Annotated in this window: 54 protein-coding genes (1 of these 54 running past the window's edge); 25 read left to right on the forward strand and 29 right to left on the reverse strand. The window is 70.4% G+C overall.

Annotated features, from left to right (window positions below):
- Positions 1–137: 137 nt before the first annotated feature.
- The gene (locus ACWF62_RS07940) at positions 138–1,526 is read right to left on the reverse strand and encodes a cation:dicarboxylate symporter family transporter (RefSeq protein ID WP_378506183.1); all 1,389 of its coding nucleotides are present in this window, start codon (positions 1,524–1,526) and stop codon (positions 138–140) included.
- Between the two features lie 206 nt (positions 1,527–1,732).
- On the opposite strand from ACWF62_RS07940, the gene ACWF62_RS07945 reads away from it, so the two are divergent.
- Positions 1,733–3,289 carry a sensor histidine kinase gene (locus tag ACWF62_RS07945; RefSeq protein WP_378569895.1) on the forward strand — a complete coding sequence of 519 codons (1,557 nt, stop codon included), beginning with the start codon at positions 1,733–1,735 and terminating at the stop codon, positions 3,287–3,289.
- Positions 3,286–3,993, forward strand: coding sequence for a response regulator (locus ACWF62_RS07950; RefSeq protein WP_378569894.1), 708 nt, complete (start codon positions 3,286–3,288; stop codon positions 3,991–3,993). The genes ACWF62_RS07945 and ACWF62_RS07950 overlap by 4 nt, the downstream gene beginning before the upstream one ends.
- A 78-nt stretch (positions 3,994–4,071) precedes the next feature.
- On the opposite strand, the gene rox is transcribed toward ACWF62_RS07950, so the two are convergent.
- Positions 4,072–5,499: a rifampin monooxygenase gene (rox, locus tag ACWF62_RS07955; RefSeq protein WP_452629802.1), complete on the reverse strand. Its 1,428-nt coding sequence runs from the start codon at positions 5,497–5,499 to the stop codon at positions 4,072–4,074.
- A 168-nt stretch (positions 5,500–5,667) separates the two neighbouring features.
- Here rox and ACWF62_RS07960 point away from each other — a divergent pair, with 168 nt between their 5' ends.
- The gene (locus tag ACWF62_RS07960; RefSeq protein WP_378506179.1) at positions 5,668–6,060 is read left to right on the forward strand and encodes a PaaI family thioesterase; all 393 of its coding nucleotides are present in this window, start codon (positions 5,668–5,670) and stop codon (positions 6,058–6,060) included.
- A 6-nt stretch (positions 6,061–6,066) separates the two neighbouring features.
- On the opposite strand, the gene ACWF62_RS07965 is transcribed toward ACWF62_RS07960, so the two are convergent.
- The 5 genes from ACWF62_RS07965 to ACWF62_RS07985 form a co-directional block, all read right to left on the reverse strand.
- Positions 6,067–7,713, reverse strand: coding sequence for a dipeptide ABC transporter ATP-binding protein (locus ACWF62_RS07965; RefSeq protein WP_452629803.1), 1,647 nt, complete (start codon positions 7,711–7,713; stop codon positions 6,067–6,069).
- A 307-nt stretch (positions 7,714–8,020) separates the two neighbouring features.
- On the reverse strand, positions 8,021–8,899 hold the full coding sequence (locus ACWF62_RS07970; protein ID WP_452629804.1) for an ABC transporter permease: 879 nt from the start codon (positions 8,897–8,899) through the stop codon (positions 8,021–8,023).
- Positions 8,896–9,855 (reverse strand): ABC transporter permease, encoded by a 960-nt coding sequence (locus tag ACWF62_RS07975; RefSeq protein WP_378569890.1) that lies wholly within the window; start codon positions 9,853–9,855, stop codon positions 8,896–8,898. Before ACWF62_RS07975 ends, ACWF62_RS07970 begins: the two co-directional genes overlap by 4 nt.
- A 14-nt stretch (positions 9,856–9,869) precedes the next feature.
- The gene (locus ACWF62_RS07980; protein WP_378569889.1) at positions 9,870–11,468 is read right to left on the reverse strand and encodes an ABC transporter substrate-binding protein; all 1,599 of its coding nucleotides are present in this window, start codon (positions 11,466–11,468) and stop codon (positions 9,870–9,872) included.
- The gene (locus ACWF62_RS07985) at positions 11,465–12,751 is read right to left on the reverse strand and encodes an ROK family protein (protein ID WP_452629805.1); all 1,287 of its coding nucleotides are present in this window, start codon (positions 12,749–12,751) and stop codon (positions 11,465–11,467) included. The genes ACWF62_RS07980 and ACWF62_RS07985 overlap by 4 nt, the downstream gene beginning before the upstream one ends.
- Before the next feature lie 436 nt (positions 12,752–13,187).
- Here ACWF62_RS07985 and ACWF62_RS07990 point away from each other — a divergent pair, with 436 nt between their 5' ends.
- Genes ACWF62_RS07990 through ACWF62_RS08000 form a run of 3 tightly spaced genes read left to right on the forward strand, consistent with a single transcriptional unit; the run spans position 13,188 to position 17,205 of the window.
- Positions 13,188–14,132, forward strand: coding sequence for a TauD/TfdA dioxygenase family protein (locus ACWF62_RS07990; protein ID WP_378569887.1), 945 nt, complete (start codon positions 13,188–13,190; stop codon positions 14,130–14,132).
- Positions 14,132–16,441: an arylsulfatase gene (locus ACWF62_RS07995; protein ID WP_378569886.1), complete on the forward strand. Its 2,310-nt coding sequence runs from the start codon at positions 14,132–14,134 to the stop codon at positions 16,439–16,441. Before ACWF62_RS07990 ends, ACWF62_RS07995 begins: the two co-directional genes overlap by 1 nt.
- A 20-nt stretch (positions 16,442–16,461) precedes the next feature.
- Positions 16,462–17,205 (forward strand): SDR family oxidoreductase, encoded by a 744-nt coding sequence (locus ACWF62_RS08000; RefSeq protein ID WP_378506171.1) that lies wholly within the window; start codon positions 16,462–16,464, stop codon positions 17,203–17,205.
- A gap of 6 nt (positions 17,206–17,211) precedes the next feature.
- Here ACWF62_RS08000 and ACWF62_RS08005 read toward each other — a convergent pair whose 3' ends face one another.
- Both ACWF62_RS08005 and ACWF62_RS08010 read right to left on the reverse strand, forming a co-directional pair.
- Positions 17,212–18,429 (reverse strand): L,D-transpeptidase, encoded by a 1,218-nt coding sequence (locus tag ACWF62_RS08005; protein ID WP_378506170.1) that lies wholly within the window; start codon positions 18,427–18,429, stop codon positions 17,212–17,214.
- Between the two features lie 47 nt (positions 18,430–18,476).
- Positions 18,477–19,589 carry a UDP-N-acetylmuramate dehydrogenase gene (locus ACWF62_RS08010; RefSeq protein ID WP_378506169.1) on the reverse strand — a complete coding sequence of 371 codons (1,113 nt, stop codon included), beginning with the start codon at positions 19,587–19,589 and terminating at the stop codon, positions 18,477–18,479.
- On the opposite strand from ACWF62_RS08010, the gene ACWF62_RS08015 reads away from it, so the two are divergent.
- From ACWF62_RS08015 to ACWF62_RS08030, 4 genes are read left to right on the forward strand one after another with little or no spacing between them, the layout of a single operon-like run.
- Positions 19,588–20,091, forward strand: a complete 504-nt coding sequence (locus tag ACWF62_RS08015; RefSeq protein WP_378506168.1) for a DUF2505 domain-containing protein — start codon at positions 19,588–19,590, stop codon at positions 20,089–20,091. The two genes, ACWF62_RS08010 and ACWF62_RS08015, sit on opposite strands and share 2 nt — an antisense overlap.
- A 27-nt stretch (positions 20,092–20,118) precedes the next feature.
- Positions 20,119–20,622, forward strand: a complete 504-nt coding sequence (locus ACWF62_RS08020) for a DUF2505 domain-containing protein (protein ID WP_378506167.1) — start codon at positions 20,119–20,121, stop codon at positions 20,620–20,622.
- A gap of 54 nt (positions 20,623–20,676) precedes the next feature.
- Positions 20,677–21,177, forward strand: coding sequence for a DUF2505 domain-containing protein (locus ACWF62_RS08025; RefSeq protein ID WP_378506166.1), 501 nt, complete (start codon positions 20,677–20,679; stop codon positions 21,175–21,177).
- A gap of 12 nt (positions 21,178–21,189) precedes the next feature.
- Positions 21,190–21,975, forward strand: coding sequence for a class I SAM-dependent methyltransferase (locus ACWF62_RS08030; protein ID WP_378506165.1), 786 nt, complete (start codon positions 21,190–21,192; stop codon positions 21,973–21,975).
- A 15-nt stretch (positions 21,976–21,990) separates the two neighbouring features.
- Here the strand turns inward: ACWF62_RS08030 and ACWF62_RS08035 are convergent, their stop codons facing one another.
- Entirely contained in the window at positions 21,991–22,584 is a 594-nt protein-coding gene (locus ACWF62_RS08035) for a type IV toxin-antitoxin system AbiEi family antitoxin domain-containing protein (protein WP_378506164.1), read from the reverse strand.
- Positions 22,585–22,704: 120 nt separating this feature from the next.
- On the opposite strand from ACWF62_RS08035, the gene ACWF62_RS08040 reads away from it, so the two are divergent.
- Positions 22,705–23,484, forward strand: a complete 780-nt coding sequence (locus tag ACWF62_RS08040; RefSeq protein ID WP_378506163.1) for an LmeA family phospholipid-binding protein — start codon at positions 22,705–22,707, stop codon at positions 23,482–23,484.
- On the opposite strand, the gene deoC is transcribed toward ACWF62_RS08040, so the two are convergent.
- Positions 23,485–24,111 (reverse strand): deoxyribose-phosphate aldolase, encoded by a 627-nt coding sequence (deoC, locus tag ACWF62_RS08045; protein WP_378569925.1) that lies wholly within the window; start codon positions 24,109–24,111, stop codon positions 23,485–23,487.
- Positions 24,112–24,194: 83 nt separating this feature from the next.
- A complete protein-coding gene (locus ACWF62_RS08050) occupies positions 24,195–24,782 on the reverse strand; it encodes a TetR/AcrR family transcriptional regulator (protein WP_378506162.1) in 588 nt (195 codons plus the stop codon).
- Positions 24,783–24,879: 97 nt separating this feature from the next.
- Here ACWF62_RS08050 and ACWF62_RS08055 point away from each other — a divergent pair, with 97 nt between their 5' ends.
- From ACWF62_RS08055 to purU, 4 genes are read left to right on the forward strand one after another with little or no spacing between them, the layout of a single operon-like run.
- Positions 24,880–25,320, forward strand: a complete 441-nt coding sequence (locus ACWF62_RS08055) for a VOC family protein (protein WP_452629807.1) — start codon at positions 24,880–24,882, stop codon at positions 25,318–25,320.
- 59 nt (positions 25,321–25,379) lie between these two features.
- Positions 25,380–25,904, forward strand: coding sequence for a GNAT family N-acetyltransferase (locus tag ACWF62_RS08060; protein ID WP_378506160.1), 525 nt, complete (start codon positions 25,380–25,382; stop codon positions 25,902–25,904).
- A gap of 38 nt (positions 25,905–25,942) precedes the next feature.
- A complete protein-coding gene (locus ACWF62_RS08065; RefSeq protein ID WP_378506159.1) occupies positions 25,943–26,764 on the forward strand; it encodes a class I SAM-dependent methyltransferase in 822 nt (273 codons plus the stop codon).
- Positions 26,765–26,818: 54 nt separating this feature from the next.
- A complete protein-coding gene (purU, locus tag ACWF62_RS08070) occupies positions 26,819–27,706 on the forward strand; it encodes a formyltetrahydrofolate deformylase (RefSeq protein WP_378506158.1) in 888 nt (295 codons plus the stop codon).
- 79 nt (positions 27,707–27,785) lie between these two features.
- Here the strand turns inward: purU and ACWF62_RS08075 are convergent, their stop codons facing one another.
- The 6 genes from ACWF62_RS08075 to ACWF62_RS08100 form a co-directional block, all read right to left on the reverse strand.
- Complete coding sequence (locus ACWF62_RS08075; RefSeq protein ID WP_378506157.1) at positions 27,786–28,808, reverse strand: alpha/beta fold hydrolase; 1,023 nt, start codon at positions 28,806–28,808, stop codon at positions 27,786–27,788.
- Positions 28,809–28,870: 62 nt separating this feature from the next.
- Positions 28,871–29,788, reverse strand: coding sequence for an AurF N-oxygenase family protein (locus ACWF62_RS08080; protein WP_378506156.1), 918 nt, complete (start codon positions 29,786–29,788; stop codon positions 28,871–28,873).
- A gap of 142 nt (positions 29,789–29,930) precedes the next feature.
- Positions 29,931–30,224 (reverse strand): DUF2516 family protein, encoded by a 294-nt coding sequence (locus tag ACWF62_RS08085; protein ID WP_378506155.1) that lies wholly within the window; start codon positions 30,222–30,224, stop codon positions 29,931–29,933.
- Between the two features lie 76 nt (positions 30,225–30,300).
- Positions 30,301–31,179, reverse strand: a complete 879-nt coding sequence (locus ACWF62_RS08090) for a heparin-binding hemagglutinin (protein ID WP_378506154.1) — start codon at positions 31,177–31,179, stop codon at positions 30,301–30,303.
- Positions 31,172–31,609 (reverse strand): helix-turn-helix domain-containing protein, encoded by a 438-nt coding sequence (locus tag ACWF62_RS08095; RefSeq protein WP_378506153.1) that lies wholly within the window; start codon positions 31,607–31,609, stop codon positions 31,172–31,174. Before ACWF62_RS08095 ends, ACWF62_RS08090 begins: the two co-directional genes overlap by 8 nt.
- Positions 31,610–31,696: 87 nt before the next feature.
- Positions 31,697–32,959 carry a DUF445 domain-containing protein gene (locus ACWF62_RS08100; protein WP_378506395.1) on the reverse strand — a complete coding sequence of 421 codons (1,263 nt, stop codon included), beginning with the start codon at positions 32,957–32,959 and terminating at the stop codon, positions 31,697–31,699.
- 98 nt (positions 32,960–33,057) lie between these two features.
- Between ACWF62_RS08100 and ACWF62_RS08105 the strand changes: the two genes are divergently transcribed.
- Complete coding sequence (locus tag ACWF62_RS08105; protein WP_378506152.1) at positions 33,058–33,807, forward strand: TetR/AcrR family transcriptional regulator; 750 nt, start codon at positions 33,058–33,060, stop codon at positions 33,805–33,807.
- Between the two features lie 49 nt (positions 33,808–33,856).
- Positions 33,857–34,714 (forward strand): polyphosphate kinase 2 family protein, encoded by an 858-nt coding sequence (locus ACWF62_RS08110; protein WP_452629808.1) that lies wholly within the window; start codon positions 33,857–33,859, stop codon positions 34,712–34,714.
- A gap of 19 nt (positions 34,715–34,733) precedes the next feature.
- Here ACWF62_RS08110 and ACWF62_RS08115 read toward each other — a convergent pair whose 3' ends face one another.
- The 4 genes from ACWF62_RS08115 to ACWF62_RS08130 form a co-directional block, all read right to left on the reverse strand.
- A complete protein-coding gene (locus ACWF62_RS08115; RefSeq protein WP_378506150.1) occupies positions 34,734–34,955 on the reverse strand; it encodes a hypothetical protein in 222 nt (73 codons plus the stop codon).
- Positions 34,956–34,960: 5 nt separating this feature from the next.
- The gene (locus ACWF62_RS08120; protein WP_378506149.1) at positions 34,961–35,215 is read right to left on the reverse strand and encodes a hypothetical protein; all 255 of its coding nucleotides are present in this window, start codon (positions 35,213–35,215) and stop codon (positions 34,961–34,963) included.
- Between the two features lie 94 nt (positions 35,216–35,309).
- On the reverse strand, positions 35,310–35,876 hold the full coding sequence (locus ACWF62_RS08125) for a type 1 glutamine amidotransferase domain-containing protein (RefSeq protein WP_378506148.1): 567 nt from the start codon (positions 35,874–35,876) through the stop codon (positions 35,310–35,312).
- Between the two features lie 124 nt (positions 35,877–36,000).
- On the reverse strand, positions 36,001–37,044 hold the full coding sequence (locus tag ACWF62_RS08130; RefSeq protein WP_378506147.1) for an NAD(P)-dependent alcohol dehydrogenase: 1,044 nt from the start codon (positions 37,042–37,044) through the stop codon (positions 36,001–36,003).
- A gap of 147 nt (positions 37,045–37,191) precedes the next feature.
- On the opposite strand from ACWF62_RS08130, the gene ACWF62_RS08135 reads away from it, so the two are divergent.
- Positions 37,192–38,691, forward strand: coding sequence for an endoglycoceramidase I (locus ACWF62_RS08135; protein ID WP_378506146.1), 1,500 nt, complete (start codon positions 37,192–37,194; stop codon positions 38,689–38,691).
- Between the two features lie 149 nt (positions 38,692–38,840).
- Here ACWF62_RS08135 and metE read toward each other — a convergent pair whose 3' ends face one another.
- From metE to aceA, 3 genes are all read right to left on the reverse strand, one after another.
- The gene (gene metE / locus ACWF62_RS08140; protein ID WP_378506145.1) at positions 38,841–41,126 is read right to left on the reverse strand and encodes a 5-methyltetrahydropteroyltriglutamate--homocysteine S-methyltransferase; all 2,286 of its coding nucleotides are present in this window, start codon (positions 41,124–41,126) and stop codon (positions 38,841–38,843) included.
- Positions 41,127–41,223: 97 nt separating this feature from the next.
- On the reverse strand, positions 41,224–42,120 hold the full coding sequence (locus tag ACWF62_RS08145) for a 3-hydroxybutyryl-CoA dehydrogenase (RefSeq protein ID WP_378506144.1): 897 nt from the start codon (positions 42,118–42,120) through the stop codon (positions 41,224–41,226).
- 201 nt (positions 42,121–42,321) lie between these two features.
- On the reverse strand, positions 42,322–43,611 hold the full coding sequence (gene aceA / locus ACWF62_RS08150) for an isocitrate lyase (RefSeq protein ID WP_378506143.1): 1,290 nt from the start codon (positions 43,609–43,611) through the stop codon (positions 42,322–42,324).
- A gap of 492 nt (positions 43,612–44,103) precedes the next feature.
- On the opposite strand from aceA, the gene ACWF62_RS08155 reads away from it, so the two are divergent.
- Together ACWF62_RS08155 and fmdA are read left to right on the forward strand one after the other, a co-directional pair.
- Positions 44,104–44,385: an FmdB family zinc ribbon protein gene (locus tag ACWF62_RS08155; RefSeq protein WP_378506142.1), complete on the forward strand. Its 282-nt coding sequence runs from the start codon at positions 44,104–44,106 to the stop codon at positions 44,383–44,385.
- A 26-nt stretch (positions 44,386–44,411) separates the two neighbouring features.
- Positions 44,412–45,668 (forward strand): formamidase, encoded by a 1,257-nt coding sequence (gene fmdA / locus ACWF62_RS08160; RefSeq protein WP_378506141.1) that lies wholly within the window; start codon positions 44,412–44,414, stop codon positions 45,666–45,668.
- Positions 45,669–45,875: 207 nt separating this feature from the next.
- On the opposite strand, the gene ACWF62_RS08165 is transcribed toward fmdA, so the two are convergent.
- Together ACWF62_RS08165 and ACWF62_RS08170 are read right to left on the reverse strand one after the other, a co-directional pair.
- A complete protein-coding gene (locus tag ACWF62_RS08165; RefSeq protein WP_378506140.1) occupies positions 45,876–46,700 on the reverse strand; it encodes an ABC transporter permease in 825 nt (274 codons plus the stop codon).
- Complete coding sequence (locus ACWF62_RS08170; RefSeq protein WP_378506139.1) at positions 46,697–47,692, reverse strand: ABC transporter ATP-binding protein; 996 nt, start codon at positions 47,690–47,692, stop codon at positions 46,697–46,699. The genes ACWF62_RS08165 and ACWF62_RS08170 overlap by 4 nt, the downstream gene beginning before the upstream one ends.
- A gap of 61 nt (positions 47,693–47,753) precedes the next feature.
- Between ACWF62_RS08170 and ACWF62_RS08175 the strand changes: the two genes are divergently transcribed.
- Positions 47,754–48,527 carry a TetR/AcrR family transcriptional regulator gene (locus ACWF62_RS08175; RefSeq protein ID WP_378506138.1) on the forward strand — a complete coding sequence of 258 codons (774 nt, stop codon included), beginning with the start codon at positions 47,754–47,756 and terminating at the stop codon, positions 48,525–48,527.
- A 51-nt stretch (positions 48,528–48,578) separates the two neighbouring features.
- Positions 48,579–49,997 (forward strand): acetate metabolism transcriptional regulator RamB, encoded by a 1,419-nt coding sequence (gene ramB / locus ACWF62_RS08180; protein ID WP_378506137.1) that lies wholly within the window; start codon positions 48,579–48,581, stop codon positions 49,995–49,997.
- 4 nt (positions 49,998–50,001) lie between these two features.
- Here the strand turns inward: ramB and ACWF62_RS08185 are convergent, their stop codons facing one another.
- A complete protein-coding gene (locus ACWF62_RS08185; protein WP_378506136.1) occupies positions 50,002–51,654 on the reverse strand; it encodes a hypothetical protein in 1,653 nt (550 codons plus the stop codon).
- Positions 51,655–51,881: 227 nt separating this feature from the next.
- On the opposite strand from ACWF62_RS08185, the gene ACWF62_RS08190 reads away from it, so the two are divergent.
- The 3 genes from ACWF62_RS08190 (at position 51,882) to ACWF62_RS08200 (ending at position 54,961) form a co-directional block, all read left to right on the forward strand.
- The gene (locus ACWF62_RS08190) at positions 51,882–52,745 is read left to right on the forward strand and encodes an SDR family NAD(P)-dependent oxidoreductase (protein ID WP_378506135.1); all 864 of its coding nucleotides are present in this window, start codon (positions 51,882–51,884) and stop codon (positions 52,743–52,745) included.
- Entirely contained in the window at positions 52,742–53,281 is a 540-nt protein-coding gene (locus ACWF62_RS08195) for a carboxymuconolactone decarboxylase family protein (RefSeq protein ID WP_378506134.1), read from the forward strand. The genes ACWF62_RS08190 and ACWF62_RS08195 overlap by 4 nt, the downstream gene beginning before the upstream one ends.
- A 171-nt stretch (positions 53,282–53,452) precedes the next feature.
- The gene (locus ACWF62_RS08200) at positions 53,453–54,961 is read left to right on the forward strand and encodes an MFS transporter (protein ID WP_378506133.1); all 1,509 of its coding nucleotides are present in this window, start codon (positions 53,453–53,455) and stop codon (positions 54,959–54,961) included.
- 130 nt (positions 54,962–55,091) lie between these two features.
- Here the strand turns inward: ACWF62_RS08200 and atzF are convergent, their stop codons facing one another.
- A protein-coding gene (gene atzF, locus ACWF62_RS08205) for an allophanate hydrolase (RefSeq protein WP_378506132.1) crosses the window boundary here: on the reverse strand, positions 55,092–56,605 show its 3' portion. Its footprint extends 208 nt past the window's final position; only the last 1,514 of its 1,722 coding nucleotides appear in the window; its start codon lies off the right edge, out of view; the stop codon is at positions 55,092–55,094.

A 56,605-nucleotide genomic window follows, 5' to 3' on the forward strand; every position in this document is an offset into this window, starting at 1 on the left:
AGCACACCGGTTGCTTTTTCTTCTTCTCTGCCTGCCCCGAGATGGGTGGGGGTGTTCTTGTTACTTCCGGCCCCTCCGGAACCCTCCCCCCCCCCCCTTTTCCCCCCCCCTCCCCCCCCTTCCCCCCCCCACGTCGGTCAGACCCGGTCCAGCACCCTTGCCGGTGCCCGCTCGGGCAGCGGATCGACGTCCGCGACGACCGGGTTGATCGAGGGGTCCTCGCCGTCGGCGAACGCCTCCTCGTCGAAGGGACGGCGGCCGCCCAGCACCTCGCGGACCTGCCCGCGGTCAACCGTTTTCGTCCAGGTGCCGATCAGCAGGGTGGCGACGGCGTTGCCGGAGAAGTTCGTCACCGCGCGGGCCTCGGACATGAACCGGTCGATGCCGACGATCAGCCCGACGCCGTCGACCAGGTCCGGTCGGTGGCTCTGCAGGCCGCCCGCGAGGGTGGCGAGCCCGGCGCCGGTGACACCGGCGGCGCCCTTCGACGCGACGATCATGAACACCAGCAGCGACAACTGCTCGGTCAGCGCGAGCGGCTGGTTCAACGCGTCGGCGATGAAGATCGCGGCCATGGTCAGGTAGATCGCGGTGCCGTCCAGGTTGAAGGAGTAGCCGGTGGGCACCACCACACCGACGGTGGTCTTCTGCACACCGAGATGCTCCATCTTCGCGATCAGCCGCGGCAGCGCGGACTCCGACGACGACGTCGCGAAGATCAGCAGGTACTCGCGGGCCAGGTAGCGGACGAGCTTGAAGATCGACACGCCGGCGACCGCGCGCAGGACGCTGCCGAGCACACCGAACACGAACACCAGGCAGGTGAGGTAGAAGCCGAGCATCAGCGCGCCCAGTTGGACGACGGCGCCGAGACCGGTCCGGCCGACGACGTTCGCGATCGCACCGAACGCGCCGATCGGCGCGAGCCACAGGATCATCGACAGGACCTTGAACACCAGCTTCTGCACGTGCCCGATGCCGCGCAGGATCGGCTCACCGGCCGCGCCCATCCCCTGCAGGCCGAAGCCGACGAGCAGCGCGATGAACAGTGCCTGCAGCACGCTGCCGTCGGTCAGCGCGGACAGCATCGACGTCGGGATGATCGAGGCGATGAATCCGGCGGTACCGCCCGCGTCGTGCGCCTTGTCCGCGAGCGCCGCGCCGCTGCCCGCCATGTCGGGGGTCAGGCTCAGACCGGAGCCGGGGTCGAGGAGGTTGCCGACGACCAGGCCGATGCCGAGCGCGACCGTCGACATCCCGATGAAGTAGACCAGCGCGAGGCCCCCGATCCGGCCGACGCTCGCCGCCGCCCGCACCGACCCGATGCCCAGCACGATGGTGCAGAAGATGACCGGACCGATCATCATCTTGATCAGGTCGACGAAGGTGGTGCCGAGGATGCCGAGGGACGTGCCCACCTCCGGCGCCTGCCAGCCGACGAGAACCCCGGCGACGACGGCGACGATGACGCCGATGTACAGCCAGTGGGTGCGGTCCCGGCGTGGCGATGCGGTGGAACTGCTCATGGTGGTTGCCTCACTGTGAGTGCGAATCGGAGGAAACCGACGATCCGCGCCCCGCGCGTGTCCGGTGTCACCTCAGCTTCCGACGAACATCCTGGTGCGGGGGCCGCCGCGGGTGAAGGTTGCGTAACTTGTGTTCAGTCGTGAACGTGCTCACCGCCCCGTCCGCACGCGACAATCGACGGGTGGGGCGACGACGTCGGGAACCGATGAGTGTGGCGCGGCAGCTGCTGATCGTGCAGACGGTGGCGCTCGCCGTCGTCGTCCTCGTCGCGGGCGGGCTGTTCGCGGTCGAGGAGCGACGCGACGCGGATGCCGCGACCCGCCTTGCGGTGACGGACGTGGCCGCGACGACCGCACAGATCCCCGCGGTGGCGGCGGACATCGTCGGACCCGACCCGGTCGGAGCGCTGCAGCCGGTCGCCTCCGCGATCCGCGCGGCGACCGGGGTCGACTTCGTCGTCGTGATGGGCCTCGACGAGATCCGGCTCACCCATCCGCGCCCCGACCGGATCGGGCTGCCGTACACGGGGCACACCGAACCGGCGCGGCAGGGCCGGACGTTCACCGAGACGTACACCGGCAGCCTCGGGCCGTCGATCCGGGCGGTCGCGCCGGTGTACGAGGACACCGGCGCCCTCGTCGGGTTCGTGTCGGTGGGGGTGACCCGGCAGAAGAGCTGGGAGCAGTTCCAGAGCAGCCTGCCCGGCCTCCTCGGCATCGTCGCGATCGGCCTCGCCGTGTCGACGGCGGGCGCCGTCCTGGTCAGCAGGCGCTTGCGGACGCAGACCCTCGGGCTGTCCCCCGATCAGCTGCGCCGACTGTACGAGCAGCACGACGCGGTGCTCCGGGCGATCGGCGAGGGCCTGCTGGTGTTCGGCACCTCCGGGGGTGACGGTCCCCGCGTCGACGTGATCAACGACGAGGCCCGGCGGCTGCTCGGCCTGCCCGCGGACGGCCCGGTGTCGATGGACTCGCTGCCGGAGACGGTGCGGGCGCTGGCGGAGGATGGGGACGATGCCCGCGACGAGGTGCATCTGACCGCGGACCGGGTGCTGGTCGTGGGGCGGGACGCGGTGCGCTGGGACGGTCGACGGATCGGGACGGTGGTGACGCTGCGCGATCACACCGAATTGCGGTCCGTGCTCGGCGAACTGGATTCGGTGCGCGGGCTGGCGGAGTCGTTGCAGGCGCAGGCGCACGAGTCGGCGAACCGCCTGCACACCATCATCACGATGGTCGAGCTCGGCAGGCCCGATGAGGCGGTCGCGTTCGCGACCGAGGAGCTCCGGCTCTCCCAGCAGCTGGTGGACCGGGTGACGGCCACCGTCGCCGATCCCGCCCTCGCAGCCCTGCTGATCGGGAAGGTCGATGCCGCGGCCGAGCGCGGTGTCGAGTTGACCGTCACCGACGACACCGCGCTGGCCGCGGTGCCGCTGCGGTCCCGGGACCTGGTGACGGTGGTCGGGAACCTCGTCGACAACGCGATCGACGCGGTGAGCGGGACCGAGGACGCGTGGGTGGAGGTGACGGTGCGGCAGGAGCGGTCGACGGTGGTGATCGAGGTCGCGGACAGCGGACCGGGCATGGATCCGGACACGTTGGCGCGGTCCATGACCCGCGGCTATTCCACCAAATCCGACCACCACGGGTTGGGTCTGGCGCTGGTGGCGCAGACGATCACCCGACGCGGCGGCACCCTCCGCACCGAGCCGTCGCTGGGGTCGCTGGTGGTCGCGGAAATCCCGTTCGGGGGCGCGCCGTGATCCGGGTGCTGATCGTCGAGGACGAACCGCTGATCGCGCAGGCGCACCGCGAGTACCTCGACCGGCTGCCCGGGTTCACGGTGCACGACGTGGTGCACACCGGGAACGCCGCGGTCCGGGTCGCGCAGGCAGCGGCGCGGTCCGCGGAACCGGTGGACCTGGTGCTGCTCGACATCGGGCTGCCCGACGCCAGCGGGCTCGACGTCGCGGCCGCGCTCGGTCTGCTGCGCCCGAACCCCGACATCATCGCCGTCACCTCGGCCCGCGAACTCGATGTGGTGCGGACGGCGGTCGCGCGCGGGGTGGTGCTGTACCTGCTCAAGCCGTTCACGTTCGCCGCGCTGCGCGACAAGCTCGACCACTACGCCGCCTACCGGGCGGCGATCACCGACGCGCGGGGTCCGCTGACCGCGGCGGGCCAACACGACATCGACCGGGCGATGGCCGCACTGCGCGGCACCCCGGCCCCGGTCACCAGCCCGAAAGGCGTTGCGCCCCGGACATTGGACGCGGTCGCGCGGTGTGTCCGCGAGGGCGACGCGCCGCGGACCGCGGCGGAGGTCGGTGCCGCGGTCGGGGTGTCGCGGGTGACGGCCTGGCGCTACCTCGAACGCCTCGCCGATGACGGGGTCCTGGCCCGGCACACCGAGTACGGCCGCACCGGCAGGCCGCAGGTCCGGTATGCGCTCCGCGCCCGCAGCTGACGCCGGATCCGCACAGTCGGGAAGGGTCTGCCCCGCATTGCGGGGCAGATCCTTCCCGACAACGACGCACGGCGGGGCTCAGACCGTCGGCCTGCCGAACCACCTGGCCAGGTGGGCGTCCGCGTCGGCCTGCGCGTTCCCGACCCACGCCACATGACCGTCGGGACGCAGCAGCGCCGCCGGAACGTCCAGTTCGGCGCTGGTGTCGACGACGTGGTCGACCCGGTCGCTCCACCCGGCGACCGACAGTGCGCCGGTCTGGTCGAGCAGCAGTCCTCGACCGGTGCGCATCCGGTCGTAGAGGGGGCCGCCGGACAGCGCGATGTCGCGCAGCCGCCTGCCGAGCAGGTCGTGGCCCGCGCCGAGGTCGTAGCGGACCGAGATGGCGGTGATCTTCTCGATCAGGTGGCGGTTCACATCGTCGAACGCCATCAGCTCGGTGAGCAGGCGGCGCACCGCCTGCGGCCCCGCCTCGGTGGACAGCAACTCGGCCTGGGCCCGCGTGTTGTCCAGCACGTCCGCGGCCACCGGGCGCCGTTCGGATTCGTAGCTGTCGAGCAGGTCGGGCGGCGCCCAGCCGTTGATCGCGGCAGCGAGCTTCCATCCGAGGTTGAACGCATCCTGGACACCGAGGTTCAGACCCTGCCCACCCATCGGTGGATGGATGTGTGCGGCGTCGCCAGCGAGGAACACCCGGCCGCGGCGGTACGCCTCGGCCAGCCGGGTGGCGTCGCCGAAGCGGGACAGCCACCGCGGCGAGTGCACACCGAAGTCGGTGCCCGCGACGGCCCGCAGCCGCGCCTTGATGTCGTCCAGCGTCGGCGGAGCCGTGCGGGCGTCGGCAACCTCGGCCGCCGGCACCACAACGCGGTATGCGCCGGTCCCGGACGGCCCGATGCCGAATCGCTTCTGGGTCTCCCGGATCTCGGCGACCCTGGCGGACAGGTCCTCCTCCGGCATGGTCACGGCCACCTCGCCGATCAGCGTGTCGGACGTCGACGGCTCGCCGGGGAACCCGACGTCGATCAGCTTCCGGACGGTGCTGCGGCCGCCGTCACATCCGACGAGATAACGCGCGTGCAGTGCTGTCCCGTCGGCCAATTCGGCGGTGACCCCGTCGGTGTCCTGGCGCACCGCGACGACGCGGCGACCACGCCGAAGGTCGGCCCCCAGCTCGGTGGCGTGATCGGCGAGGATGCCGTCGATCTCCGGCTGCGGAATGCCGAGCACGTAGCCGTGTGCGGTGTCCAGATGCGCCGGTGCCGGTGCGGCGATGCCCGCGAAGAAGCCGCCGAGCGGATACCTCGTGCCGCGCGCCAGGAAGCGGTCGAGCAGCCCGCGCTGCGCCATGATCTCGATCGTCCGCACGTGGATGCCGAGGGCCCGAACGAACGGGGTCGGTTCCCGCTCCCTGTCCAGCGCCACGACGTCGACGCCCCGGAGTCGGAGCTCACCCGCAAGCATCAACCCCGTCGGTCCGGCACCGACAACGATGACATCGGTCATGCGATCCCCTCCTCCGGCAAGGCGTCCGCTTGCCCGCAGCAGGCGAGTCTGCAGCACCACCGGGGCCTTGCCGCAAGCCCCGGGGTCGGCGATATGGTGAAGGGGGCGGAGCGGAGGCGACGCCTCCATCACCACCTTCGTGCGGGGATCCGCGGCTACCATCCGAGCATGGATCTGGATCAGCTGACCGCGTCGATGCCATTCGCCGTCCACACCGGGGTGACCCTGACCGCGGCCGCTCCCGAGGAAACCGTCGGCACCCTCGACTGGGACTCCCACCGCACCACCGCGGGCGCCGGAATGCACGGCGGCGCCGTGATGACCCTCGCGGACAGCGTCGGTGCGGTGTGCGCGTTCCTGAACCTGCCGCCGGGGGCGGCGACGTCGACGACGAGCTCGAACACCGTCTTCACCCGCGGGGTCCGCAAGGGCACCGTCACCGCGACCGCGCGACCGCTGCACGTCGGGCGATCCACCATCGCCGTCGCGGTCGAGGTGCGCGACGACGAGGGTCGGCTGGTGGCGCAGGTGACGCAGTCGCAGGCCGTGCTCACCGCCTGATCCGGGTCAGCCCGCGGCGGACAGCACCACCGCGCCGTCGCGGCGGAGGCGCTGCGCCACCGGGTCGGGTACCGGGACCGCGTCCAGCAGGCCGCGGGTGTACGCGTCGCGCGGGTTGCCGAACACCTCTGCGGTGCCACCGATCTCGACCAGTTCGCCGTGCCGCAGCACCGCAACCCGGTCCGCGACCCGGTGCACGACGGCGAGGTCGTGACTGATGAACAGGCAGGCGAAGCGGTACTCCTGCCGAAGGTCCTCGAACAGCGCCAGCATCTCGGCCTGCACCGACACGTCGAGCGCGCTGGTCGGCTCGTCCGCGACGAGCAGTCGCGGCGCCAACGCGAGGGCCCTCGCCAATGCGACCCGCTGCCGCTGTCCACCGGACAGTTCGGCCGGGCGCCTGCCCGCGAAATCACGCGGCAGGCGCACCGCGTCGAGCAGGTCCGCCACTCGCGCCCGGAGCAGGGCGCCCGACGCCGCACGGTGCACCACGAGCGGCTCGGCAATCGAATCGCCAACGCTCCGACGCGGATCCAGCGACGCCGCCGGGTCCTGGTGCACGAGGGCCACTCCCCTGCGCAGACCGCGGAGTTCGCGCGGCGTCGCCGAACCCAGGTCCGTCCCGTCCAGGGTCACCGCACCCGCGCTCGGCCGCACCGCACCGACGGCCGTGCGGCCGAGGGTGGTCTTGCCGGACCCGGACTCGCCGACGAGGCCGAGCACCTGCCCGGCCGACACCTCGAGGCTCACCCCGCGCAGCGCGTGGAACGCGGTGTTCCCGTGCCGGGCAGGGTAGACGACGTCGAGGTCGCGGATCCGCAGCACCGGAGCACCCGACGCGACGTCCGCGACCGGGGTGCCGTCACCGGGCTCGGGCAGTCGCGGCACCGCGGCCAACAACTGGGTGGTGTACCGCTCCCGTGGCGCCGAGAACAGGTCATGGACACCGCGTTCCTCAACGAGGACACCGCGCCGCAACACCGCAACCCGATCGGCGATGTCCGCAACGACACCCATGTTGTGCGTGATCACCAGGATCGCGGTCCCCCGCTCGTCGCGCAGCGACCGCAGCAACGCCAGGATCTCGGCCTGCACCGTCACGTCGAGCGCGGTGGTCGGCTCGTCCGCGATCAGCAGATCGGGTCCGCCGGACAGCGCGAGGGCGATCACCACCCGCTGCTTCTGCCCGCCGGACAGCTGATGCGGGAACCAGTCGACGCGCACCTCCGGTTCGGGGATCTCGACCTGCCGCAGCAGGTCGATCGCGCGGGTCCGGGCCGCGGCGCGGGAGATCCTGCCGCGCGCCCGCAGCGCCTGGGCGATCTGCCAGCCGACGGTGCGGACCGGGTTCAGCGCCGTCTGCGGTTCCTGGAACACCATCGCGGCGCGGGTCCCGCGCAGCCGCGTCAGCGCCTCCTCCGGCGCGGCGACGACCTGCTCGCCGCCGAGCCGGATCGAGCCGTCGACCGCCGCGCCGTCCGGCAGCAGACCGAGCACCGCCCGCGCCGTCATGGACTTGCCCGAGCCGGATTCGCCTACCAGCGCAACGATTTCGCCCGCGCGGACAGTGAGGTCGAGATCCGACACGACGGGCCGGTCGTGTGGTCCGAACCGGATGGACAGCTGTGCGATGTCGAGGATCGGGTCGGTCATCGTCGTCTACTCCTACTGCTCTGCCCCGCTCTGCCCTCCCCCGCCGAGCCCTCCCCCGCCCTGCCCTCCCCTCCCCCGCCCTGCCCTCCCTCGCCCTGCCCTCCCCCGCCGACCGAATGTGGGATTCGGTCACTCTGAGTGACCGAATCCCACATTCGCTCAGGGCGGGGTGGGGCGGGTGGGGCGGGTAGGGCGAGTGAGATGGGTGGGACAGGTCGGACGGGTGGGACGGGCGGGGTGGGTGGGATGGGTGGGTGCGGGGTGGGGCGGGTGGGTGCGGGGTGGGGCGGGAGGGGTGGGGGGTGGGTCAGGACCGGCGGGCGGAGCCGAGGGCCTGGGCGATCAGCAGGAATCCGAGCACCAGCGCCGCGACGACGGCCAGCGGACCGACCACGAACGCCGGGTTCGCGTCGAGATTCGGGACGGCATCGGCGACGATCGAGCCCAGCGACGGTGCCGGTGGCCGGACGCCGATCCCGATGAAGCTCATCCCGGATTCGACGAACACCGCCACCGACATCGCCAGCGCCAGTTGGACGGCCAACGGCTCGGCGGCGTTCGGCAGTACGTGCGTGCGCAACGTCCACCAGCGGGACGCCCCGATCACCTCGGACGCCTCGACGAACGGCAGTTCCCGGATCCGGAGTACCTGGGTCCGCACGGTCCTACCGAACGCGGGGATCTCGGCGACCACGATCACGATCCCGACGGTGACCGCGCCGGGGCCGACGATCGCGGCAAGGGCGATCGCGAGGATGAGCGCGGGGAACGCGAGCACGACGTCGAACACCCGCTGCGCGACGACGTCCGCCGCCGGGTGCAGCGTCGAGACGAGGCCGAGCAGCGAACCCAGTACCGCGCCGATCGGCACGGCAATCAGGATGATCTGCAGGTTGATCCGGATTCCGTGCAGCACACGGGAGTACACGTCCCGGTTCACCTCGTCCGTGCCGAACCAGTGCGTCCCGTTCGGCCCAAGCAGGTTGGCCCCGGTGATCTGCTCGGTCGGGTCGAACGGTGCGATCCAGTGCGCCAGCAGGCCCGCCGCCGACACCGCCAGCACTAGGAGCACGCCGGCCAGCCCCTGCCCGCGGGTGAGGGCGGCGAGCGCCGAACCGCGTCGGGCCGGTGCGGCGGGTGGCGTGCGGTCCGCGACCGCGGGGCTCTCGATCTCGGACACGCTCATGACGCTCCCCCGATCCGGACCCGCGGATCCAGGTAGGCGTGCACAACATCGGTAACGAGCTGAACGATCACGAAGACCGACACCGCGATCAGCAGCAGCACCTGCACCACCGGATAGTCGCGGCGGCTGATGCCCTGTTCGATCAACTGTCCGATGCCGGGCCACGCGAAGATCGCCTCGACGAGCACCGCGCCGCCGAGCAGCTGCCCGGTCTGCAGCCCGAGCACGGTCAGCATCGTCGGTAGGGCGTTGCGCAATGCGCTGCGGGTGACCAGGTTCCAGCGCGAGACCCCAAGCGCGCGGGCGGTCAGCACGTACGGCTGCCGCATCTCGGTGCGCAGAGCCTCGGTGAGGAAACGGGTCAGCGCGGCGGCGACGGGCAGACCGAGGCAGATCGTCGGCAGCGCGAGGTACTGCAGCGAGATGTCGGGGCGGGCCAGGAACCCGTCCGGGGGGACGCCGCCCGCCGGCAGCACGGGAGCCAGCACCGCGAAGGCCAGCACCAGCAGGACGCCGGTCACGAAGGTGGGAAGGGCGACGGCGAGGGTGTTGACGCCAGCGACCAACCCGGTGAGCCAGCGCGTCGGCCACACGACGACGGCAACGGACAACGCGAGGCTCACCACCACCGCGAGCAGCAGGGCGGCGACCGCCAGCACGACGGTGTTGACGAGCGCGGCACCGACAAGGTCGGCGATCGGACCGCCGAGAACGAACGAGCTGCCGAGGTCGAAGGTCGCAACGCCCCCGATCCAGGACAGGTACTGCGCGGGAATCGACCGATCCAGGCCGAGCGCATTCTGGACCGCGGCAATGGTTTCCGGTGTCGCATCCGGGCCGGCGAGGGTGCTGGCCGGATCACCGGGGACGAGTCGAAGCACGAAGAAGATCAGCAGCGAGGCCACCACGAGGACCACCACAGCCGAGGGCACCCGACGCGCGAGGTAGCGCATCATGGCAGGCTCCTTTCTCAGGCGAGGTAGGTGTCGGTCAGCTGGAGCTCGGACCGTTTGGTCCACGAGATGCCCTGCACCGCTTCGGCCGCCGCAATCTGGTTGAGGATCACGCCGATCTCGATCAGGAACAGGTTGTCGAGCAGTTCGTCGCTCACCGCCCCGTATGCGGCGATGGCCTCGGCGCTGGCGCCGTCCGGCACCTGCCAGGCCGCGTCGGCGGCCGCGACATACTCGGGACTGTCGAAGCGGGATGCGTTCTTGCGGGCGTTGAACGGGTAGGCGCTGACCGTCAGCGTGGACGGCACGTACTGCGCCCACGAATGGAAGGTGACCCACAACCCGGGGAAGCGTGCACCGATCAGATTCTTGACAAAGGTTGCGTACTCCTGCGGGTCGAGCGTGGTCGCGATACCGATATCGGCGAGGTTCGCCTGCACGATCTGCGCGGTCGCCTCGTAGAACGGATTGCCCGCCCCGTAGGACAGGGTCAGGTTCGGCACGGCACCACCGGATTCCGTCAGCAGGTCCCTCGCCGCGGCGAGGTCACGGGGATAGGTGGAGTTGCGGGCCTCGTCGTATGCGGGCGACGACTTCGGCCACGGCAGGTTCACCGGGTAGCCCGATCCGCGGAACACCTCGGTGACGATCCGGTCGCGGTCCAGCGCATGGGCGATGGCCTTGCGCACCCGGAGATCGGCGAGCGCCGGGTGCGTCACATTGGTGCCGACGTACACCTGGAGTTCGGCCCCCTCCAGCGGGATCGCCTGGTAGCCGGCGGTGCTGCCCAGCGTTTCGACGTCCCGGTAGTTCAGTCCGTTGACCAGCTGCACCTGACCGGAGCGGAGCGAGCTGAGCAACGCCTGCGCGTCCTGAATCACCGACACCTCGACCCGGTCGAGGTAGGGCCGCTCCGGGATCCAGTAGTTCTCGTTGCGTTCGAACGTCAGCGCGGTGTTCGGGGTGCGCGCGGTGAGCCGGAACGGTCCGGTCCCGATGAAGGCCTCGCCTGCGGCGAGCCTGTCGATGGACTCCCGGTCGAGGATCGGGACCGTGTCCAGCAGATCGAAGATGTTGCCAAGAGGGTGCGCGAAGGCGAGCACCAGCCGGTGCGGATCGGAGGTGTCGAAGGCCGTGATCGCGGCGGCCGTGCCGCGCAGCTGCGCCGTCCATTTCGGGTCCGCGTACGTGCGGATCGAGAACTCCGCATCCGCCGACGTGAAGGGGCGACCGCTGTGGAAGGTCACGTCGTCGCGCAGGTCGAGAGACAGCGAGAGCCCGTCCGCGGCGAGCTGCCACCCGGTCGCGAGCCGCGGTCGTGGCTCGACCCGGTCGTGCGGGTAGCTGATCAGGCTGTCGTAGGCCAGCCCGATCACGACGGTCGACCCGGCGGTGTTGGTCAGGAAGGTCGCGGGCAGCACGTCCTCGGAGATCCCCGCCTTGAGGGTTCCGCCGCGGACCGGTTCGGCGGCGCCCGCGGCACCGGCCTGCTGTTCCTCGACGGCCGACGCGCAGGCGCCGAGCAGTCCGGTACCGAAGATCGCGGCGGCGGCGATCCCGGCGCCGCGGAAGAAGGTGCGCCGATCGAGATGTGTTCCGAGAGGTGAAGTGCTCACTGGTGGTTCGTCCTTCTGATGGAGGTGAGGGGGTCTGCGTACAGGGAGCTCAGCGAGACGACGCCCGCCGCAAACTCCTGAACCCGGTTGCCGAAGCCGGTGATCCGAATGTCCGTGCGGGACAGGGTCGATGTCCGCGCAAAGGCCTCGGCGACGTGCGGAACTCCCGCGGGGTGCTCGGTGAAGGCCTGCCCGCCGAGGATCACCCGGTCGGGGTTGAACAGATCGCGCAGCATCGCGACCGTCCGGCCGAGGATCCGGGCCCGCTCGACCAATAGCTCCTGCGCGGCACGGGATCCGGACGCGGCCGCTCGATACACCGCGCCGATGCTCGCGTCGGCGGCGGCGATGCCGGGCACCCCGGCGTCGGCGGCGGCGGTGATCGTCGCGCGGTCGCCCACCGTTGCCTCGAGGCACCCGCGCGCGCCGCACGGGCACGGCGTCGACGAGCCGGTCGGCAGGTGCGCGATCGATCCGGGTCCGTTCGTCGGGGTGTGCACCCGACCGTCGATTGTCATTGCGACTCCCACGGTTTCGCGCGCATAGAAGTACAGTCCGGTGCCGACCGCGGCGTCGTCACCGGGGCGATGCGGCGCAAGCAGCAGCTCGGACGCCGCCATCGCCTCGACGTGCGGCGCCACCGACACCGGGAGGCCCAGTCCCCCGCCGATGGCCGGCCCGACCGGCGCCCCGGACCACCCGAGCCGCGGATGATCGACGAGGCCGGTCACCGGATCGACCCGGCCACCGAGTGCGACGCCAACCCACAGCGGCCGACGCCGATGCCAGCGGCCGACGAACGCCCGCGCGCTGTTGGCGATTCGCGCCAGCGCCAGGTCCTGCGGCCCGGTCGGGGTGGGAACCTCGACACCGCCGAGGATCCGACCCCGGAGGTCGATCGCGACGATCCCGGTGACGACCGCCCCGATGTGCACGCCGACGGTCAGGTAGGGCTCGTGGTCAACCTCGAACGGCACCCGCGGTCTGCCGACCGCACCCGATATGGCGAGGTCGGCGCGCTCCCTGAGCAGGCCGGCGTCGATTAGCGCGGCCACCTGGCGGTTCACGGTCGCGGTACTCAGCCCGGTGGCCCGCGCCGCGGTGTCGCGGGACACCGGCCCCCGCGCGCGGGCGACCCGGAACACGGCAGCGGCAGGCGAATCTCCCACCCGCAGGTCGGGTCGAACGATCGGGGCGGGTGCTGCGGGGCGACGGACGGGGCGGACGGGGCGGCGGACGAACTGGGGCGAGCGGGCAGCGGACGGCAGGGTCGAAGTGGACACACGAGTTCCTTGCGCTTCGTCCTGAACAGAACAGGACACGGCCAACGGTCGGAGCGCGCTGCCGACGGAACCGGCCGCGTCCCTGGGGGTCCCGGGAACGGCCGGTCACGCCCGACGAGTGCGGGCGGTGTCGCAGAGGAAGGCGGCGGCGCGGGGCTAGCGAGAAATACCGCTGGGGGAACAACACAGTTCCCGCGCATGAGGCAGGCGGGAACCCAGAGCGGCGGTCACGTAGGTGACCCGCATCGGGGTACGGCTGCCGGAAGTCATGGGCGAGAACGTAACACCCACCGAATTCTCCTGCAAGCGAGGGGAAATACCCGTGTCGGCCCGCGGTTGGGATCACGGTGACCGGAACCCTTGGCCGCGGCCACCCGCCCCGGTTCCATGGGAACCACGAACCGCCCTTCCGCTCAGCGACGACGAAAGGTCCCTCATGTCCCTCGATTTCGCTTCCCGCCCGGCCAGGCCCGCCACCCCGTCCGTCACCCGACTCGGCGCCCGCATCGGTGCCCGCATCGACGGCATCACCCTCGGCGGCGACCTCGATCCGACCACGATCGACCTGATCCGCACCGCCCTGCTCGAGCACAAGGTGATCTTCTTCCGCGGCCAACAGCATCTCGACGAGAACGGCCAGTACGAGTTCGCTCGGCTGCTCGGCGAGCCGACCACCGCGCACCCGACCGTCACCTCCCGAGGAGAGCGCATCCTGCCGATCGACTCCGAATACGGCCGCGCCAACAGCTGGCACACCGACGTCACGTTCGTCGATCGGATCCCCAAGGCGTCGATCCTGCGTGCCGAGGTGCTGCCGCCGTACGGCGGCTCAACGACCTGGGCATCAACCACCGCCTCCTACGAGGCCCTCCCCGACCCGCTCAAGGCGCTGGTCGAGCATCTGTGGGCGACCCACACCAACGTCTACGACTACGCCGCGAGCACCGCAGAGGACGTGAACGCGACCACCTCCGACTACCTCGACGAGTTCCAGTCCACCTACTACGAGGCCCGGCACCCGGTGGTCCGGGTGCACCCCGAGACCGGCGAACGCTCCCTCCTCCTCGGCCACTTCGTCAAGAGCTTCGTCGGCCTCGGCACCACCGAGTCGCAGGCGCTGTTCCAGCTGCTGCAGGCGCGGATCACCAAGCTGGAGAACACCACCCGGTGGAATTGGGAGGCAGGCGACGTCGCGATCTGGGACAACCGGGCCACCCAGCACTACGCGATCGACGACTACGACGGCCAGCGTCGGCGCCTCACCCGGATCACCCTCGCGGGCGATGTCCCGGTCGACGTGCACGGCGAGCGCAGCCGGATCGTCTCCGGCGACGCCTCGCACTACTCGCCCATCGACGCCCCGGTGCGGGCCGCGGGCTGATGACCGTCCCCCCGCACGCCCGAGGCTACGAGGGCTTCACCGGCCGGATCGGCCGCACCGTCGACGACTCGACCCCCGCATGGCCGGATGCACCGGCGGCAGCGTCGGGGTCCCCGAACATCGTCGTCGTGCTGGTCGACGACATGGGGTTCAGCGACATCGGCCCGTTCGGCTCCGAGATCGACACCCCCCACCTCGACCGGCTCGCCGCCTCGGGTGTGCGGCTGACGAACTACCACACCACCCCGCTGTGCTCGCCGTCCCGGGCGGCGCTGCTGACCGGCCTGAACCCGCACCGCGCCGGCTACGGCTTCGTCGCGAACGCGGACCCCGGATTCCCCGGGCTGCGACTGGAGCTGTCCGACGACACCCAGACCCTGCCGGAGATCCTCCGGGCCGGCGGGTACGCGACCTACGCGGTCGGCAAGTGGCACCTGGTCCGGGACGCAAACCTCCGCCCCGGCGCGACCCGGGACTCGTGGCCAACGCAGCGCGGGTTCGACCGCTACTACGGTTCGCTGGAGGGACTCAACTCGTTCTTCCACCCGAACCAGCTGGTGTCGGACAATTCGGCCGTCGACATCGAGGAGTACCCGGAGGGCTACTACCTGACCGACGACCTCACCGACAAGGCGGTGTCGTACCTCAGGGACCTGCGCGCCCATGACGCGGACAAGCCGTTCTTCCTGTACTTCGCCCACGTCGCGATGCACGGACCGTTGCAGGCCAAGGACTCCGATATCGCCAAGTTTCGGGGCCGGTACGCGCGGGGCTGGGACGCGGTGCGGCAGAGCCGCTTCGCCTCGCAACTCGCGCAGGGCCTGTTCCCGGCGGGGACCGAGCAGGTTCCCCGGAACGTCGAGCCCGGATTCGATGTGCCCGAATGGGATTCCCTCGACGCCAACCGGCGGGCCCGGTTTGCCCGGTACATGGAGGTGTACGCGGCGATGGTCGACTCGGTCGACCAATCCGTCGGGCGGATCCTGGACACCATCGAGGACTTCGGCGAGCTCGACAACACCATCGTCGTGTTCACCTCCGACAACGGCGGCACCGCCGAGGGCGGCACGGAGGGGACGCGCAGCTACTTCGCCGAGTTCGCGCGCGTCCCCGACCCGGAGTGGGCGGGCGACGTCCCCCACGACGAGGCGCTGATCGGGTCGGCGCGGCTGGGCGTGCACTATCCGCGGGGGTGGGGGCAGGCGTCGAACACCCCGTTCCGGTTCTACAAGGGGCAGTCGTTCGCGGGCGGGGTCCGGGTGCCGTTCGTGCTGTCCTGGCCGGCGGGTCTGCGGAAGGGGCACGGGGACAACGGCGTCCGGGACCAGTTCGTGTACGTCACCGACCTCACCCCCACCCTGCTCTCGCTCGCGGGTGTCGGCGTCCCCGGCCACCGGAAGGGGGTGCAGGTCAAGGCGTTCGACGGTGTCGACGCATCGGCGATGCTGCACGACCGGGCAGCGTCGAGCACCCACACCGAGCAGTACACCGAGATGGTCGGGAACCGTGGGTTCTACCGTGATGGCTGGAAGCTGCTGGCCCTGCGGCCGGATGGCGACGTCGACGCCCCGCGGTGGCAGCTGTTCGACGTGCGGGCCGACCCCACCGAGATCCACGACGTCGCGGACCGGTATCCGGAGACGGTGGCCGAGCTGGCCGCCGCGTGGGACGAGTCGGCATGGGCGAACACGGTCTTCCCGCTGCTCACCCCGGCGGGGTTGGCCACCCGCCGTCCTGCCGAGCTGACGCTGGCCCGTCCGGTTCGCATCGTGCCGGGGACACCGACCCTGGAGCGGTACCGGTCGTCTCAGTTGATCGCCTTCCGGGACTTCGATATTCGGGTGGATCTGGCGGCGTACGCAGCCGGCGACGAGGGCGTGCTGGTCGCCCACGGCGACGTGCAGGGCGGGTACCTGCTCTATGTCGAGGACGGTCACCTGGTGTTCGGCGTCAACAGTTACGGTCGCTACGCCTGCGTCGACGCCGGGCCGTTGCCGCCGGGCACCCGGCGGATCGAGGTGTCCGCCGTGGTGGCCCGACGGCTGCGGTGGGACTTCACGATCCGCGTCGACGGCGAGGACGTCGCTCGTCTGCTCGGGCAGGTCCAGCTCGTCGGGATGGCGCCGTGGACCGGCATCTCGGTCGGTGTCGACGCCCGCGGGCCGGTGTCGTGGGAACTGCGAGAACGCCGAGGACCGTTCCGGTACACCGGGAAGCTGACCGCGGTGACGTACTCCCCCGGACCGGTCGGCGTCCCACCCGCCGCGGTGCGGGAGATCGAACGCGAGGCCGAGTACGCGGCCGACTAGAGGCGCCTACGCTGAGGGCCATGACCATTTCGCCGCAGGATCAAGTCGCCGTCGTCACCGGAGCGAGCTCCGGTATCGGGGAGGCCACCGCCCGCACGCTGGCGGCGCAGGGCTTCCACGTGGTGGTCGGGGCCCGTCGCGTTGACCGGCTCGAACGGCTCGCCGAGGACATCGGCGGCACCGCACTCGAACTGGATGTCACCGACGACGACTCGGTGGACGCGTTTGCCGCGGTCGTGCCGCGGGTGGACGTGCTCGTCAACAATGCGGGCGGCGCGAAGGGCCTTGCCGCGGTGACCGACGCCGACCTCGACGACTGGCGCTGGATGTGGGAGACGAACGTCCTCGGCACCCTGCGGATGACGAAGGCGCTGCTGCCGAAGCTGATCGCGTCGGGCGACGGCCTGATCGTCACGATCACCTCGGTTGCCGCGTTCGAGGCGTACGACAACGGGTCCGGCTACACGTCGGCGAAGCATGCGCAGGCGGTCCTGCACCGGACCCTGCGCGGCGAACTGCTCGGTCAGCCGGTGCGGCTGACCGAGATCGCGCCCGGCGCCGTCGAAACCGAGTTCTCCCTGGTGCGGTTCGACGGCGACGAGGAGCGGGCCGCGAAGGTGTACGAGGGCATCACGCCCCTGGTGGCCGCGGACGTCGCCGAGGTGGTCGGGTTCGTCGCGTCCCGGCCCTCGCACGTGAACCTGGACCAGATCATCATGAAGCCGCGGGACCAGGCCGCCCCCGGCCGGTTCGCCAGGAAGTAGCGCGGGTCAGCCTGCCGGCGCCGCGACCGGGGTCGCGGCGGCGGGCAGCGCGGACATCGACTGCCAGGTCGGCCAGTCGATCGCCCAGTCGTAGATGTCGCCGTCGGCGGCCGACAGGTCGATGCGGGTGCCGGTCACCTCGACGGGGTCGCCGTACCGCGCGGTCCCGAAGTACTCGGCCGCGTCGGACATCGACAGGTTGATGCAGCCGTTGGTGACGTTCGCTGCGCCCTGCACCCCGGTGGTCAGCGGGTTCGCGTGGATGAATTCGCCGTTGTTCGAGATCCGCACCGCCCAGCGTTCGCGGACGTTCTCGTAGTACGGCGGGTTCGACATCAGGAAGTCCTCGTACTTCTCGGTGACCACGTGGATTCCGCTGCGGGTGACGTTCCGGTCCTCGTTGCCCTCGCCGTAGCTGACCGGGATGTCCATGATGGTCTCGCCCTCGCGGACGACCTGCATGCGGTGGCTGGTGGCGTCCGCCTTGACGATCTGGCCGCGGCCGATCGTGAAGTCGAGGGTGAAGTCGGATTCGCCGTACGCGCCGTCGCCGTAGTCGACGCCGTACAGGTTCCCGGCGACGTGCACGGCGGTGCCGGGCGTCCAGTACTCGCGGGGGCGCCAGTGCACCCGCGAGCCGCCGTCGTCGGGAAGCCACGCCCACGATCCGATGGTGGGCGGGGTGGTGGTGATCGTCAGCGCCTTCTCGACGGCGGCCTTGTCGGCGACCGGGGCGTCGAACTTGAGGATGACCGGGGCGGCGATGCCGACCTCCTGCCCGTCCGCGATGTAGGTGGTCAGGGAGGTCACCGAGCGCGGGGCGACGGTCGTGAACGCGCCGCGTACGGGCGCCGAGTCGCCGTCGGTGCCGACGGCGGTGCCGGACCAGGTGTAGGTGGCGTCGTAGCCGAGGGGTTCGGTGACCGTGTAGGTCCGCTGGTCCGCCGACAGCGCACCCTGCACGATCTTGCCGGACGGGCTGGTCAGCGCGACCCCCTGCAGGGTGCCGTCGGTGACGCTCAGGGTCACCGGTGCGGTCGGGCTCACCCCGTCCGCGCCGTCGGCCGGCGTCTGGGTGACGACGGCGGCCGGGTCCTTCGCGGGCTGCGCCGAGGGGTCGACGGCACCCGAGGCGCACCCGGCGATCAGCGCGACCACCGCCGTCAGCAGTGCGAGCACCGTCAACCGGCGTGTCCGTTTCGTCCGAATACCCTGTTCAGCCACGCAATCCACGGTACCGACGATCACCGCCGGTACCGGTGCCTACCTGGTCACACCGTGAACCCGACCGTGACCGGCTCCGGTTCCAGGCGTACCCCGAAGGCGTCCTCTACCCCGGCGCGGACGTCCCGCGCCAACCCGAGCAGATCCGTCGCGGACGCCGTGCCGCGGTTCGTCAGCGCGAGGGTGTGCTTCGTCGACAGCCGGGCCGGCGCGTCCGGGCCCGGGTACCCCTTCCCGAATCCGGCCCGCTCGATCAGCCAGCCCGCCGACAGTTTCGTGCCACCGGCGCCGGGGTAGCGGGGCACCGCGACGTCGCCGAGGCGGGAGCGGATCGCGGCAAGGACGCCGGGCAGGTGATCGTCGGCCACGACCGGATTGGTGAAGAAGGAACCGGCGCTCCAGGTGTCGTTGTCGCCGTCGTCAAGGACCATGCCCTTGCCGGACCGCAGCCGCAGGACCGCCTCGCGCACCGTCGCAACCGGCCGCCGTTCGCCCTCCTCCGCCCCGAGCGAGGTCGCCAGTTCCCGGTACCGCAGCGGCGCGCTGAGACCGTCGGCGGCGGCGTCGAACTCGACCGCCAAGACGACCGCGGCGTCGGTGTGCTTGAGAATGCTGGTGCGGTATCCGAGTCCCAGGTCGGCGGGCTCGACCCAGCGCACCTCCCCTGACGTGCGGTCGAGAAGTCGGACCCGACGCAGCAGGGAGCCGACCTCGACGCCGTACGCGCCGACGTTCTGCACCGGGGTCGCGCCCGCGGAGCCGGGGATCCCGGACAGGCACTCGAGCCCGCCGAGACCCGCGGCGACCGCTGCCGCGACCACGTCGTCCCAGCCTGCCCCCGCCTCCGCGGCCACCACCCGGGCATCGAGCCGGATCCCGTCGTTCGCGACGCGGACGACGACGGCGTCGACGCCGGCATCGGAGACAAGGAGGTTCGAGCCCCCGCCGAGGATCAGCACCGGGACCCCGGCCGTGTCCAGCGCCCGCACCACCCCGGCGACGGCCTCGGCGGTGCGGCAGGTGAGCATCGCGCGGGCGGGGCCGCCGACCCGCAACGTCGTCAGCCGCGACATCGGCACGTTCACATCCAGTTCGGCGCCGAACTCGGCCGCCACGTCCTCCGCTACCCGCACGACTGCACACGGTAGCGTGCCCGGCATGGCCCGCCGCATTCCGCATTCGTCCAGTTATCCCCAGCCGGTGGCGCGGGTCCACGCCGCCCTGACCAGCGAGGGGTACTGGCGGGACCGGATCGCCGAGGCGGGCGGGGAGCATGCGCGGGTGGATCGTGTCGACGTCGGCGAGGCCACGATCGCCGTCGAGATGACGCAGACGATTCCCGCCGAACAGCTGCCGTCGATCGTGACGAAGATCCGTCCGGGCGACCTCGAGATCAGCCGCACCGAGGACTGGGGGCCGCTCGCCGGTGACCGCGCGACCGGCACGTTCACGGCGCGGGTCGCGGGGCTGCCCGGCGAGCTGACCGGCACCCTGACGCTGGACGGCGACGCCACCGGGGCGACGGTGACCCTGGATGGCCGGGTGCAGGTGTCGCTGCCGCTAATCGGCGGCAAAGTCGAGGCGGTGATTGCGGACCGGATCGAGGAACTGCTCCGGCACGAGGACGAGTTCACGGCCGCCTGGCTGAGTGGAAACAAGTAGTTCGAAGGGCATGTAATCTGCCCGACTATGTCACGCCGAATCGAACTGACCCTGACCTACAACGCGCCCGCAGCGGCCGTCCACCACGCACTGACCAGCCGCGACTTCTGGCTTCCCCGCGTCGAGAAGAACGCCGAGAACGGCGTCACCCTGGACCACCTCAAGGACGGCCCGGGCACGGTCGACTGCCAGATCAGCCAGGTCCTCGACAAGGACTCGCTGCCGTCGCTGGTGTCCAAGGCCGTCAAGGGTGACCTGGTCCTGACCCGCGGCGAGGCCTGGGGCCCGTTCGAGAACGGCCAGGCCAACGGCAAGTTCACCGTCACCACCACCGGGCTGCCGATCACCGCCTCCGGCACCGCCGTCCTCACCGACGCAGGCGCGCAGTCGACGATGACCCTCGAGGGTGACGTCGAGGTCGCGATCAAGCTGATCGGTGGCGCTGTCGAGGGCATGGTCGCCGACCAGGTCGTCGAGATCCTCGGCCGCGACCAGGCCGCCGTCGAGGAATGGGTCGCCGCGAACGCCTGATCCCGCCATCGGACCGGTGTGGTCGATGCGTGCCGAGCCGGTAACCTGCCGGTCATGGCTCGCCGCATCGACTACTCCGCCCGGTACACCCACTCGCCAGAGAAGGTGTACGCCGCGCTGGCCGACCGGGACTACTGGGAGGCGCGGATGATCGAACTGCGGAAGTTCTCGGACAACGACGTGGAGTCCTTCGAGGTCACCGACTCCGGCGTCGACCTGGTCTTCCATCACGTGATTCCCCGCAGCTCCCTGCCCGACATCGCGCAGACGGTGATGAAGAAGGACATGATCATCACCCGCAAGGAGCACTACAGCGCGTTCGGGGACCCGGTCACCGGCACCTACGAGGCATCCATCCCGGCGGGACCGGGCAGCCTGTCCGGCACGATGTCGCTGTTCGGCACCGACACCGGGTCGACCCTGCGGACGTCGTCGGAGGCGAAAGTGTTCATCCCGTTCGTCGGCGGCAAGCTCGAGCAGCTGATGCTGGTCAACCTCGTCGACCTGTTCCGGACCGAGGCCCAGGTCACCGCCGACTGGCTCGCCAAGCAGTAGCCGCGGCCCACCATGAACCGCGCCGCCAAACCGGACGGCGTCATCACCCGCGGCACCACCGGCATCAACCGGTTACGGCGCAGCGACCGCTGGCTGATGCACCGCCCCCGCATCGCGGACCTGCTCCGGTCCGCCCCCGACCCGCTGGTCGTCGACCTCGGGTACGGCGCCCGTCCCGACACCACCTTCGAGCTTGCCGCCCGGCTGCGGACCGTCCGGCCGGACCTGCGAGTGGTCGGCCTGGAGATCGATCCGGCGCGGGTGGTGCCCGGCCGGGACGGGGTCAGCTTCGCCCGCGGCGGCTTCGAACTCGCGGGCCTGCGGCCGGTGCTGGTTCGGGCGTTCAACGTGCTCCGGCAGTACCCGGAGGACGCCGTCGCCGGTGCGTGGACGCGGATCCGGTCGTCGCTGGCCCCCGGCGGGCTGCTCGTCGACGGCACCTGCGACGAACTGGGGCGACGCTGCGCGTGGGTGCTAGTTGCCGAGGACGGCCCGGTGTCGCTGACGTTGGCGTGGGATCCGTTCGACGTCACCCGACCCGGTGACGTGGCGGAGCGGCTACCGAAGGCGTTGATTCACCGCAATGTCCCCGGCGAGGGGGTGCACGAGCTGCTGCGCGCCGCCGATCGCGCGTGGGCGGCGGCGGCCCCGAACGCCCCGTTCGGGCCACGGGTCCGGTGGCGCGCCACCCTGGACATGCTGCGCGCGGAGGGCATACCGGTGGAGGTTCCGCGCAGGCGCCTGCGGGACAACGTGCTCACGGTGCCGTGGTCGGTCGTCGCGCCGTCGGGCAGCTGACCCGCTTGCCCGCGGTCACGCCCACGCCGACAGCGCCCGCCGCACCCGCTGACGCACCCGGGTGGTCCCCACGTCGGAGCCTGCCTCCAGTTCGTCGCGGTCGAGTCGGCCGATCGCGAGGGCGTCGCCGACCACCTCGTCGAGCACCCACTGCGACACCCCGCCGTCCGCGAGGTCGAGCACCGTCCGCAGCGGTGTCGTGATCCGGAAGGCGCCGGTGTGCTCGGTGTCGCCGAGGGCCAGCTCGCTGTGGTGCACCGCGACCCGTTCCAGACGCGGATGCCCGTCGTCGGCCGCGGTCACGTGCAGGAAGCTGGGATGCAGATGGCCGAGCCCGTGCAGCTCGGCGGCGCTCTGGTGGGAGACGACGGCGCCGTCGAGCCGGACGCAGCACCGCGCGACGTCGTCGAGGTCACCGGACCGCCACGGCATCAGCCGGAACACTCCCGGGTCGGGTTGCGACCACACCCCGGCGACCACCGCGTCGGCCATCTCCTCCGCCGAATACCCGCAGGCCCTGGCCTGCGCCGGGGTGAAGTAGCCGTCCTGCGCGCCTGCCCGCTCCCGCAGGATGCCGTCGCGTTCATCCCTTACCGGGGTCTCGTCCATAGTCGACAGACTACGGCCATATTGTGGTGTGCGTCACATCGACGCGCGTGGGTGATTCCACACGAAATCGTCCCGTGTGTTCTCAGAACGGACTCAGGAATCTACGGAAGAATCCGTGCAATGGCTTCCACGACGCAGGCCCCCACCGCGAGCACGCGGACCAAGCGCACCCGGGCGCTGACGATCGCGCTGGTCGTCATCGTCGCTCTCGTCGCCGTCCTGATCGGCGGGGAGTTGTACCTCAGGAACAACGTCAAGCAGTGCCTGGCATCGCAGTTCGAGAGCCAGCTCGGCTCCCAGGTGGATCTCGGGCTCAGTCCCAAGCCGGTGCTGCTGCAGGCGATCGACAAGAAGGTCCCGTACGTCACGATCGCCAGCGACGACTCCAGCTTCGGCCCGGCGAAGGACATGCACGTCGAGGCCAGGGTCAACGACCTCGACCTGACCACCTCCGCCACCTCCGGCGGCACGGTCGGCAGTTCAACCGCGGACATCGACTGGTCCACCGAGGGCATCGCCGCCACCATTCAGGGCGAGTCGTTCGGTTCGCTCGTCAGCGCCGTCACCTCGGACGCGGCCGCGGGCACCCTGCAGTTCCAGGTTCTCGGCAACCTCGCGCAGCTGACCGTCCGGCCGACGGTGTCCGGCGGCGTCGTCCAGGTGGAGACCGTCGGCGCGGAGATCCTCGGCCTCGGACTGCCGACCGACCTGGTCAGCGGCATCGTCGACATGCTGACCAGCAGCCTGCAGTCCTTCCCGCTGGGGATGACCGCGCAGTCCCTCACCGTCACCGACAGCGGCCTGCAGTTGTCGCTCGCGGGTGGCGCGTACACGATGCCCGCGCCGCAGCCCGGCGCGCAGACCCAGGCGGTGCCGGATAGCTGCTCGATCCTGATGTGACTAGGGCGGGAACCCGTCCAGCACGGCACGGGTCCCCGACAGGCCGAGCCGGGTTGCGCCGGCCTCGATCATCGCGCGGGCGGCGTCCGCGGTCCGGATGCCGCCGCTGGCCTTGACCCCGAGCCGGTCACTGACCGTCGCCGCCATCAGGCGCACGGCGTCGACGGTCGCGCCGCCCGCCGGATGGAAGCCGGTGGACGTCTTGACGAAGTCGGCGCCCGCCCGCTCCGCGGCCAGGCAGCATTCGACGATCGCCGCGTCGGGCAGTGCCGCGGTCTCGAGGATGACCTTGAGAATCGTGACATCGGCGATGCCCTCGCGGACGGTGAGGATGTCGGCGAGCACCGCGTTGTAGTCGCCGGCGACGGCGGCGCCGATGTCGATGACCATGTCCACCTCGTCGGCCCCCTGCTCGACCGCGAGCCGGGCCTCCGCTCCCTTGACGAGGGAGTGATGCTTCCCGGACGGGAACCCGACGACCACCGCCACCTTCGGGCCGTCGGCACGCACCGGCAGCATCGAGGGTGACACGCACACCGCGTACGCGCCGAGCTCGCCCGCCTCCGCCACCAGGGACGCGACGTCGACTGCGGTGGCCTCCGGCTTGAGCAGGGTGTGGTCAACCATCGCGGCGACCCGGGCGCGGGTGAGGTTCTCGGTCACCGGACGAGCTTCGCATGCGGCGCGCCGGGATCGGGGCAGCCCCGTCGTCAGGGTCGCAGCGCGTCGAGCATGCGCCGCAGCAGCGGCCACGCCTGCTCGATTCCCTCGGTGGCGCTGCCGAGGGACGCCGCCCACAACGCCGCCTCGTTCATCGCACCGGACAGCAACGCCTGGCAGGCCTGCACGTTCCCGACCTCGATCAGGCCCGCGGCCTCGAGGTCGGCGAGCACCCCGGCAAGCAGCCGACCGGAGTGGCGCAGGTCCTGCTCGCGCCAGTCGTTCCAGCCGAGCACCGCGGGCGCGTCGACGAGCAGGATCCGCCGGACGTCGTCGCGAACCGAGGCCTCGAGGAACGCGCGGCACCCCGTCCCCAGCGCCTCCCACGGGTCGGTCATCCCGTCGGTTGCCTCCGTGATCGCGGCCGCGACCTGCGCCTGGGCGTCGGAATGGACGGCGAGGAAGACTCCCCGCTTGCTGCCGAAATGGTGGTAGACCGCACCGCGGGTGACGCCCGCGCCCGCGGCGATCTCGTCGAGTCCGACGTCGGCGACCCCGCGCCGACCGAACTGGCCGCGGGCCGCGTCGAGGATCGCCGCGGCCGTCGCCTCACTCTGCTGCCTGCTGGCGCGCGCCATGCCGTCACCCCTTTCCTGCTTGCCCAGTTTACATACAGCGTGTATGTATGGATTTATACATACACACTGTATGTAAACCTCCGAGAGGAACCCCGCCATGTCCGTGACCAGCGTGTACCCCGTCCTGATGACCTGCGACGTCGAGTCCACCGCCCGGTTCTACCGGGAGCACTTCGGCTTCCTCCCGGCGTTCGAGGCCGACTGGTACGTCAGCCTGATCCGCGACGGCCACGAACTCGCCGTCCTCGACGCCGATCACGAGACGGTTCCCGCCGCGCTGCGCGGCACCTGCACCAGCGGCCTGATCCTCAACATCGAGGTCGACGACGTCGACGACGTGCATCGCCGACTGGTGACGAACGGCGACCTCGAGGCGGTGCTGCCGCTCCGCTCGGAGGCCTTCGGGCAGCGGCACTTCATCGTCGCCGGCCCCGGCGGGGTGTTGATCGACGTGATCACGCCGATCGCGCCGGACGCCTCGTTCGCCGCCGGGTTCACCGACGCGGCCACCGACGCGGCCACCGACGCCCTGTCCTGAGGGCCAGCCGCGCCCGAAATTCCGTTGCGGCCCGCGCCTCGAGAGGCCAGACTCGACCGGTGCTGATCCGCCGTGAACGAGCAACCGATATCGACGCCATCGCCGCCGTGCACCGCTCGGCGTTCGCCAACGAAACCCCGCCGGGCGCCACCGAACCGGTCGAGGTCGCCCTGGTGGCCGCGCTGCGGGCGTCGGATGCCTGGATTCCCGCCCTGTCGCTGGTGGCCGAGGGCGCCGACGGACGCGTGGTCGGGCACGTCTGCCTGACCCGCGGCACCGTCGGCGAACGCCCGGCGCTCGCGCTCGGGCCGATCGGGGTCGCGGCGGACACGCAGGGTGGCGGTGTCGGATCAGCGCTGATGCACGCCGGACTCGGCGGCGCCGACGCACTCGGTGAGCCCCTCGTCGCACTGCTCGGCCACCTCGACTACTATCCGCGATTCGGTTTCGTGCCTGCCGCCGACCTGTCGATCGATCCCGGGGTTCCGGACTGGGTGAGCCACTTCCAGGTGCGGGCCCTCGACGCGTGGACGCCCGAGCTGCGCGGCGAGTTCCGTTATCCGCGAGCGTTCTACGCTCTCTGACGGTTCTGCCCGCGAGGGCCGAGGACTACCGTGACTGCATGGGTGCCGACGATCTCACCGCCGTGCGCAATGCGGGCGCGACCGAGTTCAGCAGGCTGACACCGACGGTGTGGGGTCCGGCGGGTGCGGCCCTGGCATTCCAGTTGCGGCTGCGGCCCGGCGAGTCGGTGCTCGACGTGTGCTGCGGCGCAGGCGCCGCCGCGCTGCCCGCCGCGGCCGCGGTCGGACCGACGGGGCTGGTGCACGCGGTCGACCGGGCCGACGACCTGCTCGAGCTGGGGCGCCTCGCCGCCTCCGACCGGGCACTGCACAACATCGATTTCGTGCGGGCCGACGCCGCCGCGTGGGAGCCACCGAGCAGCGTGCCGCGCGGTCGCTACGACGTGCTCTCCTGTTCGCACGGCGTCCACCTCCTGCCCCATCCGACGGCGGCCGTCGCCCGGCTGGTGCGGCTGCTGCGTCCGGTCGCGAAGGTCGGGGTCACGGTGTGGCGGCGGGGCGCGCTCGACCAGGTCGGCTCCGCGTTCGCGGACGCGCTGGCCCGGCTGGCGCCGGGGTCCCGGCCGCCGGACCCCCCGACGGCGTCGACGCGGCTCGACACCCCGGACGCTCTTCGCTCCTGGCTGACCGCCTATGGCGCGGGATCCGTCGAGGTCACCGAGCTATCGAATCTTCTGCCCACAACCCCGGAGCTGGCGTGGGATCTGGTGCTCGGGACCGCGTTGCGGGCACCGCTGCTCGCCCTGGCCGCCGACACCGTTGCTGCGGTTCGGGTCGAGTTCCTCGCGCTGCTGACCGAGCGTGATGTCGAGGTCGTCGACGCGGGGACACTCGTCGCGACCGCGGTGGTGGTGCACTGACGGCGATCGCCGGGTTGGGGGCCGGACCGGTCAGACACCTGCCAGACTGTGCGCATGAGTAGGCCCTCCGAAACCGACGACCGCCGCTACGTCCTGACCCTCGGCACCCCCGACCGGACCGGCATCGTCGCCCGCATCTCCACGTTCCTCGCCGACGTCGGCGGGTCGATCGTCGAGGCCGCGTATCACGCCGACCCGGACTCCGGCTGGTTCTTCACCCGGCAGGCCGTTCGCGCGTCGTCGATCGCGCTCGGACTGGACGAGCTGCGGGAACGGTTCGCGGCGGTGGCCACCGAGCTGGGTCCGGACACCGAGTGGACCCTGCACGATTCGGGTCAGCGCAAGCGGATCGTGCTGCTGGTCAGCAAGGAGGGCCACTGCCTGCACGATCTGCTCGGCCGCGCCGCGGGCGGCGAGCTCCCCGCCGACATCGCCGCGGTGATCGGCAACCATCCGGACCTCGAGGAGGTCACCCGCAGGCACGGCATCGACTTCCACTACGTGTCGTTCCCGAAGGACCCGGCCGACCGGGGCCCGGCGTTCGAGCAGGTCCGCAAGCTCGTCGACGTCCACGCCCCGGACGCCGTCGTCCTTGCCCGGTTCATGCAGGTGCTGCCCGCCGAGCTATGCGAGCACTGGGCCGGCCGCGCGATCAACATCCACCACAGCTTCCTGCCGTCGTTCGTCGGCGCCCGCCCCTATCACCAGGCCTTCACGCGGGGCGTGAAGCTGATCGGCGCCACCTGCCACTACGTCACCGCGGAGTTGGATGCAGGCCCAATCATCGAGCAGGACGTGATCCGGGTGGACCATTCCGACGAGGTCCGCGACATGGTCCGACAGGGACGCGACATCGAGAAGCTGGTGCTCGCCCGCGGACTGCGCTGGCACCTCGAGGACCGGGTACTGGTGCACGGCCGCCGGACCGTCGTCTTCAGCTGACGCGGCTCCGCCGCCCGTGCGTGATTTTCACCCCGGTCGGGGTGAAAATCACGCACAGTTGCGGGGTGCCGCGGCGCTCTCACAATTGCCGCAGGCGGCGAATCTCCGCATTCACCTCGGCAGGTGCCTCGACGGTGCTCATGTGCCCGATGCCGGGCAATCGGATCAGCCGGGACAGGTGCTCGTCGGCGTCGAGGCGTTCGCTCATCCGCACCGAGTGGATCTGCGGGGTGAGCCGGTCCGCGGTCCCGACGAGGACGGTGGTGGGCACCGTCAGGTGATCGAGTGACGCGCCGATGTCCAGCGTGCTCAACGCGCGTCCCCAGCCGCCGCGGGTGGCCGGGCTGCACTCGCGGACGATCCGCACGCAGAAGTCCACCTCCTGCCGGGTCGACCCGGGCGCGAGCGCGACGTACTGGACCCCCTTGCGGGTGAGCGGGCTCGCGATGAGCGGCGCCTTGGAGCCGAGGATCGCGGTGCCGACCGGGACCGGGATCGCCGGGCCGCGCTTCGGCCGCGGAATGATCGTCGTCTCGGCGACCAGGTGATCGGATCCGGTGCTCGCCAGCATCACCGCGGACGCCATGGCCTCGACGTGGTCGGGGTACTTCAGCGCCCACGACATGATCGACATGCCACCCATGCTGTGGCCGACGACGACCGCCTTCCGCCCGTCGGTGACGGTGGCGGCGAGGACGGCGTCGAGGTCATCCCCGAGCAGTTCCGGGGTCAGCGGCGTCGGCCCGATGCCCGTCCTGCCGTGGCCCCGCTGGTCGTAGACGACGACGCGGTAGTCGTCGGCGAGCGCGTTGATCTGCGGGTGCCAGAAGGTGGTCGAGCAGGTCCAGCCGTGGGAGAGCACGATCGCGGGGGCGCTCGGGTCGCCGTAGGCGAGCACGTGGATCGGATGCCCGTCCGCGGAGACCACCGGCACCGTCTCCGGATGCAGGATCGGGTCGGACAGTGCCGGGTTCGGCGCGTCGGTCGGTGCGGACGCGGCGCCCCGCCGCGAGCGGACGGCAGCGCCGACTCCGGCGACCGCGGCGAGGGCGGCGGCTCCGACGAACCATCGTCGCGCCGAGGCGCGTGAACTGACCGACACTGGAACTCCTTCACGGCGAGTTGCTGCCGGAAGGGCTTCCGGCAGCAGGTTTCTTGCGGGACTCAGAGGATGTGGGCGCGGCGCATCAGCAGGGTCGACGGACCGCCGATCAGCCCGATCTCGTCGAGGAACTCGATCGTCTTCGCGCTGCCGGAACGAATCCTGTCCTGGTAGTGCGTGTTCGACCGGGCCGCCGCGCGGGCCCGCGCCGGGTCAAGGCCCGCGGCCTCGTAGACCTTCGGATTCACCAGGCTGGTCACCACGAAGTAGGCGGTGACGCCGAGCATGAACCGGATCCGGGCGCGGGTGAATCGGGAGAGGCCGACGACGCGACGCGCGGCCTCCTCGCGGGCGAACTTGATGTGCCGGGCCTCCTCGAGGACGTGGATCCTGCTGACCGTGCGGGTGATCGGCTGGACCCGGTCGTCCTTCATGAAGTCCCGCTGCATCATGTCGAGGATCTCCTCGGCGAACAGCGTTCCACCGTAGGCGAGCGAGCCGCTTGCGGTGGCCTTGAACGGGCGAGCGGACTGCCGGATCCAGGCCCGCGGCTGGTACGACGGAACCCCGAATCGGGTGGCGGCCTTCGCGAACATCGTCGAGTGCCGGCATTCGTCGGCGATCTCGGTGAGCGCGAACTGGAAATGCGGCGTCGCGGGGTCGTGCGAGTAGACGTCCCGGAGCAGCATCTGCATCAGGATCATCTCGAACCAGATGCCGGTGCCCGCGATGCTCGCCGCCTCGTGCTTGGTCAGGGTGACGCGCTGCTCCTCGGTCATCGACTCCCACAGGTCGGTGCCATAGAGGCTGCACCACTCCGGTGTCATGCCGTACAGGTCGTCGGGGATGGGCGCATCCCAGTCGATCTCGACGAGCGGGTCGAACGATTTGCGGGCGGCCGACGCGAGCAACCGCGACGCGGTCTCCTGGCGGTTGCCCACCCGCATCGCGGTGGAGGGACTGTCGTGGACGATCGGCATGGCGACCTCCTCGTCGAGTGCCTCGGCCGACTGTGCCAGCCGCCGTCGGCGCCTTCCCGGTACGCCGACCTACACCTCAACCATGCGTCGTCGAGATACCCGTTGTCAACGGTATCTGTGACTTACATTCTCAGAAAGTTGGTCACCAGCGGGGGCCGCGCTGAACCTCGTCGACCCGCGGCCGCACATCGACCAGATAGACGCAGATCGCGACGACCGCGACGAGCCCGAACAGGGACACGACACCGAACAGGAACACCATGAGCATGGCGGCGGCGAGAATGCCGATCCAGATGGGCTTGCTGAGCTTGTCGACCGCGGTGAACGCGTCCGTGCGCTGCCGGACGGCATGAAACAGCGCGAAGGCACCCGCACCCAGGGCGAGGAGTCGGAGAGCGATCATGATCAGCGCGGTCAGGTTGTAGGCCGTGGTCACGAATCCATCCTAGTCGGCGACGGCTCCCCCGCCGCGGGTGCAGCGAGGGAGCCGTGCGTTCGTCCGTCGAGACGGGTCAGGCGTCGGTCGCCTTCGGCGCGGCCTTCTTGGCGGGCGCCTTGGTCGCGGTCGGCTTGGCGGCGGTCTTCGCCGGTGCCGGCTTGGCTGCGGTCTTCGCCGGGGCGGGCTTCGCGGCCGCGGTCTTGGGCTGCGCGGCCTTCGCCGGGGTCGCCTTGGCCGGGGCAGGCTTGGCCGCGGGAGCCGGGGCGGGCTTCGCGGCCTGCTTCGGTGCGGCGGAGGCCACCTTGCTGGCGGCCGACTCCGTGGTCGCCTCGGCCTTCTCGCCCGCCCCGACGAACCGGCTGGCCACCTGCTCGCCCGCGTCGGCGACGGCATCGGACACCTCGTCGGCCACGTCGCTGATCTTCTCCGCGGCGCGGCCCGCGAGCTTCGCGGCCTGCTCACCAACGGCACGGGTCTGCCGAGCCACGGTGCCCAGCGCCTCCTCGGTCAGCGTCGCGGCATCTTCGAACGCCGATTCCGCGCGCTCGAGCCCCTCCTCGACGGCCGCCTGCTTGCGCAGCCGCTCGACCGTTTCCTCACCGCGCTCGGCCAGCGAGGTGTAGATGTCCGATGCCACCTTGAGGTAGGCCTCGGCGACCTTGCGCAGCTCGTCGGCGGTGAACTTCTCGCGCAGCTCGGCGAGCTCCTCGGGCAGCTCGGACGGCAGCCCGGCGAGCCGCTCCCGCAGCGATTCGACGCCCTCGGTCAGGTCGCCGGTCAGCTTGTCGAAACGCTCCTTGGCGCCGTCGACGGTGAGGTCGTCACCGGCGGTGGCGGCGCGTTCGCGGACCTGCGCGACGACGTCGGCGACGGCCTGCACGACGACGTCGCCCGCGCCGACCGCGGCGTAGAGCGGGGTGATCACGGTGTCGAGACCCTTGATGTCAGTCATCTTCGTTCTCCTGTTGATCGGGCTGGGTTTCCGTTCGCGGCTCGTTCTCACGCCGGAACGATTCGTAGATTTCGAGGAGCACCTGCTTCTGCCGCTCGGTGATGGAGATGTCGGACAGCAGTGCGTCCCGCACCGGACTGGCTGGGCGTTGCTCGAGCAGTCCAGCCCGCATATACAGCACCTCGGACGACATCCGAAGGCCCTTCGCGATCTGGCCGAGGACCTCGGCGGACGGCTTGCGCAGCCCGCGCTCGATCTGGCTCAGATACGGATTGCTGACCCCCGCCAACTGCGACAGTTGGCGCAGCGACACCTGCGCGGCTTCGCGTTGCGACCTGATGAAGCCGCCGATGTCCTGCGCTGCAGAGCTGACCACCCGGGCCGCGACGTCGCCGGCACTGTCACCGGTCGATCGGGTGTCGTCGGTCATGCTCTGCCTCCCTCCCCTGTGTGCGCCGTCCACGGTACGGGAGGGTGCTAGCTCTTGCAAGCACTCGTGCTAGCAGGCGCGCTCACGTCACCCGAACAGCAGCTGCGACACCGTGTAGATCGCGAGACCCGCGAGCGCACCGACCACGGTGCCGTTGATCCGAATGAACTGCAGATCCCGCCCCACCTGCAGTTCGATCTTCCGGCTCGCCTCCTCGGCGTCCCATCGGGCGACGGTGTCGGTGATGATCGCGGTGATCTCGGTGGTGTAGTTCGCGGCGACGTAGCGCACGGCGGTGTCCAGCCAGCCGTCCACCTTCGCCCGCAGTTCCGGCTCGTCCCGCAGCCGCTCACCGAGACGGATCACCGTGTCCCTGGTCTTCCCGCGCAGCGCACTGTCGGGATCGTCGACCGATTCGAGGATCATCCGCTTGGCCACCTTCCACGCGGCCTCGGCCGCCCCGGTGACCTCCTTGCGGCCCATCAGTTCGGTCTTGATCTTCTCCGCCTTCGCCATCGTCGCGGGATCGTGCTGCAGGTCCTGCGCGAAATCGATCAGGAACCGGTTCGCGGCCACCCGCACCTCGTGGTCCGGGTTTGATCGCACCTTCCAGGTGAACTCGACGAGCTCGCGGTGGATCTTCTCGCCGAGCAGCAGGTCGACGAACTTCGGCGACCACGACGGGCTGTCGCGGTCGATGATCCGGTCGATCGTCGGCTGGCTGGCAAGGGCCCACTGGTGGGCCCGCTCCGCGAGCATGTCCAGCAGCGGCAGCTGCCGGTTGTCGGCGAGCAACTCCTCGAGGACCTTCCCGATCGGCGGTCCCCACGCGGGCTCCGCGATCCGGCGCACGATGGTGCTGTCGATGATCTGCTGCACGTCCTCGTCGCGCAGCACCCCGACGAAGGCGCGCAGCAGCGTCGCGGTCTCGGCAGCCACCCGCTCGGCATGGGTCGGCTCGGCCAGCCACGTGCCGACCCGCAACGGCACCTCCGCCGACCGCACCTTCTGCGACACCACGTCGGGCGCGAGGAAGTTCTCGCCGACGAAACTGCCGAGGCTCGACCCCAGCTGGTCCTTCTTCTTCTTGATGATCGCGGTGTGCGGGATCCGCAATCCGAGCGGATGCCGGAACAGCGCGGTCACCGCGAACCAATCCGCGAGCGCACCGACCATGCCCGCCTCGGACGCGGCCCGCACGTACCCCACCCACTCCCCCGCGCCCCGGGACTCCTGCCACCGGCAGAACAGGTACACCACGGTCGCGAACAGGAGAAAGCCCGTCGCCACCGCCTTCATTCGCCGCAGATCACGCCGCTTGGCCGCGTCGTCGACGCTCAACAACTGCATCACCTCGACAATTGTGCCGAAATTCGGCGAGTCACCGGGGAGGACCGGCTCCGCGCGGGGCGTGCGCCGTAAGCTGAACCGAAGATCGATCTGAACGGATGTGGCATACACCAGTGTCGAACAAGACAGCCCCCGACGCCGCCGAGGCCGCCGGCTCCGCACCCGAGGCGAAGGCGGAGAAGCCCGACGGGCGCAAGCGCCGCTGGCGCGAGCACAAGATCGCGCGCCGGGAGGAGCTGGTCGACGGCACCCTCGCCGCGATCCGGGCCCGTGGCCGCGAGGTCGGGATGGACGAGATCGCCTCTGAGATCGGCGTCTCGAAGACCGTCCTCTACCGCTACTTCAACGACAAGAACGATCTCACCAGCGCGACGATGACCCGCTGGGTGGAGACGGTCCTCGCCCCCCGCATGTACGCGGCGATCGGCGCCGACATGGACGAGTACGCGCTCGTCCGGGTCGCGATCACCGCCTACGTGGAGACGGTCGCCGAGGACACCGAGGTGTACCTCTACGTGATGGCGAACAGTTCCGGAGCCAGCCGTGACGTGGTCGCCGAGTCGGAGCGGATGATCGCCGAGGCGCTGTCCGCCGTCCTCGGGCTGAAGCTGCGGCAGATGGAGATGGATTCCGGTGGCGCGCTGCCGTGGGCGTACGGCATCGTCGGCGCCGTCCAGCTGGCCACCCACTGGTGGATCTCGAACCGGTCGATGACCGCGGAGGATCTGATCGACTACCTGGCGATGATGACGTGGGGTGGGGTGACCGGGATCGCCGCGGTCGCCGGCTCGCCGGCACGCTTCAAGTCCGTTCCGCACCCGCTGCTCGAGGAGCGGGACGGCCTCTAGATCCGCGCCGTTCCCGCCGAATGCGCGCGCCGAATGGCAGAGTCGCGGCATGGGCACGAGCGAGGGCTGGCAGGTTCCGGCAACCGAGGCGCTGCGCGTCACGTCCGACACCCGGGTCGCCGACCTGGACACGAACGGCATGCCCGGCTTCGCGGGCAACAAGACGCTGGGTGAGCGTCTCCTCGAGGAGCGTGGGGCCGTCCTGTCCGGCCTGCAGGAGAAGCTCTTCGCGAACGGCCGCAGCTCCGACGAGCACCGGTCGGTGCTGCTGATCCTGCAGGGCATGGACACCGCGGGCAAGGGCGGGATGATGCGCCACGTGATCGGGCACGTGGACCCGCAGGGCGTCGATCACGCCTCGTTCGGGGTACCGACCGCCGAGGAGAAGCGGCACCACTACCTGTGGCGGGTCAGGAAGGAACTGCCCCGCAGGGGGCAGATCGGCGTCTTCGACCGCTCCCACTACGAGGACGTGCTGGTGGTGCGGGTCCACGACCTGGTTCCGACGGGCGAGTGGGAGCCCCGCTACGACGAGATCAATCAGTTCGAACGGGACCTGGTCGAGTCCGGAACCACGCTGGTGAAGGTCGCGATGTTCGTCTCGCTCGACGAGCAGAAGAAGCGGCTCTCCGAGCGGCTGGAACGTCCGGACAAGCACTGGAAGTACAACCCGGGCGACGTCACCGAACGCGGCTTCTGGCCCGAGTACCGGGAGGCGTACCAGGCGATGCTGGACCGCACCTCGACCGAGCATGCCCCGTGGTACGCGGTGCCGTGCGACCGGAAGTGGTACAGCCGCCTCGCCGTCACCGAACTGTTGATCGACGCGCTGGAACGGCTGGACCTCGACTGGCCCGCCGCCAACTTCGACGTCGAGACCGAGAAGCGTCGCCTGGCGCGGTCCTGACCTGCGCCCGGCAGACCGGTCAGGGGAAGTGCGGCACGTCCAGGCCCAGCTTGCGGTCGTGCCGGACGGTCCCGCCGACGACGGTGACCGCAGTCGCGACCGTGAGCAGGAATACCCCGCCCGCGAGCGCCGCCCAGCCGCCGTACCCGCTGCCCGCCGCGACGAGGAACGTCCCCATCGAGATGACGGCCAACAGGGCGCACGCGAACCCCACCCAGCCAGCAACGATGTTCAGGCTCATACGGATCACTCCTTGACCGGCCACGCGGTTCCGCCCGGCAGCGGGAACCGCGGCGTATGCCGACGCTGTCTGTGGTCGTGGCGCACCGCGCCTCCGACCAGTCCGAGGCCGACCGCGACGGCGATCATGAACACCACCGCGGCGATCACCGCCCAGCCGGCGTAGCCCGATGCCGCCGCGACGACGGCCATCGCGAGGCTGATGACGGCGATGAGTCCGAGCGCGTAGCCAGCCCATTCGGAGAACAGATGCAGCTTCATCGTTCCTACCTCCTCGTCGCGAGGTTCGGCTGGTGTGACCGACGCTACGCCCGGTTGCCCGCCCGCGACAGGGCCCGCCGCCGCGGGCGGAACCTCACGCCCGGCCGATGAGCTCGGGGTGCTGGGTGAACTTGCCGACCAGCGCGTTGCAGAAGCAGCCGAGGTCGAGCAGGCCGCGGCTGGTGACCAGGTTCCGGTCGACGACGACCTTCTCGTTCACGTGCGTGCCCCCCGCGTTGACGATGTCGGTGCGCAGGCTGGGCCAGCTGGTGAGGGTCCGGCCGTCGACGACCCTCGCTTCGATGAGCAGCCAGGGTCCGTGCCCGATCGCGGCGACCGGTTTGCCGATGTGCATGAAGTGCCGCACGAACGCCACCGCGTGGTCGTCGGTGCGCAGTCGGTCCGGACCGAGCGTTCCGCCCGGCAGGATCAGCGCGTCGTAGTCGTCGACGTCGGCCCGGCCGACGAGCAGATCCACCGGGAACCGGTCGCCGAGCATCACGTCGGCGCGGTACGCCTGGATCTCGCCCGGCGCGATCGAGAGCAGCGCGGTGCGGCCGCCCGCCTCCTCGACTGCGCGGCGGGTCTCGGTCAGTTCGTCCTGTTCGACCCCGTCCGCGGCAAGCACCGCCACCCGGCGTCCGTGAAGTTGCTGGCCCATCGCCCCGACCCTTCATGCTGTGACCTACATCACGAGTATGACCCCTCGGCGGGCGATGCGGCTACGCCGCCCGTGCGCGATTCTCACCCCAATAGGGGTACGAATCACGCACGGTTCGCCCGGGTCAGAACGTCGCCGCGTCGATGACGAAGCGGTAGCGGACGTCGCTGCGCAGCACCCGGTCGTACGCCTCGTTGATCCGGTCCGCGGCGATGACCTCGATCTCTGCGGCGATGCCGTGCTCGGCGCAGAAGTCCAGCATCTCCTGGGTCTCGCGGATGCCGCCGACGTTGGAGCCTGCGAGGCTGCGCCGGTTGCCGGCGAGGGAGAAGCCGCGCAGGGTCAGTGGCTGCTCGGGCAGCCCGAGCATGACGAGGGTGCCGTCGAGCGCGAGCGTCCCGAGGTAGGCGTCGAGGTCGAGGTTGACCGACACGGTGTTGAGAATCAGGTCGAAGCTGGCGCGCAACTCCTTGAAGACCGCCGGGTCGGCGGTCGCGCGGTAGTGATCGGCGCCGAACCGCAGCCCGTCCTCCCGCTTCGACAGCGACTGACTGAGCACGGTGACCTCGGCGCCCATCGCGTGCGCGATCTTGACACCGACGTGCCCGAGCCCGCCCATCCCGACGATCGCGACCCGCGTGCCGGGCCCGGCGTTCCAGTGCCGCAACGGCGAATACAGGGTGATCCCGGCGCACAGCAGCGGCGCCGCGACATCGAGGGCGAGACCGTCCGGCACGGACACCACGAAACGTTCGGTGACGACGATGTGCGTCGAGTAGCCGCCCTGCGTGACCAGCCCGTCCTCCCGGCCGACGGAGTTATAGGTCGCGGTGACCCGGTTGGCGCAGTACTGCTCCTCGCCCGCCGCGCAGGGCGCGCAGGTGCCGCACGAGTCCACGAAACAGCCGACCCCGACGCGGTCGCCGACCCGGTGCCGGGTCACGTCGACGCCGACGCCCGTGACGATCCCGGTGATCTCGTGTCCCGGCACGACGGGATAGCGGGTGCCGCCCCACTCGTTGCGGGCGGTGTGGATATCGGAGTGGCAGATGCCCGCGTACTTGATCTCGATGAGGACGTCGAGCGGACCGAGGTCGCGGCGCTCGATGGAGGTCTTCTCGAGCGGGGCGTCGGGGGCGGTCGCGGCGAATGCGGAGACGGTGAGCATGCCCCTATGTCTATCCCCGCACCGGAGCCGTGCGCAACGCGGACCCCATGGGTGATTCGTCCGATTTCCCAACGAAACGCCGCCGCGGTGAGTAGCCTCGCCTGAACTGAACGAACGTCCAACTACAGAGTCGGGTCAAGGAGTCTGATGCGCAGGCCATCCTCCCTCGGGGCAGCGGCGATCGCGGTCGCGGCGCTGTTCACCACCACCGCCCCCGCGACCGCAGCGGAGCCACCCCCGCCCTCCACCCGGATCCACGTCGAGGGTCGCGACTTCGTCGACGAGTTCGGGCGGACCATGCTGCTGCACGGCGTCAACAACGTCGACAAGGATCCGCCGTACGTGATCCCCGGCGACGGCCTCACCCTCACCGCGGCGGACGCGGACCTGCTGGCCGGGTACGGCTTCAACACCGTGCGACTCGGCGTCGAGTTCGAGGCGCTGATGCCCGAGCGGGGGGTGCTCGACACCGACTACCTCGATCGCCTGGTCGGCGTCGCGGATGTGCTCGCCGAGCGCGGCCTGCACGTGCTGTTCGACAACCACCAGGACTCGCTCGGAAAACCATGGGGCGGGAACGGCTTTCCCGCCTGGTCGATCGAGTCCCGGCCGCGACCCGGCGAACCGAACCCCGGATTCCCGATGAACTACCTGATGCCGAGCATGCTGGCCGGGTGGGACGAGGTGTGGAACAACCGGGGCGGCGTCCTCGACCATCTGGGCACCGCGCTGGCGGCGCTCGCCGACCGGGTCGACGGCAAGCCCGGCGTGCTCGGGATCGAGGTGCTGAACGAGCCGTGGCCGGGCACCCCCTTCCTGACCTGCTTCCCTCGCGGCTGCCCCGACTTCGACCGCAAGTACCAGGCGGCCATGCAGCGGGTCACCGACCACATCCGCGCGGTCAGCCCGACGATCCCGGTGTTCTGGGAGCCGAACGTGACCTGGAACCAGGCGATGCCGAGCTTCCTCGGCGACCCCCCGATCGCGGACCCGAACATCGCGATGTCGGTGCACGACTACTGCATCCCCAGTCAACTGAGCATCTACGGCGGCGTGCTCGGCGGCGCGACGGCGGCCTGCCCGGTCCAGTACGACACGACCTGGCGGAACATCGATGCGCTGCGCGACCGGACCGACCGGCCGCTGCTGGTGACCGAGTTCGGGGACGTGGATCCGGAAATGTTGTCGGCAACGACATCCCGCGCCGACGATCGCTTCGTCGGGTGGCACTACTGGCACTACTCGTCCCGGTTCGGTCCCACCCCGAGGCCCGACCCGTTCACCGGTGAGACCGGACGGCAACTGGTGCGCACCTATCCTCGTGCGACGGCGGGAACCCCAGGCAGGCTTCAGTTCAACCCCGACGGCGGCGACTTCCGGTACACCTATACCGCGGCGGCGTCCGCGGCCCCCACCGAGATCTACACCTCCCCCCTGCACTACCCCGACGGGTACCTGGCGACCGTCGAGGGCGGCGAAATCACCTCCGCACCCGACGCCCGCCTCGTCACGGTGCGGGCGACTCCCGGTGCAACGGTGACGGTGTCGATCCACCGGCCGGACTCCGACGGCACCGATCTGCCCGGCACGACGAGCAGCACCGACGGTCTGTTCGCAGGCAGCCTGTCGGGATCCGCGGGCAGCTGACCGGTCTCGACACAGAAAGGCCCCGAACCGACATCGGTTCGGGGCCTTTCCATCCCAGACGACGGTGCAGTCTGGGCCCCTCGAAGCGCTCCGTCCGTGGCCGCGACCACTCACGGGCCACGGACGGCAGCGCACGACTTGTCGCGGCGTCACCCCTGCTCGGCCGCCCGGCGCCGCAATCGGCGCGCCGCGGCGACGAGGTTCCGCAGGGACGGCTCGAGCTGCCAGTAGTGGCGGGTCTTGAGGCCACCGTCCGGGTTCGCCCACAACCGGTCCAGGTCCACCGACTCCGCGGCCTCGGTGAGCAGGTCATCGAGTTCGTCGATGTCCGGGATGCGGGCGGAACGGGACTCGTACACGCCCGGGCCGACGCCGTGGGTCAGCTTGCGCTCCTTGATCGCGTCGAGCACCCACCCGATCGACCGGGTCGCCACGATCGCGGTGACGTCGCAGTCCATCCGCTCGATCGCGTCCACCACCTCGGCGCGGCTGGTGTACGTCAGGTGCGTGTGGATCTGCGTCTCCGGCTTCGCACCGCCGGTCGCGAGTCGGAACGCGTCGACCGCCCATCCGAGGTATTCGGATCGGCCACCGGCCCGCAGCGGCAACAGTTCCCGGACCGCGGGCTCGTCGACCTGGATGATTGCGATGCCCGCCGCCTCCAGGTCGGCGACCTCGTCGCGGATCGCCAACGCCAGCTGGTCGGCGGTCTCGTGCAGCGGCTGATCCTGCCGAACGAACGAGCGCGCCAGCATCGTCACCGGACCGGTCAGCATGCCCTTGACCGGGCGATCGGTCAGCGACTGCGCGTACCCGATCCACTCGACCGTCATCGGACCGCGACGCCGGACGTCGCCGTAGAGGATCGGCGGACGCACACAGCGCGACCCGTACGCCTGCACCCAGCCGTTGTGGGTGAACGCGAATCCGTCCATCAGCTCCGCGAAGTACTGGATCATGTCGTTGCGCTCGTGCTCACCGTGCACGAGGACGTCGAGACCGATGTCCTCCTGCAGGCGGATGGTGCGCTCGATCTCTTCCTGGATGCGCTTGACGTAGTCCGGGTATTCGAGACGGCCCTGCCCGAGGTCGTACCGCACCTTGCGGATCTCGTCGGTCTGCGGGAACGATCCCAGCGTGGTCGCGGGCACCAGTGGCAGGTCCAGCCGGGCCTGCTGCGCGACCCGCCGCTCCTCGTAGGGTGCCCGAACCCGGTGTTCGGGCCGGATCGCGTTGACCCGGGACCGGACCTCGTGCTTCTGCTTGAAGTGCACCGACGTCGGCTTCTTCCGCCACCGCTCGGATGGGCCCTCGGTCAGTGCCTTCGCGAGCGACACCACCTCGCCGACCTTCTGCTTCGCGAACGCCATCCGGTCCGCGACGTCGCCGTCGAGGTCCCATTCGGCGAGCACGTCGTAGGGCACGTGCATCAGCGAACACGAGGTCGAGACGACCAGGTCGGGGATCACATCCTTGAGCTGTGACAGGTAGGTCAGGGTCACGAAATTGTCTGCGCGCCAGACGTTCCGGCCGTTGACAACGCCTGCGTAGAGCCGCTTGCGCTTGAGGCCGGGGATTGTCGCGAGCTCGTCCGCCTTCATCTTGCCGTACACCAGGTCGAGACCGATGGCCTCGATCGAGGTGCCTGCGAGAATCGTCAGCGCCTCCCCGAGATTGCCGTACGGACCGGTGACCAGGATCCGCGGTCGCAGCGGCGCGTGGGCGAGCGTCCTGTACGCACGCTCGAGTGCGGCCAGTTCCGCGGCGCTGCGGTCCTGGGTGAACATCGGTTCGTCCAGCTGGACGCAGGTGGCGCCCGCCTTCGCAAGGAGCTCGAACAGCGCCTCGTACTGCGGGAGCAGCGAGTCGAGCAGGTCGAGGGGCGAGAACCCTTCCCCCGCACCCGGTCCCACCTTGGACAGCAGCAGCAGCGAGACCGGGCCGAGCACCACCGGTCGCAGCTCGATGCCGCGCTCCTTGGCGCGCTCGAACTCGTCCATCAGCGCGTCCGCGTGCAACGAGAAGGCGGTGTCCGCATCGAGTTCGGGCTGACGGTAGTAGTAGTTGGTGTCCACGAACCGGACCAGCTCGAGCGGCGGGAAGTCCGGCCTGCCGCGTGCCATCGTGAAGTAGAAGTCCAGCTCGTCGAGCTCACCCTGCAGCGGCGCGAACCGCGCGGGGACCGCACCGAACAGCAGTGCATTGTCGAGGACGTGGTCGTAGTAGGAGAAGGTGTTGCCGGGGACCTGCGTCAAACCGGTCGCGGCCAGTTCACTCCAGGTCTGCTCCTGGAGTTCACGCCCGACCTCGATCAGCTCGGCCTGGGTGGACCGGCCGTGCCAGTACGCCTCCAGGGCCCGCTTGAGTTCACGTCGGGGTCCGATCCGGGGGTAGCCCAGGACGCTGGAACCGTAGGTAGCTGCGCTGCGTGACATTCGTGTCGACCCTTCCGTGATGCGCTTCGCGCCCGTGCGTGATTTTCACCCCGGCTGGGGTAAAAATCACTCACGGGCGCCGAAGGTGCTTGGGTGGCTAGCTGGCCTTCTTGGCGACGCGCCCGTTCTCGCCGTACTCGTAGAAGCCGCGGCCTGCCTTCTTGCCGACCAGGCCTGCCTCGACCATCCGCTGCAGCAACGGCGGGGCCGAGTACAGCGGCTCCTTGAACTCCTCGTACATGGAGTCGGCGATCGACTTGACGGTGTCGAGGCCGACCAGGTCGGTCAGCGCGAGCGGCCCCATCGGGTGTGCGCAGCCGAGGACCATCGTCTTGTCGATGTCCTCCTTGGTGGCGAACCCGGATTCAACCATGCGGACCGCCGAGAGCAGGTACGGCACCAGCAGCGCGTTCGCGATGAAGCCTGCGCGGTCACTGGACCGCACGACCTGCTTGCCGAGGATCTCGCTCGCGAACGCCTCCGCCCGCTCGGAGACGGCGGCGCCGGTCTTGAGCGTGGTGACCAGCTCGACGAGCGGAAGCACCGGGACCGGGTTGAAGAAGTGCATTCCGATGACCCGCTCGGGGTGGTTGGTGGTGATGCCGAGCTTCATGATCGGGATGGAGGAGGTGTTGGACGCGAGGACCGCGTTCGGGTCGGTGACGATCTGGTCGAGCTCGGTGAAGATCGCGCTCTTGACCTTCTCGTCCTCGACGACGGCCTCCACGACGAGCTGCCGGTCGGCGAAGTCGCCGAGGTCGGAGGTGAATCGCAGCCGCCAGGCGGCCTGTTCGCGCTCCCGCTCGGTGATCTTCCCGCTGCTCACGCCGCGGTCGAGCGAGCGCAAAATGCGCGCGCGTCCGGCGGCAGCGAGTTCGCGGGTCTGCTCGTACACCAGGACGTCGACATGTGCGCGGGCGCACACCTCGGCGATTCCGGCGCCCATCTGTCCGGCGCCGATCACGCCGACGCGCTGAATCTTTTCGCTGGTCACGTCAGCTCCTCATCGTGTGGTGGATCGTCATCGTCATGAAGCAGGTCGTGCTGGATGTCTCGCGGTTGTCCAGCCCCGCCGCGAGGCCCGGGCTGTGGGCCCCGCGGCGGGGTGAACGGTGAGTCGGTCAACCGTTGCGAGGGCGCCGGGGGAAGCGCCATCGCGGTGACACGGGAGGTTCCCTGGGGAACCAGCCGGTTCCTAGTGGAACTGGCCCTCCTCGGTGGAGCCCTTCAGGGCCGCCGTGGAGGTGTTCGGGTCGACAGTGGTGGCGATGCTGTCGAAGTAGCCGGCGCCAACCTCACGCTGGTGCTTGACGGCGGTGAAGCCACGCTCGGCAGCGGCCTTGAACTCGCGCTCCTGCAGGTCGACGAACGCGGTCATGCCCTCGCGGGCGTAGCCGTGCGCCAGGTCGAACATGCCGTAGTTGAGCGAGTGGAAGCCAGCGAGGGTGATGAACTGGAACTTGAAGCCCATCGCACCGAGCTCACGCTGGAACTTCGCGATGGTCGCGTCGTCCAGGTGCGCCTTCCAGTTGAAGGACGGCGAGCAGTTGTAGGCCAGCAGCTGGTCCGGGAACTCACTGCGGACGGCCTCGGCGAACTGCTTCGCGACCTCGAGGTCCGGCACGCCGGTCTCCATCCAGATCAGGTCGGAGTACGGCGCGTACGCCTTGGCGCGGGCGATGCAGGGCTCGATGCCGTTCTTGATGCCGTAGAAGCCCTCGGCGGTGCGGGTGCCGTCGAGGAACGGGCGGTCGCGCTCGTCCACGTCGGAGGTGATCAGCGTTGCGGCCTCGGCGTCGGTGCGGGCGATGACGACCGTCGGGACGTCGGCAACGTCGGCCGCGAGGCGGGCGGAGGTCAGGGTGCGGATGTGCTGCTGGGTGGGGATGAGCACCTTGCCACCGAGGTGGCCGCACTTCTTCTCCGACGCGAGCTGGTCCTCCCAGTGCGAACCGGCGACGCCAGCCGCGATCATGGCCTTCTGCAGCTCGTAGACGTTGAGGGCACCGCCGAAGCCTGCCTCGCCGTCGGCGACGATCGGGGCGAGCCAGTTGTCGACGGAGGTGTCACCCTCGACCTTGGCGATCTCGTCGGCGCGCAGCAGCGCGTTGTTGATGCGACGAACCACCTGCGGCACCGAGTTGGCCGGGTAGAGGCTCTGGTCCGGGTAGGTGTGGCCGGACAGGTTCGCGTCACCGGCGACCTGCCAACCGGACAGGTAGATGGCCTTGAGGCCGGCGCGGACCTGCTGCACGGCCTGGTTGCCGGTGAGGGCGCCGAGGGAGTTGATGTAGTCCTCGTTGTTGACGAGGTCCCAGAGGATCTCGGAGCCGCGCCGGGCGAGGGTGGCTTCCTCGACAACGGAGCCCTGGAGCTTCACAACCTGCTCGGCGGTGTAGTTGCGGGTGACGCCCTTCCAGCGAGGGTTGGTGTCCCAATCCTTCTGGATCTCAGCTGCGGTCTTCGGGGTGCCGGTGGTCGACATCAAGACTCCACTCTCTCTGCTGCCTTTCGGGGACTGCGCTTCCAGTACGTCTGTACGGCTTCGCATCCTTGCCAGGCCCTTCCTGTGTACGTATCGAGAGTGGCACACGCGGAAACCCCCGTCTACCTGTTGCAAATGCCAACCTTCGCTAGCTTTTCAAATCCACTTGCCAACTTTGCAAAGAACGCCACGCCGATTGACACAGGTTCTAGCGCGGGGAAAGTTACCGCCAAGTAGCAAATCCGCAGGCCGCGGCCCCGCCGGGCGCGCGTGCCGCGCGGCACCCCGGGTCCGCCCCGCCGCCCCGTTGCGCCACGACACTCACCGCCCCCGGAGGCCAACTGTGAGTGCAGTCACCGTCGGTGCGCCTTTGCAGGTCGGCGAACCCGGACTCCGCGGCGGCCCCGGCCGTGTCGCACCCCGCCTCGATCCGCGTCGACCGTTAGCGTGGCGTCCAACGTGCACCCCCGACGATCGCGGAGTGTGAGGCCCATGCCGCTGTACGAATTTCGATGCCCCGACTGCGGACCGTTCGAGCAGTCCCACCCAATGACGGCCGTCCCCGCCGCGACCGGGTGCATCGAGTGCGACGGCCCGGCACCTCGCCGGGTCTCCGCGCCCCGCCTCGGGCACCTCGGGTCGCCCGAGATGGCGCTGCTCGACCGCACCGCACGCTCCGCCCACGAACCGGACACGGTGTCCGCGCCGCCGCCCCGCCGTCGCAGCACACCGATGTCGACGGACCCACGCCACCGGACACTGCCACGCCCGTAGAACCGTTCGTCGTTGGAAGGAGAACCATGCCCGAACTGCTGTTCCCGCTCGATTCCACGAGGAAGTTCACCGATCAGGCGATCGTCGGCCACAACCGGTGGCACCCGGACATTCCGGCCGCCGTCACCGTCAAACCGGGCGACGCATTCCGGGTGCACTGCCGGGAGTGGTTCGACGGCGCCATCCGCAACGACGATTCCGCCGACGACATCCGCGACGCCCCGCTGACCACCGTGCACACCCTGTCGGGACCGTTCGCGGTCGAGGGCGCCCGGCCGGGCGACCTGCTGATCGTCGACATCCTGGACATCGGGCCGATCCCGCAGGAGGATGCCGGTCCGCTCGCCGGCCAGGGCTGGGGATACACCGGCATCTTCTCCCGCGGCAACGGTGGCGGCTTCCTCACCGAGCAGTTCCCGGACGCGTACAAGGCGGTCTGGGACTTCGCGGGCCAGACCGCGACCTCGCGGCATGTGCCGCACGTGAAGTTCACCGGCATCGTCCACCCCGGGTTGATGGGGACCGCGCCGTCGGCAGCGCTGCTGGCGAAGTGGAACGCGCGCGAGGGGGCCCTGATCGCCACCGACCCGGACCGGGTTCCGCCGTTGGCGCTTCCGCCCGAACCGAGGGACGCGGTGCTGGGGTCGCTGCCCGCAGGCGAGTTCGATCGGGTCGCGGGCGAGGCGGCGCGCACGGCCCCGCCGCGGGAGAACGGCGGGAACCAGGACATCAAGAACCTCACCAAGGGCAGTCGTGTCTTCTATCCGGTGTTCGTGGACGGGGCGAACCTGTCGGTCGGCGACCTGCACTTCTCCCAGGGCGACGGGGAGATCACGTTCTGCGGCGCCATCGAGATGGGCGGCTTCATCGACCTGCGCGTCGATCTGATCAGGGGCGGGATGGATACCTACGGGGTCTCCGAGAACGCGATCTTCATGCCCGGCAACACCGACCCGCAGTATTCGGAGTGGTTGGCGTTCTCCGGGACGTCGGTGACCCTCGACGGCGAGCAGCGCTACCTCGACTCGCACCTGTCGTACCAGCGGGCCTGCCTGCACGCGATCGACTACCTGACCAAGTTCGGATACAGCCCCGAGCAGGCGTACCTGTTGCTCGGGGCCGCCCCGATCGAGGGCAGGCTGTCCGGCGTCGTTGACGTGCCGAACTCCTGCTCGACGGTGTACCTGCCGACCGCGATCTTCGACTTCCCGGTGGCGCCGTCCGCGGCCGGGCCGGTGCAGATCGACCCGGGCATCGGGGCACCGCGTTCGGAAAACCGCTGACGGGTCCGCTTTCCGCACCCCGCAACACCCCTGTGCACACGGGGCCTCCAGCACGCACACCCCCACTGCACGCCCAACACCCCTGCGCACCCCGCAACACCCCTGTGCACACGGGGCCTCCAGCACGCACACCCCCACTGCACGCCCAACACCCCTGCGCACGACGGAAAATCCGTGTGCACAGGGGTGTTGGGAGCGAACTCGGGATCAGATGGTGCGCTTGACCGCGCGGATCCCGACCCACAGCCCGACCGCACAGGTCACGGCCGCGGCGACGAATCCCCACGCGACGTCGGCGTCCCACATCGTTCCGGTGAACAGTGCCCGCTCGGCATCGACGATGTAGGTCAGCGGGTTCACCTTCGACACCGCCTGCATCCAGCCGGGCCCGGCCTCCAGCGGCAGCATCATGCCCGCAAGGAGCAGCAGCGGGAAGATCACCGACTGCTGCACACCCCAGAACACCCACTCCCGGTTCTTCGAGGCGAGACCGAGCGCGTAGGACAGCGCGCCGAGCCCGATCCCGAAGACACCGAGGATGAGCAGTCCGACGAGCACGTGCAGCGGGTAGAAGACCAGCCCGAACGGGATCGCGACGACGGTGATCAGCAGCGCCTGGGCGACGAGCGGCGCGAACTCCTTGAGCGCCCGCCCCACCAGGATCGAGGACCGGTCCAGTGGGGTCGCGAGGATCCGCTCGTACGCCCCGGTCATCAACTCGTACAGCAGGTTTCCGCCGACCATCCCGGTGCCGAAGATCGCGATCATCACGAGCACGCCGGGCAGGAACCACTGCAGCGCCGATTCGCCGTCGATGCCGCCCGCGCCGAGCATCCCGTCCAGCAGCGGCCCGAACAGGCCGAGGAACACCAGCGGCTGCAGCAGCGAGAAGATCAGTGTGAACGGGTCGCGCAGCACGACGAGGATCTCGCGGGTGAACACCGCCCCGGTGTCGTGGAACCACTTGCCCAGCCGCGAGCGTTCCGGAAGCGTCTCGGGCTCCGCCGCGATCCGGTTGATCACCTCGGTCATGCCGCCTCCTCGCGCAGGGACCGTCCGGTCAGGTTCAGGAACACGTCGTCGAGCGACGCGGGCTTGACGTCGGTGGACGCGACGGGCACGCCAGCCGAGTCGAGGGTCCGCAGCAGCGGCGGCACCAGTTCCGGACCGTTGTGGGTGGTGAGGGCGAGCCGCACCGCGCCGGTGTCGGTGACCGTCTCGGTGACGCCGGTGACGTCGGACGGGAGCACCGACCGCGCGGCGGCGACACCCTCACCCGCGGCCACCTCGATGGTCACGACGTCGTCGGCGAAGTCGCGTTTGAGCACCGCCGGAGTCGCGTCGGCGATGACGGTGCCGTTGTCGATCAACACGATCCGCTCGGCCATCGCGTCGGCCTCGTCGAGATAATGCGTGGTGAGGAGCAGCGTCATCGCGTTCTCCTCCCGCAGCCGCAGCACGTGCTCCCACAGGTTGGCCCGCGCGTGCGGGTCGAGGCCGGTGGTCGGCTCGTCGAGGAACAGCAACCGCGGGTGGTTCATCAGTCCCATCGCGACGTCGAGCCGTCTGCGCTGACCGCCGGACAGCGACTGCACCGTTCGCTTCTCCATCCCGGTGAGTTCGAGCGCCTCGAGCAGGTCGGCGGCGCGGCGGCGGGCGACCTCACCCGGCACCGAGTAGAACCGCGCCTGATTGCGCAGCTCGTCCCCCACCCGGTACGAGTAGCCGCCCGCGTTGCCCTGCCCGACGTATCCGATGCGGGCCCGGACCTCGGCCGGCCTGCGCACCACGTCACATCCCGCCACCTCCGCGGTGCCGGAGGTGGGGCTCAGCACCGAGGTGAGCATCCGCATCGTGGTGGACTTCCCGGCCCCATTCGGCCCGAGGAAGGCCACCAGTTCCCCCTGCTGGACGTCGAGGTCGATGCCCTTGACCGCCTCGACGGTCTCCTTCTTGCGACGAAAGGTCTTCGTGAGCCCCCTCGCCCGAATCGCGTTTTCCGTACGGCGTACCGATTCAGTCACGGGATTTACGGTACGCTGCACGAGAAATCCGTGCAAGGCAGTTTCCAGAGGAGATCCACCCGTGGGCGAGACCAACGAACCCGCCGCCGCGTCGCACGCCCCCGCGGACAACCGACGGTTCGCCGTCCTCTGGGCCCCGCCCGCGCCGACACCCCGGCGGGGTCGACCGGCCCGGGTGAACCGCGCCCAGGTGGTGGACGCCGCGGTCGGGGTTGCCGACGAGAAGGGCCTGGACGCGGTCTCGATGCGGTCGGTGGCCCGCGCGCTCGGCGTCGGCACGATGACGCTGTACTCGCACGTCCCGGCCCGCGAACACCTGGTCGACGCGATGATCGACCGCGCATACGCCGACTTTCCGCTCCCCGACCCGACGCTGACCTGGCGGCCGGCACTCGAGGCGTACGCGCACGGCCTCTTCACCCTGCTGCGGGCGCACCCCTGGCTCTTGACGGTGAACACCTGGCGAATGCCGTTGGCGCCACACGTCTTCGACGCGGAAGAGGCAGGCTACCGCATCCTCATCGACACCGGCCTGACCCCGCGCCAGGTGATCGAGACGGTCGCCATCGTGAACCAGGCGGTGTCCGGGTTCGCGCGCGGCGCCGCCGCGGAGGATGCCGACACCCGCGCGCAGGGTACGGACTACGAGACGTACTGGGCTCCCCAAAACGACTTCTGGACCAACACCTTCGACCCCGCCCGGTACCCGACGCTGACCCACCTGTGGACCGTCGGCGCGTTCGACGACGCCGCAACCCCGTTCGACCTGCGCATCGGCGCATTGCTCGACACGATCGAACTGCTCATCGACCGGATGGGCAGCACCAACAGCTAAGAGTGCAAACCCCTCCTTGCGAAGGTTGGGGGTACGTCCTAATCTCGTGGAATGTCCAAGACGTTCGTCGGTGCCCGCCTGCGTCAGCTGCGCACCGAACGCGGCATGAGCCAGGCCGCGCTCGCGAAGACGCTCGAGATCTCGGCGAGCTACCTCAACCAGATCGAGCACGACGTCCGCCCCCTGACGGTGCCGGTGCTGCTGCGGATCACCGAGGTCTTCGGTGTCGACGCCACCTTCTTCTCCTCCCAGGACGACACCCGCCTGATCGCCGAGCTGCGGGAGGTGGCCCTCGACCAGGAGATGGGGATCGACGCCGACCCGCAGGAGCTCGCCGAGATGGTGTCCGCGCACCCGTCCCTGGCTCGGGCGGTGGTGAACATGCACCGCCGCTACCGCAACACCACCGCGCAGCTCGCGGCGGCGACCGAGGACCGTTACAGCGACGGCAGTGGCTCCGGCTCGATCACCAAGCCGCACGAGGAGGTGCGGGACTACTTCTATCAGCGGCAGAACTATCTGCACGAACTCGACACCGCGGCAGAGGATCTCACCGCCCGCATGCGATTTCACCGCGGTGATGTCGCTGGCGAGATCGCCAACCGGTTGCAGGCCGTGCACGACGTGCAGATCGTGCAGCGCATCGACCTCGGGGAGGGGGTGCTGCACCGCTTCGATCCGCAGGCCCGGGTCCTGGAGATCTCCCCCCACCTGTCGGGCGGACAGAAGGTGTTCAAGTTCGCGGCCGAGCTCGCGTACCTCGAGTGCGGGGACCTGATCGAGAAGCTGGTCGACGAGGGAAATTTCACCTCCGATTCCTCCCGCTCCCTTGCGAAGCTCGGGTTGGCCAACTACTTCGCCGCAGCAACCGTGCTCCCGTACGGGCAGTTCCACGAGATCGCGGAGGACTTCCGATACGACATCGAGCGGCTCTCGGCGTTCTTCTCGCAGTCCTACGAGACGATCTGCCACCGCCTGTCCACCCTGCAACGCCCCAAGCTGCGCGGCGTTCCGTTCTCGTTCGTCCGGGTGGACCGGGCCGGAAACATGTCGAAGCGTCAGTCCGCCACCGGATTCCACTTCTCTTCCAGCGGCGGCACCTGCCCGCTGTGGAACGTGTACGAGTCGTTCGCGTACCCGGGCAAGATCATCACGCAGATCGCGAAGATGCCGGACGGCCGGAGCTACCTGTGGGTCGCCCGGACCGTCGAGCGCCGCGCGACCCGCTACGGGCAGCCGGGCAAGACGTTCGCGATCGGCCTCGGCTGCGAGCTGCGGCACGCCCACCGGACCGTCTACGCGGACGGCCTGAACATCGAATCCGATGCCGCGGCAACCCCTATCGGTGCGGGCTGCCGGGTCTGCGAGCGAATGAACTGCCCCCAGCGGGCGTTCCCTCCGCTCGGCAAGGAACTCGACATCAACGAGCACCGCAGCTCCGTCTCGCCGTACCTGATCGCCGGGACCTGAGCGGTCACCGACCGGGGGCCGGTCCGCGGGGCGGATCCGGATCCTCAAGCCCGGCCAGGGTCCCGACCTCCGTCCAGTCGCCGCGGGCTCGGGCCGCCGGGTAGCCGGGCCACGCGAGCACGCGCACGGTCCGGTCGGCGTCGACGGCGGTGACGGCCAGGCAGTCCGCCGATTCCCAGTGCACCGCACAGTGACTCGGCGGGATCCGGCCGACGTCCGTCCACCCACCCCAGGCACCGTCCGGTTGCCGCCTGCGGTGTCGCATCAGCCCGCCCTGCAATGCCGCGACAACAACCAGACCGAGGCGCTCGTGGGTCACCGCGCACGCGCCGACGCAGTCGCTGCCAACATCGGACCGGGCGGCTGCGCGGGGCACCCCGTCGTCCACCCACACCGGCAGGTGCCCGAGGTCCCCGCCGCCGGACAGCGTGAGCAGCTCGGCGCCGCCTCTCGTCGGCGTCACCACCACCGAGCGCGCCCGCCCGAGCCGACACCAATCGGCGTCCGCCACCCGGCCCGGGTCGACGACGGCGGCGACGACCTCATCGGATGGTGTGGTGCCGACGAGCAGGACACCCCCGTCCACCGCGCAGGCGTGCACCCCCGCCGGAAAGGGTCCGCCGAGTACCGGATCCGGCCCGGACGGTGCGTGCGCGTGCAGGAGGCCGTCCGGGGAGAGGTCCAGGCGGAGCGCGCCCCCGGGGGTATCGACCGTCGTGGAGCCGGTCACCCGGGTGTCGCGGGCGTCCGGCGCCCGGCGCAGCCGGATCCGGCGAAACACCTCCGGATCCGGCATCCACGTCCCCTCCGTGACGGACACCCGGGCCAGCACGGTCCCGGTGCCATCGGCGTTTCCGGCGGGGAGGGTAATCGGGATATCCGCCTCCGGAACCACACCGCGCAGCCCCGAGGCGACCGGCCCCAGGTCCGGGTGCAGGTCGACCCGCTCCCGGGACGCTCCGCCGTCGACCGCGATCCCGTCCCGCCCGATCCACAGGTGCCGGGGCGCCTTGGGAATGGTCACCTCGACCCCCCACCCGGCCGGCGCCCCGTTGGAGCGGACGGACACCTCCCGGACGCCGGTGTGCACGGTCCCGATGTACCGCGCCATGCCGCCCTCCGGGAGGATCCGGACCGTGTGCTCGGTGTCCTGATCCAGTCCCTCGAACCGCACCTGGTGCACGGTGCCCGCCTCGGTGCCTGCGAACCCGTGCTCGCGTCCCGCGGAGACGACCTCCACCCAGCAGGCCACCGGAACTGCGGTGCGCCAGCGCAGGTACACCAGGTCGGCACGGACGGCGACCCGGCTGATGTCGATCCGCTGCGCCGGTGTCACCGGGACCTGCGCCGACTCGAGGACCGTCGTCACCACCAGCGTCGCCAGCACCTGCCCCAGCGCCGACCGGAGCGTGAACGTGTGCGTCTGATTCAACTCGATCTCGCCGGTCACCGATCCCGACACCCCCGAGCCGAGCGCGACCTCGGGACCGCCGTCGATCCGCCGGGTGACCCGGCCCGGTGCCAGCGAAGCCGTGCTCCACCCGACCGTGACCTGCTTCGGTTCCCGCACGCCGCTCGCGGTGAACACGACGGGATTCTCGGCGGGGTCGATCGACAGCGTCGCCATCCGTTCCTTCCACGCACCGCGTCGGGTCACGACGCGCGCTCCACAGTGTTGGCGATCGCCGACCCGCGGTCAACAACACCCGGTCGGCCGCGCCGCCGTCCCCGCCCGGTGCCCCCCCCCGGCCGAGGAGGCGAACCGACCGCCCGTGTCCGGTTCGGCAGGAGAGGTGTCGATGTTGGTCCGGGCGGGCCGGATCCGGTGCTACGTTGCCTACCGGATGGTGGAAATCACCGGAAGCGACGGGGCGGAGGGCCGTGATGCCGCGAGACCTGCTGGACGCGCGGCTGTCCGGACGCCGGATCATCGTGACCGGCGCGGCCCGCAGCATCGGCGCCGCCCTCGCGCGACGACTGCACCGCGGCGGGGCCCGGGTCGCGCTCCTCGGACTCGAACCCGAACTGCTCGAGCAGGTCGCGGTCGCGTGCGGCCGGGCACCGTGGCGGTACTGCGATGTCCGGGACGCGGGCGCGGTCGAGACCGCCATCGGGGAGCTGGTCGCCGAGCTCGGCGGGCTCGACGTCGTGGTCGCGAATGCCGGTGTCGGTGCGCAACTTCCGATGATCGGCGGCGACACCGAGGTGATGCGGCAGACCGTTGACGTGAACCTGATGGGGACCTACCACACGCTGCGGGCGGCGGGTGAGCACCTCGGTCATCCCGGCGGTTACGCGTTGATCGTCACCTCCGGCGCCGCTGCCGTCCACCTGCCGTTGATCGGCGCCTACAGCGCCACCGCCGCCGCGGTGGAGGCGCTCGGCAACACGCTGCGGGTGGAGATGCGGCACCTCGGCGCCCGGGTGGGTGTCGGCTATCTCGGGGAGATCGACACCGAAATGATCAGCATCGGGTTCGACAGCGCCGCCGCGGACAAGATCCGGTGGTCGGGCATGTTCACCGCGGTGTCACCGCTGGAGACCGCGGTGTCCGCATTGGAAAGGGGAATTGTGTTGCGCCGCCGACGGATCTATGCGCCGGGGTGGGTGGCCGGCCTGGTACACCTGCGCGTGCCCGCCCAGCGAGTGATCGACCTTCGCCGCCAGCCGAGAATGGCTGCGGCACTGTCGATCGCCCGCACCGAGCGGGCCCGGTTCACCACCGATCTCCCGGAGCGCACCCGGTGACCGCGCGGATCGCCCCCGGACGGCTACGCAGACTCGGTCCGCTGAACTGGATGGTGTGGCGGGTGGTCTCGCTCGCGTCGCGCACACCGGACGCCCAGGTGTTCAGCACCCTCGGCCGGGCCGGGGGCACCTACCGCGGGTGGCTGCACTTCGCGGGGACGGTGCTGCGCCCTGGCGGCCGGATCTCCCGCCACGAAACGGAACTGGTGATCCTGCGGATCGCCCACCTGCGCGGCTGCGACTACGAGATGGACCATCACATCCGGCTCGGGCGGCGCGCGGGCGTCACCGCCGAACTCCTCGCGCGGGTCCTGGTCGGCCCGGACGCGGACGGCTGGAGCGCCCGGCACCGCGCGATGCTCGTCGCGGTCGACGAGTTGGTCGCGACGAGGAACATCGCCGACAACGCCTGGGCGGCGCTGGCGGAGCACCTCGACGACCGGGGGATGATCGAGTTCGTCCTCCTCGTCGGCCAGTACGACATGCTCGCGACCACCATCGACACCCTGCGGATCGAGCGGGACACCTTCCACTGACTCCGGACGGGCGTACCGAGTGGTGCTCACACCGGATGCCTCCGGGGCAAGCCGGTGTGAGGATGCCAACGGATCCGGCCAGTGGGTTGGCGGCGCCGATGCGAACGCGGCTACCGTGGCTTCTTTCGGCCGTGACAGTCGTCCGCGCCACCGATCGGTAGGAACTCTTCGATGTCCACTGAGGTTCAGGACACCTCGCGCCCGGCCGCGGCCCCACACGAGAACCCCAATCACGACCGCCGCTGGCTGGTGCTGTGCATCGTGGCGCTCGCCCAGCTGACGGTGGTGCTCGACAGCACCATCGTGTCGATCGCCCTTCCCGAGGCGCAGCACGCACTCGGCATCTCCGACTCCGACCGACACTGGGTGGTCACCGCGTACGCGCTCGCGTTCGGCGCGTTGCTGCTTCTCGGCGGCCGGATTGCCGACTTCTGGGGCCGGAAGCGCTCGTTCATGGTCGGTATGATCGGGTTCGCGGTCGCATCCGCGATCGGCGGCATCGCGCAGAACGGCATCCAACTGTTCGCCGCCCGCGCCGGCCAGGGCGTGTTCGCCGCGCTGCTCGCGCCGGCAGCGCTGGCGATCCTGACCACCACCTTCATCGGGGAGAAGGAGCGGGCCAAGGCCTTTGCCGTGTTCGGCGCGATCTCCGGCGGCGGCGCCGCAATCGGCCTGCTTCTCGGCGGCCTGCTCACCCAGTACGTCGACTGGCGCTGGTGCCTGCTGGTGAACGTCCCGATCGCGATCTTCGCGCTCGCCGTCACCGCGCCGATCGTGCGGGAGACGAAGGCGCACGGCGACACCCGCTACGACCTGCCCGGCACCGTCCTGGTCGCGGTCGGGCTCGGCTCCCTCGTCTACGGGTTCACCCAGGCCGAGAAGCACGGCTGGTCCTCGTCGCAGACAATCGGCTTCATCGCGCTCGGGCTGGTGGCGCTCGTGGTGTTTGTGGTCGTCGAGAAGCGGTCCGCGAATCCGCTGCTGCCGATGTCGGTTCCGTGGCACCGCAATCGCGGGCCCAGCTTCCTCGCCTCGGTGATGGTCGGCGCTGCGCTGCTCGGCGGCACCCTGTACCTGACGTTCTACCTGCAGATCGTGCTCGGCTACAGCCCGTTCGTCTCCGGTGTTGCGTCGCTGCCGCTGTCGGTTGCCATCACGATCGCGGCGGCAGTCGCGGCGCAGCTGAGTACCGGGGTCGGCCCGAAGCTTCCGATGACGACGGGCCCCGTCGTCGCGGCCGCCGGGTTGCTGCTGCTCTCCCGGATCGAGGTGCACAGCTCGTACTGGACCGCGGTGCTGCCGGGACTGCTGGTCCTCGGAGCCGGTCTCGGTCTGCTGATGGTCCCGATGCAGAACCTGGCCCTGGTCGGGGTCCGTGACCACGACGCGGGCGCGGCGAGCGCGCTCGTCAACGCCACCATGCAGATCGGTGGGGCGCTCGGAACCGCCCTGTTCACCACGATCTACGTGTCCGCGAAGACCGTGTTCGCGGCGGACTCCCCGGCGTCCACCGATCCCGGCGCGCTGCGGGAGGTCGCCCTCGGCGCCGAGGTCGCCGGGTATAGCCAGGTGTTCGTCTGGGCCGCGGTCCTCCTGCTGGTCATCGCGCCGATCGTGGCGATCCTGGTGCGCGCCACGAAGTCCGACCTGCCCGACACGGCTCCGGTCGGGGTGCACTAAGTCGCGGACGTTCGCCTTCCGTGCGGTGATCGCGGCGCGCACACCCGACCACGAGGTTGACGCCATGCGCGATCGGCGATGTCCCCAGACGTGCGCCATCCGTGACACACCGCGCGCCCGCGGCGCCCGCCTACGCCGTCCGGTACGCCGCCCAGCCGCCGTGGTCGGTGATGTCGGTGGCGCCGTCGACGGCATCGTGGGTGCAGCCGAACCCGACGACGCTGCGGCCGTCGGACAGTTCGACCGCGGTCAGCGTCATCGGCGCGGGCAGCGCCGCGAGGAAGCGGCCGAGTCCGGCGTGCGACACCCGGAACACCTCCCCGACGATCGGTGATCCGAGGCCGGCGCCGCGACGCACCAGTCCCGGTTTCGGCGGGACCGTGTCCAGCGCGTACAGCCGGTAGGCGTCGGTGGTGACCGTCTCCCCCTCGAACCGGGCGCCGATCTCCTCGAGCTGGAAGTGCAGTGCCTGCCCCCGCAGATGCGCACCGAACACCGCGAGCTCCGCGCCGCCCTCGACGAGCGTCGGGGCGTCCACCGCGGCGAGCCGGGCGGCCAGGTCGACCGCCACCTGATCGCCGAAGGCGGGCACCACGACCATCACCCCGAACGGATTCCCCTGCGCGGTCGGCGTTCCCGGCACCGCGACCGCAGCCATGTCGAGCAGGTTGCAGAAGTTGGTGTACGTCCCCATCCGCCGATTGATCGCGATCGGGTCGGCCTGCACCGCGGCGATGGTGGGGTGCTCGGTGGTGGTCGGCAGCAGCAGGGCATCGTACCCGGCGAGGGTCGCCGCCGCGATCGCCTTGGCCCGCACCAGCGCGTCCTGGTCCGCGACCAGCTCGTGTGCCGCAGGCGTCTTCGCGGCGGCAACGATGGCGGCGACGGTGGGATCCGCCCCGGCGGGGCCGCTCCCGAGGAAGGTCCCGATCGCCGCGTACCGCTCGGCGACGACGGCACCGTCGTAGAGCAGGCGAGCCGCCTCAAGCAACCCGGAGATGTCGACGAAGCGGGTCTCCACGCCGGTGGCCTCCAGCCCGGCGACGGTGTCGGAGAAGGCGGCGAGGTACTCGGGGCACAGGTCGGCGAGATCCTCGATCCGCGGCACCGCGACGACCGGCGCGGCGGGGGCGGCAAGGCGCACATCGGCGGGCCACTCCCGGCTGCGGGGATCTCGTGGCTCTGCTCCCACCATGATGCGGGCAGCGGTGGCCGCACCGCCCAGGTCCGGGGCGAGGACGGTGAGGCAGTCGTAGTCGACGCAGGCGGGCACCACACCGTGCGTGGGGATCACCCCGAGCGTCAGCTTCAGCCCGACGATGCCGTGCAGCGCGGCGGGCACCCGGCCCGATCCCGCGGTGTCGGTGCCGATCCCGATATCGGCGATGCCGAGCGCGACCGCGACCGCGGACCCCGAGCTCGACCCGCCGGAGACGCGGTCGGGGTCCCAGCCGCACCGCACCGCGCCGTACGGACTGCGGGTGCCGACCAGCCCGGTCGCGAACTGGTCCAGGTTGGTCTTGCCGAGCACCACCGCGCCCTGCGCGACCAGTCGCGCCACACCGCTCGCGGTGACCGTTGCCGGATAGGAGAATTCGGGGCACGCCGCGGTGGTCGGCAGCCCGGCGACGTCGACGTTGTCCT

This window comes from Rhodococcus sp. NPDC054953 (genome assembly GCF_053609225.1).

Coding starts and splice junctions, on each gene's coding strand:
- ACWF62_RS08135 (WP_378506146.1), top strand. CDS start 37,192: ATGCGCAGGCCATCCTCCCTCGGGGCAGCGGCGATCGCGGTCGCGGCG.
- purU (WP_378506158.1), top strand. CDS start 26,819: ATGAGTAGGCCCTCCGAAACCGACGACCGCCGCTACGTCCTGACCCTC.
- ACWF62_RS08065 (WP_378506159.1), top strand. CDS start 25,943: ATGGGTGCCGACGATCTCACCGCCGTGCGCAATGCGGGCGCGACCGAG.
- ACWF62_RS08050 (WP_378506162.1), bottom strand. CDS start 24,782: ATGGCGCGCGCCAGCAGGCAGCAGAGTGAGGCGACGGCCGCGGCGATC.
- fmdA (WP_378506141.1), top strand. CDS start 44,412: ATGCCCGAACTGCTGTTCCCGCTCGATTCCACGAGGAAGTTCACCGAT.
- ACWF62_RS08100 (WP_378506395.1), bottom strand. CDS start 32,959: ATGCAGTTGTTGAGCGTCGACGACGCGGCCAAGCGGCGTGATCTGCGG.
- ACWF62_RS08190 (WP_378506135.1), top strand. CDS start 51,882: ATGCCGCGAGACCTGCTGGACGCGCGGCTGTCCGGACGCCGGATCATC.
- ACWF62_RS08130 (WP_378506147.1), bottom strand. CDS start 37,044: ATGCTCACCGTCTCCGCATTCGCCGCGACCGCCCCCGACGCCCCGCTC.
- metE (WP_378506145.1), bottom strand. CDS start 41,126: ATGTCACGCAGCGCAGCTACCTACGGTTCCAGCGTCCTGGGCTACCCC.
- ACWF62_RS08155 (WP_378506142.1), top strand. CDS start 44,104: ATGCCGCTGTACGAATTTCGATGCCCCGACTGCGGACCGTTCGAGCAG.
- ACWF62_RS07975 (WP_378569890.1), bottom strand. CDS start 9,855: ATGATGCGCTACCTCGCGCGTCGGGTGCCCTCGGCTGTGGTGGTCCTC.
- ramB (WP_378506137.1), top strand. CDS start 48,579: ATGTCCAAGACGTTCGTCGGTGCCCGCCTGCGTCAGCTGCGCACCGAA.
- ACWF62_RS08000 (WP_378506171.1), top strand. CDS start 16,462: ATGACCATTTCGCCGCAGGATCAAGTCGCCGTCGTCACCGGAGCGAGC.
- ACWF62_RS08035 (WP_378506164.1), bottom strand. CDS start 22,584: ATGGACGAGACCCCGGTAAGGGATGAACGCGACGGCATCCTGCGGGAG.
- ACWF62_RS07960 (WP_378506179.1), top strand. CDS start 5,668: ATGGATCTGGATCAGCTGACCGCGTCGATGCCATTCGCCGTCCACACC.
- ACWF62_RS08030 (WP_378506165.1), top strand. CDS start 21,190: ATGAACCGCGCCGCCAAACCGGACGGCGTCATCACCCGCGGCACCACC.
- rox (WP_452629802.1), bottom strand. CDS start 5,499: ATGACCGATGTCATCGTTGTCGGTGCCGGACCGACGGGGTTGATGCTT.
- ACWF62_RS07990 (WP_378569887.1), top strand. CDS start 13,188: ATGTCCCTCGATTTCGCTTCCCGCCCGGCCAGGCCCGCCACCCCGTCC.
- ACWF62_RS08040 (WP_378506163.1), top strand. CDS start 22,705: ATGGCTTCCACGACGCAGGCCCCCACCGCGAGCACGCGGACCAAGCGC.
- ACWF62_RS08125 (WP_378506148.1), bottom strand. CDS start 35,876: ATGGGCCAGCAACTTCACGGACGCCGGGTGGCGGTGCTTGCCGCGGAC.
- ACWF62_RS08120 (WP_378506149.1), bottom strand. CDS start 35,215: ATGAAGCTGCATCTGTTCTCCGAATGGGCTGGCTACGCGCTCGGACTC.
- ACWF62_RS07940 (WP_378506183.1), bottom strand. CDS start 1,526: ATGAGCAGTTCCACCGCATCGCCACGCCGGGACCGCACCCACTGGCTG.
- deoC (WP_378569925.1), bottom strand. CDS start 24,111: ATGGTTGACCACACCCTGCTCAAGCCGGAGGCCACCGCAGTCGACGTC.
- ACWF62_RS08020 (WP_378506167.1), top strand. CDS start 20,119: ATGTCACGCCGAATCGAACTGACCCTGACCTACAACGCGCCCGCAGCG.
- ACWF62_RS08095 (WP_378506153.1), bottom strand. CDS start 31,609: ATGACCGACGACACCCGATCGACCGGTGACAGTGCCGGCGACGTCGCG.
- ACWF62_RS08105 (WP_378506152.1), top strand. CDS start 33,058: ATGTGGCATACACCAGTGTCGAACAAGACAGCCCCCGACGCCGCCGAG.
- ACWF62_RS07995 (WP_378569886.1), top strand. CDS start 14,132: ATGACCGTCCCCCCGCACGCCCGAGGCTACGAGGGCTTCACCGGCCGG.
- ACWF62_RS08080 (WP_378506156.1), bottom strand. CDS start 29,788: ATGCCGATCGTCCACGACAGTCCCTCCACCGCGATGCGGGTGGGCAAC.
- ACWF62_RS08200 (WP_378506133.1), top strand. CDS start 53,453: ATGTCCACTGAGGTTCAGGACACCTCGCGCCCGGCCGCGGCCCCACAC.
- ACWF62_RS08025 (WP_378506166.1), top strand. CDS start 20,677: ATGGCTCGCCGCATCGACTACTCCGCCCGGTACACCCACTCGCCAGAG.
- ACWF62_RS08115 (WP_378506150.1), bottom strand. CDS start 34,955: ATGAGCCTGAACATCGTTGCTGGCTGGGTGGGGTTCGCGTGCGCCCTG.
- ACWF62_RS08090 (WP_378506154.1), bottom strand. CDS start 31,179: ATGACTGACATCAAGGGTCTCGACACCGTGATCACCCCGCTCTACGCC.
- ACWF62_RS08165 (WP_378506140.1), bottom strand. CDS start 46,700: ATGACCGAGGTGATCAACCGGATCGCGGCGGAGCCCGAGACGCTTCCG.
- ACWF62_RS07965 (WP_452629803.1), bottom strand. CDS start 7,713: ATGACCGACCCGATCCTCGACATCGCACAGCTGTCCATCCGGTTCGGA.
- ACWF62_RS07970 (WP_452629804.1), bottom strand. CDS start 8,899: ATGAGCGTGTCCGAGATCGAGAGCCCCGCGGTCGCGGACCGCACGCCA.
- ACWF62_RS08055 (WP_452629807.1), top strand. CDS start 24,880: ATGTCCGTGACCAGCGTGTACCCCGTCCTGATGACCTGCGACGTCGAG.
- aceA (WP_378506143.1), bottom strand. CDS start 43,611: ATGTCGACCACCGGCACCCCGAAGACCGCAGCTGAGATCCAGAAGGAT.
- ACWF62_RS08110 (WP_452629808.1), top strand. CDS start 33,857: ATGGGCACGAGCGAGGGCTGGCAGGTTCCGGCAACCGAGGCGCTGCGC.
- ACWF62_RS08010 (WP_378506169.1), bottom strand. CDS start 19,589: ATGCCGGGCACGCTACCGTGTGCAGTCGTGCGGGTAGCGGAGGACGTG.
- ACWF62_RS08015 (WP_378506168.1), top strand. CDS start 19,588: ATGGCCCGCCGCATTCCGCATTCGTCCAGTTATCCCCAGCCGGTGGCG.
- ACWF62_RS07945 (WP_378569895.1), top strand. CDS start 1,733: ATGAGTGTGGCGCGGCAGCTGCTGATCGTGCAGACGGTGGCGCTCGCC.